We start from the raw sequence: 57,032 nt of genomic DNA, 5'->3' as shown, positions 1-57,032 counted from the left end.
AATGAACAAAATGAAGCTACACCATCAACAGATGGGCAATTTATATTAGCTGATTTACTTGTTAACGAATTAAAAGAAATCGGCATGGAAGATGTCTCTGTCGATGAGCATGCTTATGTCATGGCAACATTGCCAGCCAATACAGATAAGGATATCCCCACCATCGGATTTCTTGCCCACATGGACACAGCCACTGACTTTACTGGCAGAAATGTAAATCCTCAACTTATTGAGAATTATAATGGTAAAGATATTACTCTTAATGAAGAATTAAACATTACTTTATCAACGGAGAAATTCCCTGAACTATCTGCATACAAGGGACACACATTAATTACCACAGACGGCACTACATTGCTTGGAGCAGACAATAAAGCAGGGATTACGGAAATTATGACAGCGATGGCTTATTTAATTAATCATCCGGAAATTCAGCATGGGGAAATTCGGATTGCTTTTACACCGGATGAGGAAATAGGCCGTGGACCACATAAATTTGATGTCGACCGTTTTAATGCTGAATATGCTTATACGGTGGATGGGGGACCACTAGGTGAATTGCAATATGAAAGCTTTAATGCCGCGGACGCACGCATTACTTTTACCGGGAACAGCGTTCATCCTGGCACGGCGAAAAATAAGCTGGTAAACGCTGCAAGAATAGCTGCAGCATTTATTAATAAATTCCCCGAACAAGAAACGCCAGAGCATACGGAACAACTGGAAGGATTCTACCATCTGATTTCTATGGAAGGTGATGTTGAAAGAGCAGAAGTAAATTACATTATAAGAGATTTTGATAGAGATAAATTTGCTGAAAGAAAGTCTATGGTTGAAAAGTTAGTAGATCAGATTAGAAAAGAGTATAAAGCTGTGCAAGTTGAATTAAAAATAACAGATGAATATTATAATATGCGCGAGAAGATTGAACCGGTGAAAGAAGTCGTGGACATCGCCTATCAGGCTATGGAGAATCTTAATATTAAACCTATCGTACAGCCTATCCGCGGAGGAACGGATGGATCACAGTTATCTTACATGGGATTACCTACGCCAAATATCTTTACCGGAGGAGAAAACTTCCATGGCAAATATGAGTACGTCTCCGTTGATAATATGGAAAAAGCAACTCAGGTCATCGTTGAAATCTGTGAACTCTTTGCAAAGCAAAGCGACCAATAACACAGTGGAAAAAATCACGCATTTCGCCTGAATGACAGGTTCTGTATTTTATAAAAGCGTCTCTTCGTAAGGTGTTTTTGTCCATTAGAGCGGCTCTATTAGACAGTTTCCTCACTTCTTAGGCTGCTTTTGTCCATTAGAGCGGTTCTATTAGACAGTTCCCTCGCTTCTTGAGGTGCCTTTGTCCATTAGAGCGGCTCTATTAGACAGTTTCCACGCTTCTTGGGCTGCTTTTGTCCATTAGAGCGGCTCTATTAGACAGTCTCTTACTTCTTGAGGGGATTTTGTCCATTAGAGCGGTTCTATTAGACAGTTTCCTCGCTTCTTGGGGGGCTTTTGTCCATTAGAGCGGCTCTATTAGACAGTTTCCTCACTTCTTAGGCTGCTTTTGTCCATTAGAGCGGTTCTATTAGACAGTTCCCTCGCTTCTTGAGGTGCCTTTGTCCATTAGAGCGGCTCTATTAGACAGTTTCCACGCTTCTTGGGCTGCTTTTGTCCATTAGAGCGGCTCTATTAGACAGTCTCTTACTTCTTGAGGGGATTTTGTCCATTAGAGCGGTTCTATTAGACAGTTTCCTCGCTTCTTGGGGGGCTTTTGTCCATTAGAGCGGCTCTATTAGACAGTTTCCACGCTTCTTGGGCGGCTTTTGTCCATTAGAGCCTCTCTATTAGACAGTTTCCTCGCTTCTTGGGCGGCTTTTGTCCATTAGAGTGATCCTATTAGACAGTTTCTTCGCTTCTTGTGCGACTTTTGTCCATTAGAACCTCTCTGTAAGAAATACAAGTCCATCTTTCAGCAAATATGTTTATTTTATTTATAATAAACCCAACGCTTCACTCCTACTTTCACGAAATGCTTATCCAGTATCCTACTGATTCTTTTTTTAGATTCTATTACACCACACCACTCGTGAATAAGACGTGTTGTTATTTTGCATTCTGGAAACAGAAGACGAAACTCTTCAACACTACGCAGAACAGATGTAATAATTGCTTCACGCTGTTGGCAGGTGATACAGACGACCTCTTTACCTTCTACATGTAGTGTAAATGAACTACACTTACAGCAGATCATTCCTTTTCTCAACGTTTCATAAGTGTAGGATGGCAACTGTGAAAAAGGAGATTCTTCTAAGTGAAGGGAAACTAACTTATTAGCAAGGTTCTTATGCTGCTTGGTTAGTTTGGAGGAGGATGCATTTAATTGTTTAATGAGACGGTTAAGTTGAGTGGGAAGAATAATTCTGTTATCTTGAGGTACTTGATACAAGGTGAACTCGGGGTTAATAAAAACAACGAAGGCTTTAATTTGAAGGCTGATTCCATGTTTGAAGAGTAGCTGTCGGAGTAATGATTCACTCCTCCCTATCTGGTGAAGTGGGTTACTAATTTCATACTGAGGCTTCTTAAAGAATTTCTCATGTTCATAATAATAGTCATCTTCATAATTCTTTACTTCAAAGATATATAGTTGATTACCCGTTATGAGTAAAGAATCTATTTGAAAAGTGGTATTATTAGTTTGAAGTAAGAGGTCTTGAAGTAAATAACAATCACAATTCAATTTTTCAGTTAAGGCATCAAATTGCACTTCCCCCTCATACCCTCTTGTTAAATTTGAATAATATTGTTTATCATTCGGATGGAGCTTCATTCTTTTAAGCAAGGAGTTCCATATACATAACTCAGCAGGCACAGACCTGATCTTATATACCATTTTCCACATCCTTTCTTTATTTCCATCTATTATAATGGAACAAGAAGGAAACTGCCAACTTACCAGACTATCAACTATTTCACTCTCCACCGTGGCGGTTTACTTTTCCGCCTTTCCGGCTCCTTTTCTAATGTAGAAGAGCAATTTGGGCAAATAGAAGCCTTTATAGGGATTGGCATACAACAGTACGGACATTCTTTCTTCATCATAGAGTCTATCGGATGCTGATGTGGTTTTTTCCAACGATTAATTTGTCTGATGACAACAAACACAGCAAATAAAATAATAATAAATCGCACAACAGCTGTAATAAATAATCCATAGTTAATCGTAACAGCACCAGCTTCCTTTGCTGCTAACAAGGATGGATAGCTGCTTCCATCCAGACTGACATACAAATTCTCAAAGTTCATCTTTGAATATAGCAATCCAATAGGTGGTAGCAGAATATCAGTAACAAGCGAATCGATAAACCCACTAAACGCTGCTCCCAACACCATCCCGACTCCCATATCTATGGCACTGCCCCTCATTGTAAATTGTCGAAACTCTTTAAATAATCCCATGCCTGTCCCTCCTATACTATTCTATGAATGGACATTGAAATTATGTGTAATACCTTTCTATTTTCTCAGATAAATATCTACCACCTTTAAATGGGAACTTGATCAAAAAACAACGGAAACTTGAAAACCATAAACTCGGCTCATGCAACAAAAAAAATCACCTCTTTCTTTTTTTGAAAGAGGTGATCCCATCGTACTATTCTTCAATATCCATCCATTTATAATTATCAGCACTGACTTGATAAGTAATAAAATCCTTCACTTTATCGTTTTGCAAATATGCAGTGCCATTTTGATATAGCGGAATTAGTACGGCACTTTCTTCAATTAATAATTGTTCTGCCTTCAAAAGCGCATCCCAGCGTTCCTTTGGCTTTGTTGCTAATTCTGATTTAGAGCCTAGCACCAATTTATCATATGTTTCATCAGAATAACCTGTATGGTTTCCAGGGCTATTTGTAATAAATAAATTTAAATACGTAAGCGGATCCTGATAGTCTCCACCCCAACCTGTAATAATCATTTCATAATCCTGACCCACGTTCGCAGCAATGCTTGCCTTAGGAGTTAGTGGGCGCAGATTGACTGTTAATCCTGACAATGTATTCTCCAACTGATATTTCAAGTTTTCCGATAGACTTTTCGCAAAGTCGGAATCAGAGCTCGTTAATGTAAATTCTAATTTCTCTTTCCCCAGCTCTTCTAATCCCTTTTTCCAATGTTCCTTTGCCTTCTCTACATTGTATTCTACAAGATCGCCATTTTGCTCTCTAAAGTCTTCACCTGTTACTGGGTCTTCAGCCAAGCCCTTCGGGACATTCCCATGTGCTACCACAGAGCCATTACCTAAAAGTTCTTCAACAATAACCTCTTTATTAATTGCCATGTTCATTGCCTTACGAATATGAAGGTTAGCTAAATCAGTTGTTTCGCCATCCTTACCCTGATTCATTTTAATATAGCTGGTAGATCCAGTTAAAAACGTATGGAATTCATCTTCTCCCTGAAAATGCTCCACATTATCGCTTGTTAAGTTAACACGATCCAGCTGTTCATTTTGATAAAGATTGACAGCCGTTTCTGCATCCTTAACAACATTTACTTCAATACGGTCAACATTAACAGCTTCTTTATCCCAGTACTTTTCATTCTTTTTATACACCCAAGACATTCCAGTGCCTGTCCAATCATCTAACACAAAAGGTCCGTTGTAGAGGGCATGGTCACTGTCTGTTGCATACTTCTCTCCCTGCTCCTCAATATATTCTTGAGGCTGAGGGAAAAAGGTTGCCGTCGTGAGTAGTTCTTTAAAAAACGGTACACCATTTTCCAAAGTTACTTTCAGTGTATGATCATCCAAAGCTTCAATACCAAGATCATCGACGGGTTTATCGCCTTTTAATATCTCTGTTGCATTTAACACGATCTCTTCCAACTGTGGGCCATATGCTGCTCCGGTTTTTGGATCCACTACCTTCTTCCAGGCGTATTCAAAGTCATGGGCGGTTACCGGCGACCCATCTGACCATAGCGCATCCTCACGTAATTTAAATGTATAAACTTTTTTATCTTCACTTACTTCCGGCTCCTTTGCAGCGATAGCCAACTGTGGTTTCCCTTCCTTGTCTAATCGGTACAAGCCTTCATTTATCTGATTAATAACATTAAAACTGAAATCATTATCGGCCATTACCGGATCAATTCCTGGTATTTCACCTGGAGCACTTATTTTAACAACTTTCTCATCCTTGTTAGAGGAACTGCTTTCTTTTTCTTGTTTATCCTCTGTATCACCACACGCTGTCATGAATAAAATGAGACCAAGGACAAATAGTAAAAACCCCTTATTCCACTGCATTTCTCTACCCCCTATGTTTTAATCAACAAGTCCTATTATAAGACTATTCTACAATAAAAGACAACTAGGAATAGGAGGCATTTTCATATTTAATAAAAAACGAAGCGGGTATGCCAATAGCCAGAAGAAAAGAAAGCACAGTAAAAGTAATCATATAATTACCTAGGCTCATTAGAATAACAGCAATAAGTGGACCGGCAGTCGCTCCGATGAATAGGATAAAAGCATATAAAGAGGAAGCCAACGCCCTTTGCTCTCCTCCAAACTCTCCTATTAGAAGCATAATGACCGGAAAGAGTAAAGAGATACCACCAACAAACAATATGCTTGTTATAATAATAAGAAGAAGGCTGGAAGATAGCCCCATTAATACTAAACAGATTGATGATAATGATAAACCAAACTTTAACATAGCTATTAGTCCGAATGTATTTACAAGCCGCCCTGCTAATGGAGAAAGCAACATTCCAATGAAACCAAATGCTCTGATATATAAGATTTCTGTTTCTGTTAACTGGAATGGCTCGTTTCCTAAATAATTCCCCAAAACTGTATACATTCCTACAAATGTAAGCAGCAATGTGATTGTAATAAGGTAGCAGAGCACAAGATTTCTATATTTAAAAAGTGTAGTAATTTGATATAGATATCTTTTTAAACCACTGTATTTGAATCGCTTATAATCACGGGGTAAAAATAGTAGTACCACAGCAAATGTAATGAGATAAAATAACCCAAAAACCACAAATACAGATTGCCAACCCAAGTAGTTACTTATCCCGCCGGCAAGCACCTGACCAAAGATTCCAGCTGTTACATAACCAAAACTCAAAAAGCCAATAACCGTCACTAATTTTTGTTTTGGAAACATTTCAAAAGCATATGCTAAAGCGGTTGGTGCAAAGGTTGCGGCAAAGAATCCCTGTATTCCTCGAAGTGCAACAACCCATTCCAATTGATCTGTCATTCCAATCAGAGGTGTAAGGATCCCAAGCGCAAGTAACCCGGTTAGTATAATATTTTTCCGGCCAAATCTGTCAGATAAGGGCCCAAAGAATAAAAATCCAATGGCATAAAACAATGAAAATGAACTGCTGGTCCAGGCTGCATGTGTGCGGGTTGTTGAAAAGTAATCTGAAAATACATCAATTAATGGAGTGGTTGTATATACACTGGACACGACAATTAGCGCACACCAAAAGAGTATTGAAGTAACCAATTTATCCTTCTTTTTTATAGAAGCGACTTCTCCAGCCATTATACTTCCCCCACCCTTCTTATTATAGATATGAAGAGCAGTTGCCTATTGTGCAGCTGTTAGTTTGCCATTTCCACTCATTTATTTGTTGCCGTTCTACCCCGACATATGAGAAAATAAATGATGTCAATCAGAAGAAAAAATTTAACATTATCCAAGGAGAGTAAACATCATGCTTAAAAGAAAAGGCAGGGTTATTACCATTTTGATGGTATTGCTACTATTATTTACAGGTTGTAGCATGCAAACATCAAAAGAAGCCCAGCAAGAAAATACATCAGAAGAATCTTCTCCTGCAAATACAGATATCAACACAGATTCGGAGAAAAACGAAAAGGAAGTAAAAGCCCCTTCTGAAGAACTACAGAAGAAGGATAAAGGAGAACCAGTACGCCGTTTGCAACTTGCCCTTCAATCAATTGGTTATGATGTAAAGGAAGATGGTATCTATAACACGGACACTACATTAGCCGTGACGGACCTTCAATTGCAATTTAAAGAGTTAAAAGCCACAGGTTTATATGATAAAGAAACAAGCAAGACGCTTCAAAAGCTACTTACAACAGATAAAGGTGATTTCAAAGCTTATAAAATTCTTGCAAAAAATAAGGATGTACAAAAAGCTAATGGCGGGGCAACCGTTTTGCAGAACCCTTACGATCAATTAGCACTGGTAAATAAGCAACATGCATTACCAGCTGATTACATTCCTAAGGATCTAGTAACACCTAAGGTTCGCTTTCCATTTACTGAAGATTTACCTAAAAAACAAATGAGGCAGGTTGCTGCTACTGCCCTCGAAAAAATGTTTGCTGCAGCAGATAAGGCAGGATTAGATTTATTTGCACAATCAGGTTATCGTTCCTATGAGCGGCAGGACTCTATTTTTGCCTCAAACGTCAATGAACACGGAGAAGAAGCTGCCAATAAATTCAGTGCTCGTCCAGGCGAAAGTGAGCATCAAACCGGCTTAACTATGGATGTAACAAGCCCTGATATAAATTACGGTCTAACAATAGAATTTGGTAAAACAGATGAAGGAAAATGGATTAAAAAACATGCAGCTGAATACGGTTTTATCATTCGTTATCCGAAAGGGAAGGAAAATATTACAAAATACCAGTATGAGCCTTGGCATTTGCGTTTTGTAGGTAAAGAAGCTGCAAAAGAGATCATGACAAAAGGGATTACTTTAGAAGAATACGTAAAGGGAAAATAGGAGAAATCTGCTCATCTAAGAGCAGGTTTTTTCATTTAGAAAGTTAGCCAATGTGTGCTGATGTATGAGATTTTTCTTCTTTTTCTACTAATTGATCAAGCGCACGAATCCGTTCCAGAGCTCTATGGTCTTCAATTTCTTTGTAGTGGTGCTTTCCTCCCGCCTCTTCATCTGCTTCATCTGCCATATGCACGACTTTTTGCAAAGGGTTCAATTTGAGTTCTCCTCCCGGCAAATAAGAATCCGTATGCAATAAAATAGCTACTGCAATCTCTTTAGCGGCATGACGTTCCTCCCCAACGCGGATAAGCAATTTATGTGCACGGCTAGCTCCCTTAATTGCATGTATGTCATTTTCTTTATACAGGTCATAATCCCATTCCCCGTTGCGGTACCACGTATAGTGACCGACATCATGAAGTAGTGCCGCTTTCGTTGCAAGGTCAGGGTCGACGCCAAGTTTTTCTGCATAGACAAATGCATATTCAGCCACGGCAATTGCATGAGCAATACCTGATCTTTTTAAATACTTTTGTGTAATGGGATGGGTGAAAATTTGTTCCAATGATACATTTCTCATTGTAGCACTCCTTTCTTTAAATAAATTTTATAGACTATAACATGAATAAAGGATTCTTGCAATCTGTTATAGCCTTTTCTTTGGAAAAATAAACATTTACATCAATAATAGTCTACAGTGCCACCCAGTTACTTCAGAGTATATCTAAAAACACCACCATACATTGCAAAATCTTGGATTAGATAAAAAAACAGTATATGAATTTCTTCATATACTGTAGCTCAAAATGGCTTTAAAATCATGAGGACGATAATGATTAAAAAGATTGTATTTTCCATACGTTCATAGAAAAACAACTTCTTCGAAAGCGTGAAGTAACTATCGGGAATTTCTTCTCCTTCTGTTTCTTTTAACAAAGCTTTAATCGGCTTGGATCTCGGCGAGAGCACCCCGGGGCCAAATCCTAAAGCGATAATAAATAAGATCAGACTGACTACATACCATCCTTGAGAAAATAAATAAGGATGTAGTAACCCCATCCAAATCCCGGTAACTAATAGAAGTGTCCCTCCGACCATAACAAAAATATGTAGTCTATTTCGGATAAAGTAGGCATGTCTTAATTCCGTCATTGTTGATGATTTTGTAACCACATAAATCATTATAAACCCAGGCCCCATACCTAAAATCGCCGATATAATATGAATAAAAACAAGGATTTCGTAGAATGTCATGCTACAGCCCCTCACTATCTCTTCATTTTTCCCTTATATCATACATCATTTCAATAGAGTGAGGGCTGTGACATATCACACTATCCAGCAATTATTTTCAACAATTTCGTGGCATTTAATCTATTAGCTTTTCTCTTTATATAACTCCATAGGGTTTATTTGTTTTTCCTGTAATGGAATTTGTATCATTTGTAGCGTTCGTTCTTCTTTTGGTTTTTGAAGATCTTCATAGATCTCTTTTGATTTAGATAAACCTGCACCTTCCGCATCCTTTACCGATTGACAATAATACACATCTTTAATACCAGCAAACTGCATTGCCGTTAAACACATGGGGCAAGGCTCTCCACTAGCATACATTGTGAACTCGGAAAGGTCATTCGTTTCAAAATCCTCTTGTGCTCTTCTTATTGCTATCAATTCAGCATGACCACTGACATCATATTTCATGTGCAATTCATTTACGCCTTCCGCTACCGGTATATCATTCTTAACCAAAACGGCACCAAATGGCTGACCTCCGTCTTTTACATTTTGTGCAGCTAAATCAACAGCTCGTCTCATAAATTTATTCATTATTTAACCTCCCACAGTATCTTAATACTATTTTAGGAAAAGTACTTGAGGAACTCAACCTATCGGCTTACTGTTATTCGTACGTAATCTTCATGTCTCCAGGCTTAATCCAACCCTTTTTACGTAGAAGTTCAGCAAAAAGAAAAGCAATAATAGCTGGTGCTACTATATGAAGAATTACTACGCTCCATACCACATTCATAGAAAACCCCATGGACTCAAATGTCATGATCTGACCTACAAAGCCACTTGTTCCCATGCCAGCGCCAGACGCATTATTTGTTAACTTTAACCAGACGGTTGCAAACGGAGCTAATATGGCCCCTGCAATAGTTGGCGGAAGAAGAATGATTGGTTTCCTTAAAATATTAGCTACCTGCAGCATCGATGTTCCGATACCCAAAGCTAAAAACCCTCCAAAGCCATTATCACGATAGCTTGCAACAGCAAACCCTATCATTTGTGCTGAACAACCTACCGCCGCTGCACCGGCTGCTAGACCATCTAAGGAGAGCATAATAGCAATAGCTGCAGAGGAAATGGGTGCCGTAAGAGCCAGGCCCATTAAAATCGCTACCAAAACACCCATAATAAATGGCTGCTGTTCTGTTGACCAATTAACAATTTCACCAAAGCCCAGCATAAATGAATTGATTGGAGGACCAATAAATGTCCCTACCATAAAGCCAATAACAATAGTCACTAGAGGAGTAATAATAATATCTACTTTAGTTTCCTTATAAACGAGTTTACCAAATTCAGTTGCAAATAAGGCTGACACATAGCTGCCGGCAGGACCACCAAGTTCAGCTCCAAATGCTCCTGCAAATAAAGCAGAAAGTAAAACCAATGGAGGTGCCTTCAATCCATAAGCAATCGCTACCCCTATTGCTCCTCCCATTATCTTTGTGTCCATAGCAAAACTTCCCATTTCAATTAAAACAGATGCTAATTCAGGAGAAAAATTCACCACAATTTGTTCTCCGGCTGTTTTAATGATAAGACCAATAATTAGGGAGGAAAAAAGCCCAAGTGCCATGAAACTCAAGGCAGTAATGATATATTCATTCGCTGATAAAGAAATACCTTTCCTATTTAAAAACGCTTTCAATTATTTACCTCCATCCTGTGAACTTATTCACATAAAAGTAAGAAATATTCCATGTTTTCTATTATACGGTATCGTTTTAACAAGGCAAGGCTTTTCTACTTATTCCTCGACCAGAGTTGTTGTTGCTTTTCATGTAGTTATTCGCTACAATTTAAATGATAATCATTATCAATTTTGTGATTGCATATAATGAGCGGAGATATAGAGGGAGGAAGGGACAATGGAACATACTGATAATAAGACAGACTTGGCAAAGATTATTCGCGAAAGACGTGCAGTAAAAAAAGGCTATAATAACAAGGAAGTAAAAGAAGAAACCATTCGCGAATTGTTGGAGGATGCTGTGTACGCACCTACCCACGGCATGCGCCAACCTTGGCGATTTATTTTCGTAGGGGCTGATAAGAAGAACGATTTTGCGAAAAAGGTGGCTGCAACGTATCCAGAGGAAAGACAGCAAAATCGGGAAGATTACCTAAATGAACCGAATGCGCATCTTATCGTAATAATGGAAGAACCGGAAATTCAAAAACAGTGGGAAGAAAATTACGGCGCTGTAGCTTCTATGGTTCAAAACTTTTGGTTATTGGCTTGGGAAAAAAATCTTGGGGTTGTATGGAAAACAAACCCTCATATTTACGACCCACAAGTAAAAGAGCTATTAAATGTAAAAGAAAATGAAAAAATAGTAGGATTTATTCATCTTGGCTATTTTGATGAGAAACCAATGCCAAAAGATAGAATATCTGTAGAAGAAAAGTTTAGTAGATATAAATAAGAAGACACCCTATCTCCTATTAAATTGAGATAGGGTATTTTCTTTTGCTCAATTTATTTGCTGAGCTTTCTAAATCGAGAAAAATAATCGTTTGTCTCACCGATGATTACCTTATACAGAAAGAGAAGTCCAATTAAGTTGGGAATCATCATAAGCGCATTAGCCATATCAGCAAATGCCCAAACAGTTGTTAGACTTGCAACTGTACCAATAAATGTAGCACCAACATAGATAAACCGGTAGATCCCTAAATATTTTAGACCAAATAGATACTCAAAACATTTTGTACCATAGACATACCAGCCAAGAATTGTTGAGAATCCAAAGAAAACAACAGAAATCGATACAATATATTCTCCAATATTTCCAAGAGAAGAACCGAATGCTGCACTTGTTAACGCACCTGCATCAAGGGTTGGATCATGGGATACGCCTGAAAGAAGACCTCCTGTAGTGTCCCAGAAGCCTGTTACCAGTAAAACAAGTCCAGTCATTGTACAAACAATTATTGTGACAATAAATGTTCCAGTCATTGCAACTAATGCTTGTTTCACAGGATGAGAGGTTTTTGCATTACCTGCGATTAAAGCAACCGTACCAAGACCGGCTTCATTTGAGAAGATCCCTTTAGAGACACCATTCCGAACTGCCTCCATTACCACAATACCTGAAAATCCACCTACTGCTGATACCGGATTAAAAGCATATGTAAAAATCATAGAAAAAGCAGGTCCAATTTGATCATAGTTAAGACCTAAAATAAGTAAAGAGGCACCGATATAAAACACAGCCATTACAGGAACAAATACACCCGCAACAGAACTTATTCGCTTTAAACCACCAAAGATAATAAGCGATGTTAAAACAACAAGAATAACTCCTGTTATTACACCTTTTACATTAAAACTATTTTGCATAACGTCAGCAATTGTATTTGATTGGACGCTGTTCCCAATACCAAGTGCTGCAAACGCTCCAAAAAAGGCAAACGCTACTGCTAATGGCTTCCACTTTTTACCTAACCCTCGTTCAATATAATACATAGGCCCACTTGAATATTCTCCGCTTTCATTCTTCACACGATACTTCATTGCAAGTAGTGCTTCTGCATATTTTGTTGCCATTCCCAGTAAACCAACAACCCACATCCAGAAAATAGCTCCTGGCCCTCCAAGAGTTACAGCTGTAGCTACACCTGCAATATTTCCATTTCCAATCATTCCTGCCAGTGATGTCATTAATGCTTTAAAATTACTGACATCCCCTTCTGTCTCGCTGTCTTCCTTGTCTTTAGAGAATGCTAATTTAAGTGCATAGAAAAGTTTTGAGAATTGTAAGCCCTTTAAGATAAAGGTTAAGAATAAACCAGTTCCAACTAATAGTATAAGACTGGGAGCTCCCCATAAAATATCGTTGATTTGTTTCAATCCTGTTAGCATAATAGTCCTCCTGTTAATACTCTTGTTGTCAGCTGTTTCTTGTCATTAAAATGGTGTTGTCTATGCCTCCTTTGTTGGTAAACGATTTCATTTATTTCGTTTAAGACCACTAAATAATCGTAATATATTTTTTAAATCTTGTATAGGAAAAATAGATTTCAGTCTTTTAGCTGGGTGTAATTTACGAGGTGGAGGGTGTATCAAATTAATATCTATCTACCTTTGAAAATATCAGTTTGTGCATAGTTGGAGGGGAATGCGAAGTAGATCGGGGACTATCAGCAGCAGAGCGGAACTATTCGCCGGAGAATAGATTAATCGGCAGCAGAGCAGAACTATCCGCCGGAGAATAGATTAATCGGCAGCAGAGCGGAACTATCCGCCGGAGAATAGATTATTCAGCAGCAGAGCGGAACTATCCGCCGGAAAATAGATTATTCAGCAGCAGAGCGGAACTATCCGCCGGAGAATAGATTAATCGGCAGCAGAGCGAAGCAATCCGCCGAAGAGCAAATTAATCAGCAGCAGACTGAAATAATCCGCCGGAGAGCAAACTAATCAGCAGCAGACTGAAATAATCCGCCGGAGAGCAAATTAATCGGCAGCAGAGCGAAGCAATCCGCCGAAGAGCAAATTAATCAGCAGCAGAGCAGAACTATCCGCCGAAGACATTCGCAAACTACCTATATTTTGTTCACTATACGTTATTTTCCGAAACGGCCGTTTAAACTACTACCAAGTTACTTCGCATTTTATCTATTTTATGAACTATTTTAAAATCCCGGTTAAAGCAAAAAATGGCCTCCATTTTTTAATGGAGACCATTCTTATTCGCTTACTCCCAAAAGGAACTTTTTAAAGAAGCTTCGTCCTCATGACGTTTTATGGCAAGTTCAATTAACTCATTAATTAAGTCAGGATAGGATACCCCGCTAATTTCCCAAAGCTTTGGATACATACTAATCTTTGTAAAACCTGGTAATGTGTTTATTTCATTCACATAAATCTCGTTATCTTCTGTCAGAAAGAAGTCCACACGGGCCATGCCTTCACATTGTAGTGCTTGGAAAGCTTTTATTGCTACTTTCTGAATTTCCTTAGCGACTTCTTCTGGTAAATTGGCAGGGATGGATAACTCAGCGCCCTTCTCGTCAATATACTTAGATTCATAGGAATAAAATTCAGTATGTGGAAGGATTTCACCAATTTTAGAAGCTTTTGGTTCTTCATTTCCTAAGACTGCACATTCAACCTCTCGTCCTTTTAGTGTCTCTTCAATAATAATTTTTTTATCAAAATGAAAGGCTTCAGCTACGCCTTTATTAAATTCTTCCTCGTTCGTTACTTTACTGACACCTACTGAGGAGCCTTGATTTGCTGGTTTGATAAACAACGGTGTACCAAGTGAAGCAGCTATTTCCTGATAATTAATTTGATCTTTTTTATTTTTGGTAAACGAAACACCTTTTGCTACCTTTACTCCGGCATCTTTCAAAAGTCGCTTCGCAATGTCTTTATCCATGCATAAAGCCGAACTTAACACATTCGGTCCTACAAACGGGAGGTTTGCTATACGAAGCATTCCTTGTAGACTACCATCTTCACCAAGTGTGCCATGGACAATAGGAAACACAGCATCCAGCTGGTCCAGCTTCACTTTATTGTCTGCATGAATGATTTGGCTCTTCTCCTCCCCTGGCACAATGGCAACATGTTCATTTGACTGATTTAGTTGAATCAGTTTCGGATTTTCTTCATTCAATAGATAAGAGGACTGATCATTTAAATGCCACTTTCCTTGTTTATCAATTCCAATTAAAACAACTTCATATTTATCTTTATTAATCGCATCAACTATATTTTTTGCTGACTGAAGAGAAACTTCATGCTCAGCTGACTTTCCACCAAAAATGACGCCAACTTTTTTCTTCGCCATCCCAAACATCCTTTCATGTTTATGAATATAATAAACATAGCATAAATAAGGTTGACTCTAACAGTGTAAAGTCAAAAAATAATTGCTTTTTTATACCAACTATTGCCGTTGCTCCATTCCGTGAAGATAATATTCTTTTTATAGCATACGAACAAGGTAATTATATAAATTGAATTGCTCATGTATTATCTTTTTTCAAAAAAATCCTTGACATTCGATTGCTTATCTTATAGTATTATTTTCAATAACTTAATGATTAAAGCAATGACGAAGAAGAGTAATCTATTTAAACACTTTAGAGAGCTGATGGTTGGTGGGAATCAGTGTGATTTGGTAGATGAATGGGCTTCTGAGCTTCCAAACCGAAAATATAAAACAGTAGGCTTTGGCGACTATGTTCCTCCGTTACCAGGAACAGATAGGAAACAATGTTGTTTTCTATTGCTAAAGTGAACTGTATTTGCAGTTAATAAAGGTGGTACCACGGTCCCTCGTCCTTTTTCGGATGAGGGGCCTTTTTGTTTTTTAATGAAGTAATATTTTTAATAAACATATGAATAGCTATAAATAAATAATTAAAATCGTCGAGTAAGAGGAGTAAGTATATAAAAAGCGTTTGTAGAGAGCTGGTGATGGTGGGATTCCAGCACGTGGTTATATGCTGAATGGACTTACGAGAGGTTTCCGGAAAGAGAAAAAGTGAAGTGCCTTAGAGTAATACTGGCAAAAGCTTTTTAGACAAAAGTATGGAAACCCGGAGTTCCGCCGTTATACGGATAGAATATCGAGTTAGTCTCTTCACATGGAGATTTCTTCCGTATTCGAACAAGATGAGAAGATTAAATTCTTCTCAAATGAGGTGGCACCGCGGTCACAATCGTCCTCTATAGACACATATTTCGATATGCGTCTATAGAGGTTTTTTTATGCATTAACATATAAGGAGATGAACAAATGAAGAAAATTGTAACTCATAAACTAGTAAAGCTAAATGCAGATACATTGACACCTATTCGTATTTTCCATCAGTTATCCGGCCAAAAGAAATTTTTATTAGAAAGCTCAGTTAAACATGAACAGAAAGGAAATTATTCATTTATCGGAGCAGATCCATACGAGGAACTGATTGGGATGGGAAACACGTCCATGATTATCAACCATGAGTCTGGCAAAAAAAGCACAGTTGAACAGCATGTACTAGATTATCTTAAGGAAAGCTTCCATCACATTGAGTTAGACATCCCCCTTCCCTTTTATGGCGGGGCCGTTGGCTATATAGGATATGAGACCATTCGAACGTTTGAGGACATTGGTGAAGAAAAAACAGATGATCTATCTATGCCTGACATTCACTTGATGATTTATAGAAACATTTTCGTATTTGACCACAAGGAAGAAGTGATTTACCTGATTGCAATAAATCAGGATGAACAATCGGAAGAGGTGCTACTTAAACGATTAAACAGCATGCAGGAAACACTGCAGCGAAATGTGCCATATCAAGAAGAAAAAGAAACAACTTTTTCTTTTCAGCCAGAGGTAAGTGAAGAAAGCTTTAAGGAAAAAGTTCGAACTGCTAAACATCATATTTTAAGAGGGGATATTTATCAGGTAGTGCTATCTCAAAGGATGAAGGCAGATATGAAGGGGTCGCCCTTCCAGTTTTATCGGCAGTTACGGAAGGCCAATCCCTCTCCCTATATGTTCTATATTGATTTCGATGAATATCTCGTATTGGGAGCATCACCTGAAAGTCTGATTCAAACGAGTGGAAAAACAATACTAACAAACCCAATTGCAGGCACACGCCCTAGAGGTGAAACAAAAGAGGAGGATGAACAACTTATCCAAGACTTGCTCTCGGATGAAAAGGAGATTGCGGAGCATCGAATGCTTGTAGATTTAAGCAGGAATGATCTTGGAAGTGTGTGTGAGATTGGATCAATTACTATCCCGACTTACATGCAAATTGAAAAGTACCAGCATGTAATGCATATTGTTTCGGAAGTCAAAGGGAGACTGAAAGTAAATTGCTCCAGTATAGATGCACTTATCTCTTGTTTACCAGCAGGTACTGTTTCTGGAGCACCCAAAATCCGGGCTATGCAAATTATAAACGATCTGGAAGAGAAGAAGCGTGGTGTCTATGCTGGGGGAATAGGTTATATCAATTTCAACAATGATTTAAACATAGCACTCGCCATCCGTTCACTTGTAGTGAAAGACAATCAAGCATATCTGCAGGCTGGTGCCGGAATTGTACATGATTCAGATCCTGGAAAGGAATTTCAAGAGACGTTGCATAAAGCAAAATCCCTAATGGAGGTTAGCCAATATGATGCTGTTAATCGATAACTTTGATTCATTTACCTATAACATATATCAATATTTCTCAGAGGAAAAAAAAGAGATAAACGTAGTTCGTAATAACAAAATAACGCTTGCTGAAATAGAGAGGTTGCAGCCAGAGGCGATTATTATCTCACCAGGGCCTGGTCTTCCCGGAGAAGCAGGAATTTGTATGGAGGTTGTGCAGCACTTTTATAAGAAAACACCTATTATCGGTATATGTTTGGGCCACCAAATCATAGCTGAAGCGCTGGGTGCGGAATTAAAACCTGCAAAAACAATTAAACATGGGAAAACCTCCCTCGTTACTCATAATGGGTTAGGTCTCTTTAGCTATATGTCTCAGCCTTTGGAAGTAATGCGATACCACTCCTTTGTAGTTGATAAAGCAACCGTCCCTCCTCATTTAGAGGTGGTTGCGACATCCCTTGAAGACAATGAAATTATGGCAATTAAACATCGGTCATTTCCGGTGTTCGGTGTTCAGTTTCACCCCGAATCCATCGGAACTGCTACCGGAAAAAAGATGATAAGCAATGTATTGAATGAAATTGGAAAGGAGCTTAAGCATGAAACATTATCTTGAAAAATTGATTAATCTGGAAAGCTTATCTGTAGAAGAAATGAAAGAAGCCACCACCGCCTGCTTTTCAAATGAAATTAGTCGTTCAGAAATTGCTTCTTTTTTAACAGCCTTACGAATGAAGGGGGAAACAGCTGACGAAATTACTGGCATGGTCGACGTTATCCGTTCCCAATCCGCTTATCAAACAGGCATTCTTCCCCATGTCATGGATAATTGCGGTACAGGTGGCGACAGATCCTACAGCTTCAATATAAGTACAACATCTGCATTCGTTATTGCAGGTGCTGGTGTAACGATTGCGAAACATGGCAACAGAAGTATTTCAAGCAAAACGGGCAGCGCCGACGTATTAGAGTATTTAGGTATATCCCTATCCTTCTCTAAAGAACATACGGAAGAAATCCTTAAAGAAAATAAAATCGCATTTTTATTTGCGCCACATGTTCATCAAGCTCTAAAACCGTTTAGTCATGTTCGAAAAGAACTGGGAATGCCAACCATTTTTAATGCTATTGGTCCTTTAACCAATCCGATAAATCTTGACTCTCAATTTATTGGTGTCTACAGACGTAACATGCTGGAAACAATGGCGGAGTCCCTACAAAAGCTGGGTAGACGGAGGGCAATTGTAGTTAACGGTGCTGGATTTATGGATGAAGCTTCGTTATCAGGCACAAATCACCTTGTCATCCTAGACGAGGGAAAAATATCCCCTTTCACCCTTCACCCGGAGGAAGTGGGATTGCCTGTATATACGAACGATTTGATCCGCGGTGGAGATGCAAAGGAAAATGCAGCTATTACCAAACAAGTATTATGTGGAAAGCCAGGCCCTTATCTTGATACAGTCGTTCTAAATGCTGGACTTGGCCTATTTGCGAATGGAAAAGCCACTTCCGTCAAGTCAGGAATCGAATTGGCAAAAGAGAGTATCCACTCCGGTGCAGCACTCGAAAGGCTAGAGAGGTTAATTGAATTCAGTAAGAAAACTAAGAGTGAGGTGGTCTAAATGACAATATTAGAAAAAATCCTGAAACAGAAGGAAAAAGAAGTCGCTCAACTAGTAAAACAAACGTTTGAACAACCAGCAGCGAAGAAAGTTCCACTGCTTAAGGACACAATACGAAAGGCGAGCAATTTAAAAGTAATTGCCGAAATCAAACGCTCTTCCCCTTCCAAGGGAGCTATCCATATGGAGGTAGACCCAATAGAACAAGCAATCCAATATGAAAAGCAAGGTGCAGCTGCTATATCCGTTCTAACAGACACTACATTTTTTAATGGGTCAATCAAGGATCTCCAAGCAATACGTAAAGCAGTCAATCTGCCCATTTTATGTAAGGATTTTATTATTGATCGTATTCAAATTGATCAAGCTAGAGCAGCTGGTGCAAATATTATCCTATTGATTGCAGCTGCTTTATCGGATAAAGAGCTTCATTCCTTATATCAATATGCCAGAAAGCAGGACTTGGAGGTTTTATGTGAAGTTCACAATGAAATGGAAATGGAGAGGGTCCTTAAGCTTAAACCAGAAATAATAGGCATTAACAATCGAAACCTTAAAACATTTGAAGTGGATCTTCAAACTACTGCCAGGCTTGCATCCATGGTAACAGATGAGAATACGGTTTTAATTAGTGAAAGTGGAATGCAAACAAAACAGGATGCCCTCTTTGTAAGTGAAGCCGGAGCAGAGGCTATCCTGGTTGGTGAAACACTCATGCGTTCGAAGCATTTACCGGATACCTTTAACCAATTACAGGTACCAAAACAAACAGGGGCAGAAGAAAATGCTCGTTAAAATATGTGGGATTACTACGGTAGAAGCGGCACAAGCTGCCGTAAATGCGGGCGCTGATTTCATCGGATTTGTTTTCGCTCCAAGCAGCAGGGAAGTCACTGTCGAAAAAGCTAAAAGGATTTCAGCTTTCATACCGCAAACTGTTCATAAAGTTGGCGTATTTGTAAACGAAGCGCCAGAAGATATAACTTCTATTGCTGAGGCTGTAAACCTGGACTATATCCAGCTTCATGGAGATGAGTCTCCAAGTATCGCTGAGCAACTCCCTTATAAAATTATTAAAGCTTTTTCAGCAAAAGACAGTAGGAGAACGCACATAACGAATTATCCATGTGATTATTATTTAGTTGATAGTCCCAAAGCTGGCAGTGGAGAAACCTTTGATTGGAAGCTTCTCCACAGTCTTTCCTTGGATCACAGGAAGCTGATTCTAGCTGGAGGCCTTTCTTCCAAGAATATAAATCATGCCGTAAAACAGGTTAATCCTGCCGGGGCAGACGTATCAAGTGGTGTTGAAACAAATGGGAAAAAGGACAATAAGAAGATAAAAGAGTTTATCCATCTATGCAAAAATAAACAAGGAAAGGATGATATCGATGGCAATATATACGATGCCTGATGCTACTGGGAAATATGGAGAATTTGGGGGCAAGTTTGTTCCCGAATTATTAATGCCTGCTTTAATCGAACTGGAGAAATTATATGAGGAAGCAATTCAGGATCCTGAGTTTATAGAGGAGTTAAATAAGTATTTGGCAGAATACGTTGGAAGAGAAACTCCTCTATACCTTGCAGAAAATCTCACGAAAAAATTAAAAGGTGCCCAAATTTACCTTAAGCGGGAGGATTTGAACCATACAGGAGCACATAAAATCAACAATACAGTCGGCCAAGCACTTTTAACAAAACGCATGGGAAAGAAAAAAGTAGTAGCGGAAACCGGTGCTGGACAGCACGGTGTCGCAACAGCTACCGTATGCGCCCTCCTTGACTTAGAATGTGTAGTATTTATGGGCGAAGAAGATATTAGAAGACAACGATTAAATGTGTTCCGCATGGAATTATTAGGTGCTGAAGTGCGAAGTGTTTCCCACGGTAGCGGCACATTGAAAGATGCAGTAAATGAGGCTCTTCGCTATTGGGTCAGCAATGTAGATGACACACATTATATTTTAGGCTCCGTCGTAGGGCCACACCCTTTCCCAAAAATTGTTCGGGACTTTCAATCCGTTATTGGAAACGAAACAAAAGAGCAATTCAAGCAAAAAACAGGAAAACTTCCGAATGCAGTAATCGCTTGTGTTGGTGGCGGCAGTAATGCGATGGGTATGTTTTATCCTTTTATCCAAGAAGAGTCAGTAACTATGTATGGTGTAGAAGCCGGTGGTCAAGGATTAGAAACATCCAAACATGCCGCTACGTTGACGAGTGGATCAGTAGGAATTCTCCACGGAACAATGACTCATTTACTTCAAGATGCACACGGACAAATCGAAGAGGCTTTTTCTATATCTGCTGGTTTAGACTACCCTGGCGTTGGGCCTGAGCATAGTCATTTGCATGAAACAAAAAGGGTCATCTATGATTCTATAACAGATAAAGAAGCATTAGATGCCTTTCAATTTTTATCAAAGACAGAGGGAATAATCCCTGCATTGGAGAGCGCGCATGCGATAGCATATGCGATGAAAATTGCTCCAAAAATGAGCGCAGATGAGAGTATTGTCGTTTGCCTATCAGGGCGTGGGGATAAAGACGTGGAACAAGTAAAATCGGCATTGGAGGGTAAATAATATGGGAAAAGATTTAATTCAGCAATCATTTTTGAAAAAACAAGAAGCAGGAGAAAAGCTATTTATCCCCTATATTATGGCGGGAGATGGCGGGTTAGACATTTTAGAAGAACGTATCGATTATTTACATCAATGTGGAGCTGCTGCAATTGAACTTGGCATTCCATTTTCTGATCCTGTTGCTGATGGCCCTACTATTCAGGATGCTGGCTTGCGAGCATTAAATAACGGTACTTCCCTAGGCTCTGTGTTGAATGTATTGAAAGAAAGCAGTGAAAGGCGGTCTGTTCCAATTATATTAATGACCTATTTAAACCCTATTTTTGTTTATGGGATAGAAAAATTTGCTTCCGATTGCAAACAAGCAGGAGTGGATGGCGTGATCATACCTGATTTACCATTAGAAGAGGAAGCAATAATAGATAAACTACTATACAAAAACTCCATAGCATTTATTCGTCTTGCAGCAATGACCAGTACGAAAGAACGTGTATTAGAATTAGCAAAACGGTCAGAAGGTTTCCTTTATGCAGTATCTGTAACCGGAACTACTGGGGCCCGAGCTACACATGAACAGGAAGTAAAAGATTATTTACGTATGCTGAAGCAAAAAAGTGCTGTACCCGTACTGGCTGGATTCGGAGTATCTAATGAGGTGCAAGCAAGGGAATTAAGCTCTTACTGTGACGGAGTAATTGTTGGTAGTAAGATTGTTGATCTGTTTCATAAAGGGCAACTAGAGGAGATAAAAGGTTTAATTCAAAACAGTGTGAAATATGAAGTAAACAGTTAACCCCTCCCCTTTTGTATAAAAAATAGTGACGTTGTATAAAAACGGTGGTATACTTAATCTGCGATGAGCTGATTTGCATAAGACGAGGAACAAAGAAATACATGTGAATGTGAACACATGGTTCTCTCGCCGCAAATTTCGAAAAGGCACCTGTGCATTCTATGCATAGGTGCCTTATTATTTACCTCGACGTTTACGCGCTTCCTCATACTCCTCCTGCGTTATTTCGCCCTTAGCTAACTTTTCCTTTATTATTTCTAATGAATCAGGTCTTCTTTGTTTATCACCTTTAAATCTCTTTACAATATAAAGGATAATTAGAAGAAGTAAAATTCCCAGTATGAGCCGGATGTATGGCTCTGTAAAAAGGCTCCCTAACATCATAATCACCTCTTTTGATATATTTCCCCCTCCCCCCGTTTTTAAGCTTATAGAAGTGTGTAGGAAATAATTACTATTTTAAATTAAACTAACCAAAAACCTTTACTTTAAAGTTAAGAATGTTAAGATATATCTAGAAAAACTACATAGATAAAACACAACTACTACATGGCGTAAGACACTAGGGGTGCTGCATAAGCGGCTGAGAGAAACAGATTTGTTTTAACCCTTTGAACTCGAACTAGATAATCCTAGCGTGGGGAATGAGGTCACCTTTGTAAATTGGATGGAACGCTAATTTATAACCGACTGCATTTTCTCTTAAATGCAGTCTTTTTATTTTGAAAAATTACCACACAAGCAGGATTAATACCAGAAATTATTTAGAACTCAAAATTCCCTTTTAAAAGGAGGTACCAGAATGAGCGAAGAATGGAACCTGTTAGATTCAGGTTGTAATGATGCTGCTATTAATATGGCCTTGGATGAAGCCCTTCTAAACTGGCATAGTAAAGGTGAAATCCCCCCCACCATACGCTTTTATGGCTGGTCAACACCAAGTCTTTCATTAGGTCATTTCCAAAAAGTAGAGAGATCCATTCATTTACAAGCTATAAAAAAGCACCAATGTCAATTAGTGCGGAGATTAACTGGTGGAAGCGCAGTCTTGCATGATAATGAGCTAACCTACAGTGTAGTAGTTACGGAAAACCATCCTGCCATACCCAAATCAGTTCGTGACGCTTACTATGTATTATCAAAAGGTGTTCTTGCAGGTTATCAAGAATTGGGAATACAAGCGGATTATGCCGTACCGGACAAAACGGCCACTAAGGATAGAACAGCTGTCTGCTTTGAAAAAACGGCGTACTATGAACTAGTCGTGAATGGAAAGAAAATATCCGGCAATGCTCAAACAAGAAAACAAGGTGTCCTCTTACAGCATGGCTCCATTCCTTTGGAAATCAACGACCATATGCTTTTTGACTTGTTTGTATTTCCAAATGAGGAGATACGTGAACGTAAAAGAAAGCAATTTTCTAAAAAGGCGAGCACGATAAATGAATTAACGAAGAAGCAATATACATATAATGAAGTAAAAACAGCGTTTATTGCTGGTTTTAAAAAAGGATTGAATATTAATTTAAACCCTGTTGTCCTTTCCTCCCAGGAATGGGATGAAGTCTACGAATTGGCAGAAAGGAAATATCAAGACATAAATAAAAAAGTGGTTAGGAGCTGAAGAAATGGCAAAACAACAGGAATACATACGCAAACCCGAATGGTTAAAAACGAAAATTAATACAAATAAAAGCTACACTGGGCTAAAAAAGCTCATGAGGGACAAAAAATTAAATACTGTCTGTGAAGAAGCCAGATGCCCAAATATTCACGAATGCTGGAGTGAAAGAAAAACTGCAACATTTATGATCCTGGGTGATACTTGTACACGTGGTTGCCGATTCTGTGCAGTTAAAACGGGTCTTCCTAATGAATTAGACTGGGGAGAGCCTGAAAGAGTGGCAGAATCTGTTGAAATTATGGGGTTAAAACACGTGGTAGTAACAGCAGTTGCCCGAGATGATTTAAACGACGGTGGGGCTGCTGTTTTTGCTGAAACAGTACGAGCCATTCGTAAATTGAACCCTGGATGTACGGTGGAAATCTTACCATCTGATATGAAAGGTGACTATGAAAGCTTATCAACATTAATGAACAGCAAACCAGATATCTTCAATCATAATATTGAAACAGTACGCAGATTAACAAAACGTGTTCGTGCAAGAGCCATGTACGATCGTTCTCTACAGCTCCTCCAGAGAGTAAAGTTAATTGCCCCTACAACACCTACAAAGTCCAGCATTATGGTAGGGCTTGGTGAAACAAAGGAAGAAATTATACAAGCAATGGATGATTTACTGGCACATGGCGTTGATATTATGACAATTGGGCAATACCTGCAACCAACGAAGAAGCATTTACTTGTGGAAAGATATTATCATCCAGATGAATTTCAGGAATTAAAGGAAATTGCTCTTGAGAAAGGATTCAGACATTGTGAATCAGGGCCTATGGTCCGCTCATCCTATCATGCTGATGAACAAGTAAGCCAAGCCTCTGCACAACGGAGAATTAACTATATGCAAGGATATGAAAAGCAAGAAGATAAAGAAGTGGATTTTAAGTTATAATAGGTTAAACCTTTAAAAAATAGTTACAAAAAATAAACTGGGAGGTTTCATTGCCTCCCAGTTAAACATTTATGAGTTGTGGATCTTACTTTAATTCTATAATCTTTATTAATCTGTGTTAAGACCTATGCCGCTGTTGTATCCCTACCAGCGAACAGTAGAGCAACCGCTACCGCCACAGCTACTGCAGTAACATCATTTTTAATATACACTTTTGGTTTATATTTATTGTTACCTATATTATTATTATCAAATGACGTATGGTCTGAGTCTATTTGATTTTGATCATTATCCTGAGCTTGTGCTTGATTTTGGTTTTGGCGCTGTCTTTGTAGTTGCTTTTCAAGCTGCACCATAATATCTTCTAACTTCACTTCTAAATCTCTGAAGTCATTTTTACTCATGTTTCTCCCTCCTATTAACTTTATTTTCACAAGAAAGTTCTATTCTTCCATTACGGTTGGAGTTTCTTCTTTAAACATAGTAACCAGTTCACGAATAGTATCCATGTCTAAAGCTCCTCCAGTGCCACTGTGCCCGCCACCAACAAGTACTGCTACTGCTACCGCTACTGCTACCACATTGATGTCATTTTTAATATAAATTTTTGGTTCGAATTTATTGTTACCAATGTTGTTATCATCAAAACTATTTCTATCAAAATCCAACTGACTTTGATCGTTATCCTGTGCTTGAGCTTGTGCCTGATCCTGACGTTGTCTTTGAAGCTGCTTCTGTAGCTGAACTAAAATTTCCTCCAAACTTACTTCAGTATCTCTTTTACTACGAGAAGACCCACAACCATGATGCTTACTTCCATGTCCGCCGCACGTATCATAAAAACTTTTTCTCATTATATTTCCTCCTTCTTATTTTTGTAATGAAAGCTTCTACAATTTGCCTATTAGACAATCTGTAGTAAACTTCCTTACGCTACTATATATATGTAAAGGTTCTTAAAGTGAATAGATAGATGACAGCGGACAAGCGCATATTTTCTATCATTACTAGGTTAGTAGACTAGAAATGTAAAATAAAATTCATAAAAAAAAAAGAAAGCCTATCAACGGCTTTCTCTAGTAGTAATTATGGGGGGTGCGGCTTACATTATATATATGCAAAGGTTGCTCTTCAGACCCGTCACATCCCCTGTACAGATAGCACATTTATGTTTCCAAAGATTTTTTTTGCGACTTGAAAGAGATCTAATACTTCTTTTCACTCTCAGATGAATTTTTGCTTTTATGCTTTTTCTTTTCATCCTTCATATCTTTATCTAATTCCTCCATAGGAATGTCGTCTACTAATTTTTGTTCGTCATGTTTATCAATTTCGTATTGCTTATCTTCTTTCTTATGCTGATTGGCTTTTTCGTTCTTGTTCATATAATCACCTCTTCTCCGCTTTTCTACTGTTTTCCTTTTCATTAATAGGTATAAACATAAGTTGTGTTAAAAGTATCAAAAGTTGGTATGATAATAGCGAGGAGGCAAGCACATGCGAGAATTCGATCATATAAAAAGTTTAGAAGAAACCGAGCAATTCATTACTCAGCATCCCTTTACTTTTATTTATATCTCAAGTCCCAATTGTAGCGTCTGTCATGGTTTGAAACCACAAGTACAGGAGCTAATGAACAAGTATCCCGAGATAAAAATAGCACATATAGATACACAAGAAGTCCCAGAAATAGCGGGGAGATTTTCCATATTTACTGTTCCAGTCCTTTTACTATTAATAGAAGGAAAAGAATATTTACGGGAAGCAAGAATAGTTCACATGGATTTATTGGAAGAAAAATTGGATAAGATATATAAAAACATGGTTGACCCTCAATAAGGGCCAACCATGTTTTTCATTCATTTACATAGAAATCGTTAATATAAAGTTCATAGTTCCCAGCATCATTGGTTACCTTTTCAGAAACCAATTTCCCTTCAACTATCGTTTGTTGTTTTTTTAAATCAATGACATAAACATCTGCTGGTGCTTTTTGGCTTTGTACCTGTATAACGATATATAATTTGTTATTTTCTGCTTTAACTTGTCTACGCATAACAGGTGCACTATCCGATTCAGGCAGCTGTGTAATTGGTTTTTTGGTTAAAGCAGCTTTCTCTAAGTCATATTCCAGTACTTCATAACCTTTACCATCCGCTTGAAGAAAATAAAGCTTTGACCCGGAAACTGCAAATGTTGAACCATCTCGCATAAGATCAAGTTCCGGTGGCGGAGTAAATGTGGTTACCTTCCCAGTTTGCATATTTACAGCTATAAGCTCACTTTTACCTATTTCTTCATAATAATTACCATACTCATCTTTCATTTCTTTAAAAGTATCCTTCATAAACACAGTGTAATCATTAAAAGAAGTCGTATTGCCACTCTCTACTCTATAAAGGCTACTATTTTGTTGTTTTTGTACTGTATTCGAATAAATAACTTTGTCTTCAATCACCTTCTGTTTTTTCAAGTCGATCTGATATAGGTAGATCTCATCCTGCGTTTGATCTTGATTACTTAAATAATTTAACGTAACCAATTTTACCTTCCCATCTATCAGGTTTACGTTTTCTACATTCACATAGTTATATTTCTCATGATGTGGTATGTCCACTGTAAATGTCGTTTTGTTGTTTGTTTTCTTATTCAGCAATTCAATTTCAAATTCCTTCGCTTTATTGGTAAAATCATTTCCTTTTACATTTGCATAAACAACCTGCTCTTCATCTTGGCTAATAGTAGCTGTGTGCCATGTTTTGCCGCGCATAAAACCGCGGTAATCCTTTTGGAGTTGCTGAATAGCTGGTTCAGTATAAAAGGAGTTATTCAGCTGGCTAAAATATGATAATTCACTTGAATATACCGTATCATCCGAAGTGATCGCTACCCCTTCCCCATTCATCCCATGTAAATAATCACCTACTAATTTCAAGTTTTGTATATCCTTTATATCTCCCTTTTCCAATTTAAATTTAAAATCCGGAGAGGAGTTCCCAGCAATAGCGGTTGTTATATAAAATGTACCAACACTGAGCACAATTACAACCAAAATTGTTAATAGTTTCCAATATTTTCCCATGGTGATCCCTCCTATACTGTTATCTTTCGTTTAATTAGAAAATGACTGACATAAATGGAAGCCGCAACAATAATTAGACCTAAAGCCAATTCAATCAAAAATAACTCATTGGGATAAAAATAATTAGCACCTACACCTATTAACTCCGTAATTAGTATTGGAGATAGGAATAATAACGTGCAACTAACTCCATAAACGATTCCAAGAAACATGCCTTTGAATCGGAAACTGCGTTCAAATAAGATAGCTGTAAACAAGACAACGACAACCATAAAACCAATTCCATAATTAATAAAGAAATCCATTATTTGTGTTGGTATAAATACACCCATATAGCCTGATTGATCAATTATTTGAATGATTGATAAATCCATGCGGAAATCCTTTGAGACGATCATTCTTAGAAATAGATTTTCTAATGGTAAAAGAAGAAGCTGTACTGCGACCAATCCCAAAACCATTAAAAATATTGTAGTGATTTTTGACCAAAACAGGTTCAATCTGGCTGTCGGGAGCATAAGGAGACGATAGATAAATGTATTCTTCCCAAACCAATCCCTGTACCAAATAAGAAATAGGTAAAATAAAAGAGCTGCAATACATAGTGCAATTGGGCCGGTGAACCACATACTTCTGGTTAACATCCCCATACTAATCTGCCCATACATCTCTAAAAACTCTGCTTTTGGTGTAAGTTCTTCATAAATAGCCTGGTTTACATCACCTACATATTGGTTAGCTTTTACAATAACACCAGCAATCTGAGAAACCATTGTTATACCAAGTAAGACAATATATATTTTAATAAAACGATTCACTTCAAAATTAACAAGCTTCAGATAGTTCATTGTCTATACACCTCTCTCATTACATCAACAACAGATTTTCCTTCCTGTGCCCGCAATTCTTCTGTATGGAAATCTTTAATTACTATACCATCATCTAAGAGAACTACTTTATCAATCAAATGCTCTATATCATTTATCTCATGTGTAGTAATTATGACACCACGGCCTTCAATTAAATGGCTTGTAAACACCTCGGCAATCTGTTCTCTGCTGAAAATATCAATTCCTGAGAAAGGTTCATCCATGAGAAGAAATTCCACATCCAAAGCTAATCCAAGCAATAAATTCATCTTGGCTGTATTTCCTTTGGATAAACTCGAGATTCTTTCCTCCGGTTTCAACCGAAAGAACGAAAGCAGTTCATCTGCACGTTTTTGGTTCCATTTTTTATAAAAATCCTTCATGAATTCCATTGCCTCAGCAATGGTCATCTGTGGCAGCATTGTAATAGCATCAGGAATAAATGCTACTCTTTCATATGTCTCTTTTTGAAGCTTTTCTCCGTTGATCAATATTTCCCCACCCGAAATAGGTGTCAGTGCCATAATCGCATTTAATATTGTCGTTTTACCAGCTCCGTTTATGCCAATAAGACAGGTGATTTCTCCTTTATTAGCCGTAAATGATACTCCATTTAGTACCTTCTTACGTCCGAATTTCTTTTTAATGTCTCTTACTTCTATCATAGCTATCCCTCCCCACTAAACTTCTTCTTTGTATTTTTTTTCAATCATTCCAATCACTTCATTAAGTGGTACATTAATCGGGCGAACCGCTGTTACAAAGGAATTTACTGCTTCAGCAATTAACTCTTCACGAACATCTCTTAACACAGCTTCATCCTTGGTAATTCGGCTTGGGTTATTTCTTTCCGTAAAAATCAATTTCTGTTCCTCCATCTCCTTATATGCTCGTTGAGCCGTATTTGGATTAATCTTTAATTGGTTGGCCAATTCTCTTCTTGAAGGGATTTCTTGACCTGGCTCCAACATTCCAGCAGCTATTTTTTCCTTGAACTGACGAATAACTTGAATATAAACAGGGTCTCGATTATTAAAATTAGCCCTCATAGCAACAGCTCCCATATTCTGATTCTTAGATGTCTTTTATTATGTGTATTAATACCTTAGTACACTAATTCTGAAAAAGTGTATTAACCACGTAATACATTCTCTTTCTGTATTATATGGTTAATACACTGAAATAGTCAATACATTTTTAATTTATTTGAAAAACCAAATAAGACACCCCTTATTTATTCTGTGTTAAACTGTACTAGATAAAGGGAAAAGGGGGTTAATTTTAAATCAATGAAAATTGTATCTTGGAATGTAAACGGAATTCGAGCATGTGTACGAAAGGGTTTTATAGAATACTTTCATGAAATAGATGCAGACATTTTTTGTCTTCAGGAAACCAAATTACAAGAAGGACAAATTAAATTAGATTTGCCTGGATATTATCAATACTGGAACTATGCTGAGAGAAAAGGATACTCCGGAACAGCCGTTTTCACTAAAGAGAAGCCCCAACAGGTCACCTATGGTTTGAGTGATGAAGAAAACGAAATTGAAGGTCGTATTATTACGTTAGAGTATGCCAATTTTTATTTGGTAAATGTATACACTCCAAACTCTAAGCGTGATTTAACAAGGTTGGAAGAAAGGTTGGAGTGGGAGGATAAGCTGTATGAATACCTAAAACAGATTGATGCCAATAAACCTGTGATCTACTGTGGAGACTTAAATGTCGCTCATCAGGAAATTGATTTAAGGAATTATAAAACGAATCACGGAAACTCAGGTTTCACTTTAGAAGAAAGAGGTAAGATGACCCGTTTATTAGATGAAGGTGGCTTCATTGATACATTGCGTTACTTTTATAAGGATACCGAAGGACTCTATACATGGTGGTCTTATATGAAAACAATCCGCGAGAGAAATATTGGCTGGCGCATTGATTATCTGATTGTTTCCGAAAGATTAGCAGGGCTACTAATCGATTCCCAAATACATGCCGAAGTAATGGGCAGTGACCATTGCCCGATTATGCTAAAAATAAAACAACCAACCTGATTACGGAAAATGAGAGTAAAATCAGGGATGTAATCATAAGTTCATCTTCTGTTCATATAACTAGTATATCCTGTAATTATTGATTAATTATACGAAGGAGCGATTCTTTTCATGAATAAATACAGTAAAACATTACTTCGTTTCTCGGCTATTTTTGCTATGATTGGAGCATTTTTAGGCTCCCATATGGCCGGAGCTGGAGGTTATGAATTTAAAACAGTGCACGCCCATATCCTTGTAGTAGGTTGGCTTACCTTGTTTGCTTGGGCAGTGTATTATAAGATCTTCACTCCTGCCAGCACTAAGGTAGCCACAGCTCATGTTTGGACAGCTATTATTGGTGCTATCGGTCTAACTGCGGGCATGTGGTTGTATTATTTAAGACCATTTAACTTACCTGATGGATTAGTTACCGTATTGTTTATTGTTGGTGGCTCAATCTTACTACTCAGTTTTTTACTATTTTTAATTTTAACGTTTATGAAGACAGAAGAAGAAGTAAAATAATCTAACATAGATGTAAAAAGCCGAACAATCCTTCGAAGATACTTAAGTAAATTCGAATATGTTCGGCTTATTTATATGTTGTCTTACGCATTTTTATATTTTGCTCAATTAACTATATTTTTTACTATTGTTTTAATTTCTTAAAGTAATCAATGATACCCAATGCACTGACCTGCATGTCTAAATTAATGAGTATATAAACCTCATGATTGTCATCTACGCCTTCTCTACGCAGATGGTCCCTTACCCTTGCAAGCATTCGTCGCGATAGCTCATCATATCCTTTTTCTTCATCAACTACTTGCTCTGCCTCTTCCATAAAAATTTCAAGCCATTCAGATACCTGCCGCAATGCTTTATCAGGGCTTTCAGTCATACCAAAATGCCCGAAGTAAATGCGGCTGAGATTTCTTTCCTGCATTCGTTCTATAGAACTTTTCATATCAAGCGGGCTGAATTGGTTTGGTGAAGTAGAAGGAAGGAAAAGTCCGACTCCCTCATTAATTAACTGTTGATAACGTATTCCAACCGTATCACCTGTAAACATCCCATTACTTATTGGATCATAAATACTAAAATGATGTTTTGCATGCCCGGGTGTATCAAGAAATTCCAAGTTACAGTTGGGACCTATTTGTAATGTATCTCCATCCTCTTTTACGAGTAATTTTTCCTCAGCAATGGGAACAATAGGGTCAAATAACTCTGAAAAGCTTTCTCCATATATTGCTCTTGCTCCTGCGGCCAGTTTTTTCGGATTTATCAGATGCTTTTTTCCTTTTAGATGAACAACCACCTTTGCATGAGGGCATTCCTTTACTAACAAACCTGCTCCTCCTGCATGATCAAGGTGTATATGTGTCACAATAATATATTTCACTTGAGCTAAAGAAAACCCAAGTTGTTCCAAGCCTTTTTTCACATATTTAACAGATGGGCTTGGCCCTGTCTCAATCAATGTTAATTCTTCCTCATCAATTACATATGTGCCTGTTCGGTCTGGTACATCAAGGTCAAAACCATCTATGAGATGTATCCGTTGACCAAGTCTTATCGGATTTTTCTTATGCATGATAATTCCCCACCCTTTATGGAAAATTTATTACTTTCATAGTAGCATATTTCAACATAGTACGTAGATAATTTATGGCCATCAACGAACAAACGAATAATTTCAATACAACAGCTAAAAATAAACCTGTTCCCATTACAGTTTTATTATAAAAGGAGGAAACAATATGCAACATCAGCAAAACACTCAAAATTTTAAAGAATCAACACAAATGCCTACACAGCAAAGCCATGGTGGCCATGAAATGTTTGACGCCCACGAGGCCATTTCCGGCCTAATTGGAGGAATGGAGCAAAGCTTATTTTATGAACAGCATATCCAGGACCCAGAGTTAAAGACAATGATGCAAAAGCACAAAACTTTCTTAACTCAACTGTACAATACCATTGTGGAAACATTAAAAACTGGACAAGAGCCTTCAGTAAAAACACAAACATATGAAATGGCTCTAAGTAATAATGTAGTTTATGGCATGCAGCCTTCCCAGCCGAAAACACCCGCACAGTCAGTAAGTGAAATAAATGACCAATGTATTTCCGGCTTTATGATGGGAGCCTTGAAACAAAATGCATCTACTTTTACAATGACGGCATTGGAAATGACAAATCCAGTTTTAAGAAGAGTGTTTGCAGATAGTGTACCAAACATGATTGAAATGGCTTACGAGGTATTTTTATACCAAAATAAAAATCAGTATTATCAAACACCACAATTACAACCACAGGATATGCAAAACTATAGAAACAGTTTCGCTCCTGTACAAGGAACTATGCCACATTAATACAAATAGAATTTTAGATAATAAGGTGACTTGCATTATAATTGCAAGTCACCTTATTCGGGAGCTTCTATTTAGACCCTTACGTCAGCAATTTTGCATTGTATAACTATAGAATAAAATAGTACGGATGTAATTATTTTTGAAACTTTCAGAAATACCCAGCGTATTATCTATTATACGAATAGATAAGGGGCTGGAAAGATGAATAATCACGAAATTGATTACCAATTACATGGAGATGATATGCAGTTTGTAGAAGTGGAACTTGATCCAGAGGAAACAGTTATTGCGGAAGCAGGTAGTTTAATGATGATGGATGATCAGATCCGAATGGAAACCATTTTTGGTGATGGTTCTTCTTCTAATCAAGGTGGACTTATGGGAAAACTGATTGGTGCAGGAAAACGCGTACTTACAGGCGAAAGTTTGTTTATGACTGCATTCACAAACGAAGGAGTCGGAAAAAAGCATGTATCCTTTGCTTCCCCATACCCTGGAAAAATTATTCCAATGGACTTAAGTGAAATAAGTGGAAAGTTAATTTGCCAAAAGGATGCTTTTTTAGCAGCAGCCAAAGGAGTTGCTGTTGGGATCGAATTTCAACGAAAACTTGGCACCGGTTTTTTTGGTGGTGAAGGATTTATTATGCAGAAGCTGGAAGGAGACGGTATGGCTTTTGTACATGCTGGTGGAACGATATATAAAAAAGAACTTGGGGTTGGCGAATCCATTCGAGTAGATACAGGGTGCCTTGTGGCTATGACAGGTGATATTGACTACAACATCGAATATGTTGGTGGGATAAAAACAGCTTTGTTTGGTGGCGAAGGTTTATTCTTTGCTACTCTAAGAGGGCCGGGAACAGTATGGGTTCAATCCTTACCATTCAGCAGACTTGCAAGCAGAATTTTTGCTGCCGCACCAGAACGTAGAGGCTCAAAAGGAGAAGGTAGTATAGCCGGAGGATTATTTGATATTCTTGGGGGCGACCGTAAGTAATTTTAAAAATTACCATGTAGATTTCTTAACCTTTCACACATACTAAAGAGGAACCATTAATAACTGAAAGGGTGGTCTTTATGGGAAGAGATGAGCACAGAAAGTCCAAAAACAGTTTTCTTGCACAAACACCCAAAAATCAATTATCTGATGGAATTGATGTAGAGTTTTCTGAAGAATTTGCAGACCAAAATGATAAAGAGGCACAAGCAAGAAGCAGAGCTGCAAACAAACGCGCTAAAAGGAAATAAATCGTTTAAAGCAATTCACTAAAAAGTGAATTGCTTTTTTGCCTTCAAGCTAGACTATTTGTATACTTAGCATAGAAGATCATTTTACTTAGTGGAAGTGAGGTTTTATTATGGCCCCAAAAGATGTGGATGATTATTTAACAGAAGGTATATATGGTGCCCGCAGACCAAAAGAAGCAGAAAGAAAGCAATACCTTGGCACTCTAAGAGAAAGAATTGTACTCGCTCTTACAAAAGGACAGGTGATGTCTGACAAGGGACTTAAAAAACTGGAAGAAGCAATGAAAGAGAATAAAGATGCACAACTCTTAATAAACGGGCATGTATCCCATCGCTTTTTAAAGGAAGAAAAAGCCTTGGCAGAAAAATACAACATTTCCTATACTACCGTGACGAACGAGGAAGAAGATACAAATATTGGCGCTGTACTTGCCTATGATTATGCAGTAGAAAAGGAAAACATTTTTATTGAAGAAGAAGAAAGTGTTAAAGAAAAAAAAGAGAACGAAACCGCTAAGCCTTCTTTCATCAAAAAAATAAGCCGTCTATTTAAGACAGATTAACGATTTTACTTGTCTTGTTAAAAGCTAATATAACTAAAAAAGGCAGGGAGCTTGTTCGCAATAATACGTAGCAGCTCCCTGCCCTTTTAAACGTTTTCTGTACAGTTCGTTAAAAATTTATTTCCTGTGAGGGCCGGCTTCCTCTCTAACTGCCTTAAAGAAGGAAGCCCCCATGAGCAACATAACAATGGAGAAAGGCAATGCTGCAATAATGAGCATGTTTTGCAGTCCCTGTGTTCCACCAAAATAAACAATAATAGCTGCTACAGCAGACTGGGCAAGTCCCCACATAATTTTAACTGAGTTTGCCGGGTTAAGCAGACCATCCGTACTCAGCATACCTAGTACGAATGTCGCTGAATCAGCTGAAGTTACAAAGAAAATAGCAACGACAACGATGGTAATTAAGGACATAATAAAACCTAACGGATATTCAGCCAGAACACCAAACGTAGATGTTTCCAATGTTAGTTCGGAAATTTTTGCTATTCCATTTTGTTCAAGATTCAACGCAGACACGCCGAATACAGAGAAGAAGATAAAGCAAATGATACTTGGAACTAGCAGTACCCCAATTAAAAATTCCTTTACTGTTCTTCCCCTCGATATTCTTGCAATAAATACCCCCACAAATGGAGCCCAAGATATCCACCATGCCCAATAAAATATCGTCCAGCTATTAATCCAGCCTCTATTTTCATTATTCAGTGGAGCCAAACGTAAGCTCATGTCAAAAAAGTCTGATACATAGCTTCCAAGCGTTGTTGTAAACATATTTAAGATATAAAGCGTTGGGCCAGCGATAAATAGCATAATCAATAAAATAATCGCAATTACCATATTAGTATTACTTAAATATCTGATTCCTCTTCCGATACCAGACCATGCAGAAATAATAAACAAAATAGTAGCAATTACAATAATTAACAATTGTACGGAGAAAGTTTCAGGCGTACCAAACAAGAAAGCAAAACCACCAGATATTTGGGCAGAACCAAACCCAAGTGTAGCTGCTACCCCAATTACAGTTGCCACTACAGCAAGTGTATCAATGATCTTTCCTGCAGCTCCCCGCATGCTCTTTTCACCAAATAAGGGAACTAGCGTGGCACTAATTAATCCAGGAGAGTCACGATGGAACTTAAAATAAGCAAGGACTAATGCCACAAGTCCATATACCGCCCATGCATGCAAACCCCAATGAAAAAAGGAATACTTTAATCCTTCTTTTATTGCGGCATCCGAACCCGCCTCTGCCCCCGGTGTGCTCGTAAATGCATGGGAAATCGGCTCTGCTGTTGTCCAAAAAACCAATCCAATACCCATTCCTGCACTAAATAACATAGCAAACCAAGATGGCAAACTGAATTCAGGCTTCTCCCCTTCTTTTCCTAATCGAATATTTCCATATCGAGAAAAAACTAAGTAAATACAAAAAATTAGCATGAGCATTACAATAAGTAAATAATACCATCCAAAATTAACAGAAATACTCGTAGTAACTTCACTCGTAAAGGCTTCCAATTGCTTCGGTGCTATTGAACCATATACGACAATGGCAGCACAGATCAAAATGGAATACCAAAATACCCTGCTTACATTCTTCATCCCTTCACCTCTATAATTTTTTATGTACAAATACCTACACTAGCAATTTATATACCCAAAATACAAGTAGTTAAAACCAAAATTTACTTCTGTATACATCTTTTTTCTGTTTCTTCACAAAATAAGTATTATCTATGGAGGTGTTTTTTATGAATGAACCGTATCGTTGTCCTAATTGCAAAACAAACAGTTCAAGATTTAACATTATTGAACAAACCGCAAAGCCTGTTAAGTTGGATCCGCAAACTGGTGAAGTGCTAAAAGAGTATACAAATGAAAATGTGGAGGTTTTTCATATGAGCTATAATGGTCCCTCCTATCGAGTTCAATGTGGATCCTGTGGGCTTATTGAAGACGAAAATACATTTTTAAAGTTCGCACAATATCAAAAGCGATCGAACGGATAATTCTTTTTTAGAACTCTTCTATTTTGAAGAGTTCTACTTTTCTTCCCTTGTCACCCCACTTTCTTTTCTTTACACGCAGAAAACGGTTTCATATAATAGTGTTAATACATTCGGGAGGGATATGATGAAACACGTAGAGGAAGGAACATTGCTATGGGAGCCAACAGAGGGCCGAATAAAAAATTCCAATATATACGCCTATATGGATTGGTTAAAACAAAACAATGAAAAGCAATTTAACGATTATTCCTCTCTTTGGCAATGGTCTGTTGCAGAAGTAGAAGAATTTTGGAAATCACAGTGGGAATATTTCCAAATACAATCACAGACTCCCTATCAAAAAATACTATCAACACATCAAATGCCAGGGGCAAAGTGGTTCCCTGAAGCCAATATAAATTATACAGAGCATATTTTTAGAAATAGAAAAAACAATAAAGCTGCTATTATACACCGTTCGGAGATTAGAGAGACAGCAGAAATTACGTGGCAGCAGCTCTATCAGCAAACCGCTTCCATACAAAAAAAGCTAATGGAACTAGGGGTGAAAAAGGGTGACCGAGTGGTTGCCTATGTATCAAATATCTATGAAACTGTTATTGCTTTTCTTGCTACAGCGAGTCTTGGAGCAATCTGGTCCAGTGCCTCTCCTGACTTTGGCACACAGAGTGTTATTGACCGGTTTAAACAAATCGAACCTAAAGTAATGTTCACTGTAGATGGATATAGTTATGGTGGAAAGCGATTTGACCGAAGTAAGGTAGTAGAACAAATTCAAGCAGAACTACCTACTTTAGAAGCAACCATTGGGATTCCATACCTAAACGCAAATGCGGATTTTTCAAAACTAAAAAATGTTACGTTATGGGAGACGGCTCTCCAAGACCAAGAAAATCAAAAATTAGACTATGTGCATGTGCCCTTCAATGATCCTTTATGGATTTTATTTTCTTCCGGCACAACCGGCAAGCCAAAACCAATTGTTCAGAGTCAAGGCGGGATTTTGCTTGAACATTTAAAAGCATTGACTTTCCATGCCGATCTTGGAGAAAACGATCGTTTCTTTTGGTTTACTACCACAGGATGGATGATGTGGAATTTTCTAGTTGGAGGTTTGTTAACCGGAAGTACTATCTTATTATATGATGGGAATCCAGCTTTCCCCGACAAGAACATGCTTTGGGAATTTGCCGAAGAAACAAAAATGACAGTCTTCGGTACAAGCGCCAGCTACATTACCGCCTGCATGAAGGACGAAATACACCCTGGTGCTGATTATGATTTAAGTAATTTGAAGTGTATTAGTTCCACTGGATCACCGCTTCCACCTGAAGGCTTCCAATGGTGCTATGAAAATATTAAAAGTGATATATGGATCGCCTCGGCAAGTGGCGGGACGGACGTGTGCACTGCTTTCATTCTTGGTGCACCTATATTGCCTGTCTATGCTGGCGAGCTACAGTGTCGGGGACTTGGTGCAAAAATTGAAAGCTATGATGACAAAGGAGAACCACTAATTAACGAAGTCGGAGAGCTAGTCTTAACCGAACCCTTCCCTTCTATGCCAATATATTTTTGGGGAGACAAAAATGGCGAACGTCTAAAAGATAGTTATTTTGATATGTATTCCGGTATCTGGTGTCATGGAGATTATTTAAAAATTACTGATCGGGAAACCTGTGTTATTTATGGTCGTTCAGATGCTACCATTAACCGAGGCGGAATCCGCATCGGTACAAGTGAAATCTATCGTGCTGTAGATCAGGTTGAAGAAGTTGCCGATAGTTTAATTGTAGATATTCCTAACGAAAATGGTGATTCATTTACACCTTTATTCGTTGTTATGAAAAAAGGATATACACTTACGGAGGAAACGATTAAGAAATTAAAGAATCACATTCGTACACAATGCTCCCCACGTCATGTTCCCACCGATTTTTTTGAAGTGTATGATTTACCTAAAACTCTAAATGGGAAAAAATTAGAAGTTCCTGTTAAAAAAATACTAATGGGAAAAAGAGTTGATGAAGTAGTAAATAAAGGCGCACTTAGTAATGAAGCCTCCTTAAACTATTTTATCGAATTTGCGGAAGACAAATTAGCAATGGATAAAGATTCATAGATTTTTGCAGAGCCCTTAGTAGCTGCCTTTATATATAATTCACAAATAATAAGACACGAACCCTTCTATAGGCTCGTGTCTTATTTATATTTCATAAATGTACACATCTCCTGATCTTGCTTTCATTTGGTACACGGTTCGTGCTTGTCCTATTTTTCCTTCTAAACAATTGCTTTCTTGTTTCTCTATATCCATCACTAAATTAGTTTTGATTTCTCCGCTACCTGTTTCAACTCTAATCTTCCCGTCCAAAATAGAACTGAGAAAACCAATGCTTATATCCCCACTGCTTGTCCCAATTTCTAACGGTGCCTGTTCTACAATTGTTACTTTAACATCACCGGAACTAGTCGATCCTTGCAGTTGTCCAGAAACCTCTTTGATCAAAAAGTTCCCGGAGGATGAAGTGAAAAGCAACTTTTCCAAACAAATATCTTCCCCGGTCATATCTCCGGAGGAACTGTGTAAGGTAGCCTCATGCATTAAGAGATTATGGAGGTGAATATCTCCAGATGATGTTTTAATTCTTAACTTTCTTCCTTTAATCTTTTCTATCTTAACGTCTCCTGAACTAGTAGATAAATACGTATCACCAGAAGGAGCACCAGAATTCTCTACATTGTTCTGATCTTCCAATACGGAGAAAGTGATATCTCCGGAAGAAGTTTTTAGATGTGTTTCTTTTGTTGTTAATTGCTGACATAGGATCTCCCCTGAGCTAGTCCTACATTTCAGTATATTTGTTACAAGTTGAGTAAGATGCACATCACCTGAGCTTGTAAGAAGCTCCCAATTGTCTGCAATAGAGGATGAGACGAAAAGTATAAGCCGGCAATTATGTTTTTTGCGCAAAAAAGTTTGCTTAGTAGAAAGTGCTTTTATTTCGAGTTCATCCTTCGTCAGGTTAGTAGATAACTCAGGCCCACCCTCGTATGTTTCTAAGACAACTTCTATTCCAGGGGTGTCTTGAATTATAACTGCTATCTTCGCCTCCTCTGTTTCTACTCTTATTTTACTTAGTTTATCTATATTAATCGTCCACTGTTCTGTAGTACTACCATATTCCACATGATTTTTTACCGTTTTTATAAAATTAGCCACTCTTACCCCTCCATCTCGATTTATCGTTAGTCCTACCTTACACTAGTTACATTCAAGCAATAAAGTAGCTACCGACGTATTCTATCTCCGACCAAAGACTGATTTTATTCTCTATAAGTTAGCAGATAATCTTCGGTCTGTCATTATACTTACCACTACATAAAATACAAACGAGATGAATACAGGTAATACGACGGAGTGCATTCCAAATGGCTGAGGGAAAAACTGATCTGACAATATGTATAATGCTACACCAGAAACCATCGATGCTAAAGCACCATATTTATTCCCCTTCTTCCAGTATAAGCCCATTACAATTGGCCAGATAAATGCAGCCTCCAAGCCACCAAACGCAAACAGGTTTAACCAAATAATTAAATTTGGAGGATCTAAAGCCATAATGAAGACGAAGATTCCTAAAAGAGCAGTAATTCCAAAGCTTAATCGCTTTACTCGTTCATTTGATGCATTTGGTTGAACATAATTGAGATAAATATCCTTCACTAAGGTAGAACTCACCAGTAATAAGAGTGAATCTACAGTGGACATAATAGCAGCCATCGGAGCCGCTAAAACGATACCTGCAAGCCAAGCGGGCATTACCTCTAATGCAATTAAAGGCATTACTTTATCCCCTACCTCTATTCCTGGCAAAATCGGTCTGGCAAAAACACCAATTAAATGCATATTCAGCATAATCACACCAACCACTACTGTGCCTATTATAATGGCACGATGCATGGAACGGGAATTTTTGTATGACATTGCCCGCACAGCTATTTGAGGCAATGCGACCACCCCCACTCCTACCAATAGCCAAAAGGAAGAAACATATGCAGGGGTTAGTGTACCCTCAGCGCCAAAAGGAGTAATCAGATTTGGATTTTCTACCCTTAAATCTGTAATGATGGAGGTAATCCCTCCGCCTGCTATAATGACGGCTATAAGTAAGATTAAGGTTCCAACAAACATAATACTCCCTTGAATTGCATCCGTTAAAGCGACAGCACGAAACCCTCCTACGGTTACATAGATCAACACAGATAAAGCAAAAATAAACAGTGCACTTGTATAACTAATTCCAGTCAGTGATTCAATTAACCTTGCTCCACCAATCCATTGGGCTGCCATCGCAGAAAATAAAAAGATAATAATGCTAATAGCAGAAAGTAAAACTACCCACTTGGACTGATACCTTTCTTTTAAAAAGTCAACCAATGTTAAAGCATTATATTGCCGGGTGACAATAGCAAACTTCTTACCAAGAATCATAAGTACAAAATATCCTGTTGCCACTTGAGTCATTGCTAATAAAACCCAACCTAAACCTTGGGTATAGGCAGTTCCAGGCCCACCGATAAAGCTGCTGGCACTTCCATAAGTAGCAGTCATCGTCATAGCAAGTAGAAAGCCGCCCATACTTCTGCCTCCAAGAAAGTAATCCTGCAGAAAGGAAGTCGAGGAACGGAGGGATTTACCAGCCCAAACCCCAACAGCAAAAATAATTAATAGAATTCCGATTAACGGTACGAGTGCTTGCCAATTCATTTCTCCGGCTCCTCTTCAAATGGGATCTCTACAAAGAACTTCTTCACAACTACCGTGACTAATATAGCCATGACAATAAACCCAAGGACACAGCTGTAAAAAAACCAGGCAGGTAACCCAAATACATAGGTATATTCTTCTGGCTTCTTACTTCCCATTCCATAGGCAAAACCATACCACCAAATAAAGTTAAAAATAACCAAGCCAACGCCAATTAATGCTTCTCTATGCGCAACCTTAAATTGCTCTTCTTTTTCCCGCATGGCTAACTCTCCTTATATAATAAATAAATTAATATAAATATAACGTAAATAAGGCAAAGAAAAAAGAGAACCAGCATGGCTCTCCTTCTATTTTATAAAATGAATGGTCAGTGGAAACCTATACTTTTCTCCCTGGTAGGCTTTTACAGCTGCAACGATAGTTAGGATAAACACAATTATCCCAAGTATAATTAACATTAGGATACCAATTAGAATCAAAACTAATATTCCACTTATAATGCCATAAATAGTAAAAGAGACTAGGAAGTTAAAATATTCCTTCCCATGATAATCCACAAATTCTGATTCTTCTCTCTTGAACAACCAAATAAGCAAAGGGCCCAACACGGGGAATGGAAAGCTTAAAACATAAATAAGCATGGAAAATAAGCGGTCATCTTCTGTAGGCATATTGTCTTACCTCCTTTCTTGCAATTATAATACATAACTATAGAATATTAGAAGAAGTTAAAATTGTTATTTATACTTGAAAACTAATTCAAATACGTATATAATCTTTTATGTACTCGGGGCATTAGCTCAGCTGGGAGAGCGCTTGTCTGGCAGACAAGAGGTCAGCGGTTCGAGCCCGCTATGCTCCATCTTATAAAAAGAAGCCATATATGGCTTCTTTTTTTGTCGTTTTAATGTCTCTAATATATATGTTGCGGTTATTCAAACAAAGTAACTTTTGATGTGATTATAATCGGCCAATTTGGACAAATATATACTCAAGCAAACTAGTTCCTAAATATCTCCGTGGATTCTCCTGCTCTGCTGGCGATTTATTTCTTCTACGGAGAATTCCCCTGCTCTGCTGCTGATTAATTCCTGCCCCGGCAGATTCCCCTGCTTTCCTGCTGATTAATGCCTTTTCCCTTCAGGGGTCTTACGTACTTTCCCTATAGCATGGTGTTTTAGTTTTCAAAAATGCGGTTATAGTCTGTATATAATTATAAAAGGATGTGACAGCATGAAGGCAGTTACTTTTCAAGGTAAAAAATCCATGATAGCAAAGGATGTGAAAGCTCCAGACGTTCAAGAACCAACGGATATGATTGTACGAATTACTGCAAGTGGTATTTGTGGTTCAGATCTTCACCTATATCATGGTGGAATTGTCCCGGAAAATGATTATGTAGTTGGACATGAGCCAATGGGTATTGTAGAGGAAGTAGGCTCCCAAGTTAGTAACCTCAAAAAAGGAGACCGAGTAGTCATCCCTTTTAATATAGGTTGCGGCGAATGCTTTTTCTGTAAAAACCAAATGGAAAGCCAATGTGATAACTCTAACCCTCATGGTGAAGTTGGCGGCCTTTTCGGTTTTGCCGAACCAAATGGGAATTTCCCAGGAGGACAAGCAGAATATCTAAGAGTACCCTATGCTGATTTCACCTCATTTAAGGTACCTGATTCCAGTGAGCTAGACGATGAGCAGGTAATGTTTTTATCTGACGTCCTACCAACCGCTTATTGGAGTGTAGAGCATAGTGGCTTGAAAAAAGGAGATACAGCAGTTATCCTCGGCGCAGGACCAATTGGTTTAATGGCGCAGAAATTTGCTTGGCTAAAAGGGGCAAAAAGAGTAATTGCTGTCGATCAAGTAGATTACCGACTTAAGCATGCAGAAAAAACAAATAGTGTCGAAACATACAATTTTAAAAATCATAAAGAAATCGGCAAGCTCCTCCATGAAGAAACGAAAGGTGGAGCTGAAGTCGTTATCGATTGTGTTGGCATGGATGGTACAGTCCCACCAGAAACGGAATTTGGATCGGAAATGGACAATCAGTTTGGTACCATCAGTCCAATTATCACTGCTTCCCAGGCTGTACGTAAGTTTGGTACAGTTCAATTGACTGGTGTATATGCTACGGACGGAAATAATTTTCCATTGGGTGACTTCTTCACACGCAATGTCTCCTTGAAAATGGGACAAGCACCTGTCATTCATCTTATGCCAAAACTATATGAAATGATTGAAAATAACAAGTTCGATCCAACAGACATCATCACACACAAAATGAAACTGGATGATGCTGAAAAAGCATATGATATTTTTGATAGAAAAGAAGATAATAGTATTAAAGTTATTTTCAAACCATAGAATATCACGGATGGAATGACAAAATATAAATATCCTGTTATACTATGAATTGTCAAACAATTTAATAAAACTTGTACTACTAGGGGTGCCCGACTGGGCTGAGAGGAAAGTTCCGACCCTTATGGACCTGATCTGGTTAATACCAGCGGAGGGAAGTAGTGGATAATTTATCTATAGTCCAATCTTCCGAAGCCAGGTCCATCTTATGGGTCTGGCTTTTTTATATCCTTTTTACCATTAAAGAAGGGAGGTTGTATAAATGAATAAAACTCGTACATTAACTACCATGGCCGTATTTGTAGCCATTGGTACAATAGGTTCTCAACTACTCTGGTTTCCTGCCGGTGTGGCAAAGGCCTATCCTGTACAGCACGCGGTTAATGTGATGGCAGCCGTATTACTTGGCCCCGGTCCAGCTGTTGGTATTGCATTTATGATTGGGCTTCTACGAAATATGCTTGGACTTGGTACATTGCTCGCTTTTCCTGGGGGAATGATCGGCGCCTTTTTAGCCGGATATCTTTATCGTAAATTTGGAAAAAAAGCATGGGCCGCAGTGGGAGAAGCAATTGGTACTGGGATTATCGGCTCTTTATTTGCCGTTCCTTTCTCAAAAGTATTGCTAGGAACTTCGGTCGGAGCATTCTTTTTTATGCCACCATTTCTTGTAAGTAGTGTCACGGGTGCCCTTATAGGATGGTTTATCGTCATCCGTGTGAAGCAAAGACATGTGCTTCAGGTATAAGCATACATATTTTGCTGCGATCTAACTCTTATTAAATTTTCCTTTTAAAAATGTATGGGGCCAACTTGAAGACTATCATTTTTAATAATTACAGTTACACGTACAGAATGCCCTTTATTAAATCATCTGTGCTTCCATTATGCGTAATTATTTACAAAACGATTATAAGAACCAGTCCTTAAAAATTTAGAAAAGATGGTGATATTTTATGAGTAAAGTAGCATGTGCACTTACAATCGCAGGCACAGATCCTTCAGGTGGAGCTGGCATCCAAGCTGATCTGAAAACATTTCAGGAACTGCAAATATATGGCATGTCAGTACTTACTTCAATCGTAGCCCAGAATACGACAGGCGTACAGGACATTCATCATTTACCTCTCAGCATGATTGAACAGCAATTGGATTCTGTGTTATCGGATATGCCCGTTCATGCTTTTAAAACGGGAATGATTGCAAATATAGACATGATGCAAGTCATAGAAAAGAAGGTCTCACACTTGAACGTACCCTATGTAATGGACCCGGTGATGGTAGCAACTAGTGGAGATGCACTTATAAATCAAGAAGCACGTATATTTCTTAAAGAACATTTATTACCACTAACTGCAGTCGTTACACCTAACATACCAGAGACTGAGTTTATTACCGGAAAAAAAATAACCTCTACTGAGGACATGAAACAAGCTGGGGAATATATTGTGAAGGAGCTTGGTGCTGGCGCAGCCTTGATAAAAGGTGGCCACATGAAAGGGGAAGCAATTGATTTTCTCTATGACGGCAACAAATTCCACACGTTTACGGCAGAACGTATTAATACAAAAAATACACATGGTACCGGTTGTACGTATTCTGCGGCGATTACGGCATATTTAAGCGAAGGAGATTCTTTAATAGAAGCAGTAAGAAAATCAAAAGAGTTTGTTACTGCAGCAATTAAACACTCTTTATCCCTAGGTTCTGGTAGTGGACCTACAAAGCATTGGGCTATACGAGAAGAAGCCCACATAAAGCATAGTTAGCAGACTTAGCGCTAAAGTGAGGGCATAATTTATAACTTTAGGAAGCTTTTATATCCAACTTTTTATAATTACTTTAAACATGAGAAAGGAAGATAGAATGAAACTCTCTATTATTAATGAGGTTCGGGAAAAGAAACCACTAATTCATCATTTAACAAATAACGTGGTTATTAACTTTACAGCAAATGGTTTGCTCTCATTTGGTGGTTCACCAATTATGGCTAAGGCACCAGAAGATGCTGGTACAATTGCTTCAGTTGCAGATGGAGTGCTTCTCAATATAGGCACAATAAAACAAGAAGAGGTCACTGCAATGATCGAAGCAGGAAGAGCTGCAAACAAAAAAGGATCACCTGTGGTTCTTGACCCAGTAGGTGTTGGAGCGAGTTCTTTTAGATCTTCCATTGTAAAACAAATACTAAAAGTAGTTCATGTAACAGCAATTAAGGGAAATGCCGGAGAGCTTGCCTATCTCGTAAATATCCCTTGGGATAGAAAGGGAGTGGAATCTATAGGTAGTGGTAACGCTGAAGAGGTTGCATTAAAGGTTGCGAACACCTTCAATACGACTGCTATCATCACAGGTGAAACAGATATCGTCTGTAATGGTGAGGAGTTACTATATAACAAAACAGGACATTCTATTCTAACAAAAGTCACCGGGGCTGGATGCCTTCTCGGTTCTATAGTAACAACTTGTCTTACTACAGAAGAGCGACCAGAAGTACAAGCTTTAACTGCCGTATCATTCTATGGTCTTGCTGCTGAATATGCTTACTCAAAAAAAGAAGTAAAGGGCCCGGGCACTTTTTTACCACATTTCATTGATGCGCTCGGCTATGATATAGAAGAATTAAGGAGGGAAAGGTAATGACTTCTATCCATAAAATTCTGCGTAAATACTTTATAATGGGAAGTCAAAATTGCTCCATGCCTCCTGGTGAAATTTTGAAAGAAGCTATTGCTGGAGGAATCACGGCATTTCAATTTCGAGAAAAAGGTCTCGGTTCCTTATCTGGTGAAGCTAAGCTTGAACTTGGAAAAGAACTTAGAAATATATGTAAAGAAAATCAAATTCCTTTTTTCGTTAATGATGATATAGAGTTGGCAGAATCGCTTCAAGCAGACGGCATTCATGTTGGGCAGGATGATTTAGATGTCGAGGAAATTCGTTTGCGTTATCCTGATTTCATTCTTGGTTTATCTGTATCTAATTCTGCAGAGGTAAACGCAAGCCCGCTTCATCTTGTAGACTATATTGGAGCTGGACCCATTTTTGCTACTACAACAAAAGATGATGCAAAAAAAGCGGTTGGAACCGATTGGATAGCATCATTAAGACAAGACTTCCCTGAACTCCCTATCGTTGGTATTGGGGGAATAAATACAGAAAACGCTAATAAAGTTATAAAAGCTGGCGCAGACGGTGTGGCTGTTATTTCTGTCATTACATCTGCAAAGGATATTAAAAAAACCGTAAAAAGTTTATAAGTGACAAGACATTTGCTCACTGACTATTAATCTATAGAAATATGGGATGAAAGAGATTTACCCCCCTTCATCCCATACGTTCATTTATTTCGATCAGCAAACACTTCCATGGCAGCACACATGAATTCTGCCAACCCCTCGCCAAATTGGTCAATATTCTTAGTGAACCTTTCATCCTCAACATACATTTGGCCTAGACCCTTAAAAACAGTTGGTGGGTAATTCCCTATTTTATTCAAATAATCATACCACTTTTTTATTTCTTTTTGAGCCATTTCAGATGCGGGATCTATATGGCGGATCTCAGCTAATTCTCTGTATATATCGTTAAATTGGTCTTGAAATGCTTTTTTATCCTGTGCATTCATACGCTCTAATTTCTCATTTGTTTGATCTACGGTACTATCGCCCCAACGTTTACGTGCCTCTGCCTCGTAAGGATTTTTACTGAAATCAAACCCTGCAAATTTTTCCTTCTTACTCATAGTAACCTCCCCCTTCCTATATCTGATTGATTTGTTAATTGTTTTAATAACTTGATCCAATCTATTTCGTTTTTCTAAAAGTAAATTCCGCTGCATTTCTAATGCCTCGTTTTGGTCATAATCAGGATCATTCATTATTTCTTTTATTTTCTTTAGCGGAAAATCAAGCTGTTTGAAAAACAATATTTGCTGTAGCTTCTCCAGATCCTGATCCGAGTAAACACGATATCCAGTTAAGTCTGTGTACGCTGGGGTTAAGAGACCAATCTGATCATAATAGTGTAACGTCCGCACGCTGATCCCTACTAAATCAGCTACTTCACTTACTTTCACTCTAACTTTCCTCCCTTCTTAACAAAAAATATAAGCTATAACGCAACGTTAGAGTCAAGATGTTTTTACGATTTTTTTATAAAGTCATTAGCAATTTATTTTTACGCAAAATAGACAAAAACACCTCGAGTGCCTTTGTTTGAAATCGCGAATTAGTTACGATGGAAAATTTCCGTTGTAATGGCAAACCGGCAACATCCAAAATTTTTAAATCGTCATTTTTCAGCTCCTTTTGGATGGTCCATTGGGAAAGCAAACTAATACCTAATCCAACCTCTACTGATTCTTTTATAAGTTGTGTACTGCTAAAATTCATAAGCTTTTCCGGTGACAAATGAAATTGCCTAAATACTTTCTCCGTTGCTTCTCTTGTTCCAGAACCCTCTTCCCTGACCACCCATGTCTCCCTCTGCAGATCTGCTCTTACAATTTCCCCTTTTTTCTTCGCTAATGGATGGTTAACCGAAGCAACGACAACCATTGCATCTTCTGCCAATTCTTCAGCAATTAATTTTTTATCAATAAATTGGCCTTCTACAATCCCCACATCTAATTGATTCGTAGCTACCAAATCTGAAATTTTCGTAGTATTTCCAATCGTAATCTCAGGATGAATATCTGGATAGATGTCCTGAAGATTGGAGATAATACGCGGAAGTACATATTCACCAAAAGTATAACTGGCACCAATATATAATCGACCACTTGCTTTATTTGTAAGATCATCAACTAAATTTTGCATTTTTGTATATAAACCCAGTATCTCTTTTCCATGATGATATACAATTTCACCTGCTTTATTTAAGCGTACGTATTTATTATTTCGTTCTAGCAATCTTGTGCCGATCATTTCTTCAAATGTACGAATATATTGGCTAACTGCTGGCTGTGTCATATGATGCTCTTCAGCCGCCCGGGAGAAATTCTGCATTTCCGCTACGGTTAAAAAGATTTTTAAGTGTTGATCCATATAGCTTCTCCTTTCGTATAAACGAATTATAGTTTTAATTATAACATTTTACTTATCGTATTTATTATTATAATTTATTTTACTTATAGTTGTGGGAGTTATATTCTAATAACAGGAGGTGTTGTTATGGCAACGGAAGCACAACAGATTAATACAAAAAAAGATCCCAATTCACTTCCTATGTGGATTGCTGGGGTAGCATTTACTTTTTTTATTGCATTTTTAGGATTTTTATTAGCAAAAGTGCCAGGTTTTAATCAGGTAGGACAACTGGCATCTGCCATTATTATCGCGGTGGCTTATCGGCAGATATTCGGCTACCCGGAAATGATTCGTCCTGGAATTACATTTTCAACTAAGAAGTTGCTCAGACTGGCAATAATCTTATATGGTCTTAAATTAAATATTGATACTGTATTTCAAGATGGTCTAGGTCTGCTTGCACGAGATGCTTTAATTATCGCATTCGCAATTGGAGTTACAGTTTGGTTGGCTCGTGTATTCAAAGCAGATAAAAATATTTCCTTACTATTAGGTGTTGGCACAGGCGTGTGTGGAGCAGCTGCAATTGCTGCAGTAGCACCAATTGTAAAAGCGAAGGATGAAGATACCGCCATTGGTGTGGGTATTATTGCTTTAATGGGTACAGTTTTCGCCATTCTTTATACGGTTTTAAGACCAATTCTGCCATTAGATGCAATTGACTATGGAATCTGGTCAGGAACCAGTCTACATGAACTTGCCCATGTGGCTATCGCTGCAGAACCAGCAGGTGACAGTGCGCTAGCCATTGCATTATTAGCAAAGCTTGGTCGTGTATTTTTACTCGTACCACTTTGTTTCATCTTCATTTATTTCATGAAGAGAAAAAGTAAAGGAAATGGAGAAGAACAGAATAAAGTTGCTTTTCCTTATTTTTTAATTGGATTTATTGTAATGAGTATTTTAGGAAGCTATGTTTTTGGCGAGGGGCAAGCTTTACCAGTATCTGAAGGGGTTATGGAAGGTGTCTATACATTAACTGCTTGGTTACTAACAGCCGCTATGGTCGGGCTCGGGCTTAATGTTAGTCTGCAGGATCTACGTACAAGGGCTTTGAAGCCACTTATAGCAATGACAATTACATCCATTTTCGTTTCTCTTTTAGCCTTTTTCATTATTTAAATTAAAGAGGAGGAAGTAAGATGAACAGAATTCTCTTGGCTACAGATGGCTCAACATATTCGGAACATGCAACTGAAATGGCGAAAACCTACTTGAAGGCTTGGCCAGAAGCAAGACTAGTTGTTTTATATGTGACAGCAAAAGATCATTATGCTTATGACTTCATCCCTGATGTGGTCGATGAAGCTGAAAAGGAAATTACTGAACGTATTAAAACTACTACAGAGGAGCAATTCGCTGGTTTCCAAAATAATGTTCACTTCCTTCATAAAAGCGGGCATCCAAGCAAGACTATCTGCGATGTCGCGAAGGATCAGGATGTGGATCTTATTATTTTAGGAAGCCACGGGAGAGGTATTATTGACCGGGCATTACTTGGAAGTGTTGCACATGGTGTGCTTCAGCGTGCAGAGCGACCTGTGCTCGTTGTTAAAAAGTAGCATATTTATATCTTATTAAAGCCATACCCGAACACTAATTTTATTCGGATATGGCTTTTTAGGTGCAAAAATATATGTTGGTGGTTATTCAGTGATTCGTAAAATAGATAAACTACGAAATAACTTGGTTGTTTGAAAGGCCGTTTCGGAAAATAACGTATAGTGAACAAAATATAGCTAGTTTACGAATGTACCCGGCGGATTATTTTTCTCTGCTGCCGATTACTTTGTTCTTCGGAAGATTATCTTGCTCTATTGCCGATTAGTTCGCTCTCCGGAGGATTATTCTGCTCTGCTGCCGATTAGTTCGCTCTCCGGAGGATTATCTTGCTCTACTGCTGATTAATTTGTTCTCCGGAGGATTATCTTGCTCTGCTGCCGATTAGTTCGCTCTCAGGAAGATTATCTTGCTCTATTGCCGATTAGTTCGCTCTCCGGAGGATTATTCTGCTCTGCTGCCGATTAGTTCGCTCTCCGGAGGATTATCTCCGCTCCGCCGCTGATTGTCCCCTCCTACTATGAATGTAAATAAACAACCCAGCAAAGTTTCGGCGCTCCCCCATTTAAAATTTTCAACAATAGCAGTAACAGGGCATTTTTCAAATTGCACATTATTTAGGATAATCGCCCATACATATATAGACTTCTATCCATACAGTAAAGAGAAGGGTTTATTGAAGGAGGATATATGAATGAATTATCAATATGAACCGGAAAATAACTATTATGAGGATGATAGACAATTTAATCTTCCTGGGTATATGCTTAATCAAATTTTCGGAGGAGGTCAACAACAATACCCAGGTCAGCCTGGAGGATTTCCAGGAAACCCACCACCTGGTTTCCCAGGGCAACCCGGTGGATCATTCCCCGGCTATCCTGGTGGCGGTTTCCCAGGACAGCCCGGAGGATCATTTCCTGGCTACCCTGGCGGCGGTTTCCCTGGGCAGCCTGGAGGATTCCCAGGAGGAGGATCTCCAGGACAGCAGCCTTCAGAAGGGCCGCCTAGTTCGCCACCTCCATCCTTCCAGCCTACCCAGCCACAAGTACAGTTGTATGCTGTAGATCCGGGAGGAATTCGGGGATGTTTTTATCGCTACACGTATATTTGGTTACGTAGAGATTCTTTCTGGTTCTACCCAACCTATGTAGGAAGAAGGTCAATCGCTGGATACAGATGGCAAGGATACAGATGGGTTTATTATGGAATAGATCTTGATAAAATTGAATCATATCAATGTTACTAACTCATAAATTTTAAAATTATTTGTTATATGACCACACAGTCACCTTTTCTTACTTTTTCATAAGGTAGTAAGGAAAGGAGGTTACTATTTATGTATCAATTAGCCGTTTTATTTTTAACAGCTGTTTTGGCAGGGTTTGCTTTAATCCTCGTAACTGAAGTCGCTGCAGCGTTTCTTACCTCTGCAACGATTGTTAATATACTTGTAGCTATTGGGGCTATCGCTGTCATTGTGTTTGCATTTGCCATTCTGGTTATTGCTACAAAAACTTTATTAAATAAATGGGTGAGGTAACTCAATAAAGGGTGAAGTCATAAAAAGTGACTTCACCCTTTTCTCATTGGTTTCTAATCTATTTATCATTCATTTCTCATTCTGCTAATCTATCATACGGGTTAAGGAGGTAGAAAAAAATGGCAATTGAAATATTTAGAAGAAAGGAACAAAAGTATCTTATATCTATAGACCAGTATAATGAATTAGTGCACCAAATATCGCCTTATATGCGAGCTGACAAGTTCGGTTCAGATGGGAGATATACGGTTAGCAGCTTGTATTTTGAAAGTAATGACAACAAAATTTACTTTGAAACAAAAAATAAATTACGTTACCGGCAAAAACTACGCCTCCGTGTTTATAATGACACAGATATAAATGGTACTGCCTTTTTTGAAGTAAAGCAAAAGCATAAAAAGGTTGTTAATAAGCGACGCATGGTTCTACCCTTATTCGAAGCATACCGTTATCTGGAGAATGTACAGGGAGAGTCGTTGGAATTAATTCATACTTCTAATGTACAAGTTTTAAGAGAAATTGATTATTTCCGTCATCTTTACCAACTGGAACCGGGAATGATTGTTAGCTATGACCGACATGCATTGCATGGCATATATGATGAAAATCTACGAATTACCTTTGACATAAATTTACGCTGTAGGGACACTGATTTATATCTGGAGCATGGTTCGTACGGGGAATACTTTATTAATGAGGATAGTGTTGTGCTAGAAGTTAAAGTAGATGATAGTGTTCCTTTATGGCTTACTAGAATATTACAGCAACTGAATTGTGAGCAGAGAAGTGCTTCAAAGTACTGCACCAGCATGGAGCTATTAAAAAGAGACTCCTTGCCTAACGGAGTTTCAAAAGAATTAATAGAAATTGGAGGAAAGTAAAATGGAGATTTTTGATCAGTTAGCTAACGGATTTAACGGCACAAATTCATCTATCTTAATGAGTTTAGTTGCAATGGCTGTTTCTGCAGTACTAAGTTTAGTCATCACAAAAATTTATCAAATAACGTTTACAGGAGAAAGATATTCCCAAGCATTTGTCCATACAATTATTATAATGAGTGTAGTTGTTTCAGTTGTCATGAATGTAGTAAGTGGTAATGCGGGAGTTGCGTTCGGACTGTTTGCTGTATTCTCTCTCATCCGTTTTAGAAGTGCTGTAACGGACGCCAAGGATATTGCTTATATCTTCTTTGGCCTATGTGTTGGTATGACAAGTGGTTTATTTCAATTTGATTTAGCAGTTATTTTGACTATTTTTGCAAGCTTATTATTTTATCTACTCTATAAATTCGAATATGGAAAGGGCAAGGATACACAAATCTTAAAAGTTACTGTACCTGAGAATCTCAACCATGAAAACCTGCTTGATGATATATTTACTGAATATACAATCAGTCATGATCTACGACAAGTAGAAACAACGAACTTAGGTACCATGATATTATACACATACTCTATTAGAAGTAAAAACGCTACTAAAGATAAAGAATTGCTTGATAGAATTCGTGAAAAAAACGCGAATTTAAAAGTTTCACTAACTTATCTCTGAACTCTATGTGTTTTTTACTTTGAAGTACTTATTCAAATAACAATGTTACCCTCTGCAAGAGATAACTCCAGAAAAAACCCTAATGCCATGGCATTAGGGTTTAAAATTATTTCTCTACTTTATCTACTTTTTTTCTCATTTCGCGTTCCCAGATTAACCCTTGATCCAATGCCATTTTTCTGGCAATCTTAGGTGCACTCCACAGTGGAGACAGCAGGAGCAAGGATACAGGTACTGCTGTAATTACAATTGAATTTTGGATAGATGCTATACTATCTTCTCCGATAGATAAGATCATTACTGTTGTAGCACCGAATATTAATGCCCAAAAAACACGCAACCAACGTTTCGGACTATCATTTCCTGTTAACGTCGCAGCAACTGTGTATGACATGGTATCGACGGTAGTCGCTACAAAAATAACAGAAACTAATAAGAATCCAAGACCTATCCACATTCCTAAAGGTAATTGATCTGTAATTGCCAACACGGCTGCAGGCATGCCGCCCTCATTGAGCGCAGTTGAAATTGAACCAGGATGTTCTTTTTCAAAAAATACTCCGGTTCCACCAACAACAGAAAACCAAAAGTTATTGACAATTGGTGCGACAATGGAAACAGCAATAATCAAATCTCTAATTGTTCTGCCTCTTGAAATTCGAGTAATGAATACAATTAGCATTGGAGCATATCCGATAAACCATCCCCAGAAGAATATAGTCCAAGATCCAAGCCATGCATGATCTCCACGATATAGACTCATTGTTAAGAAGTTCTGTAGTTGGAACCCTGTTCCTCCAATAAACGAGTCAATTATAAACATGGTTGGCCCAATGATAAGGACAAGGACCGCAAGTACGATGGTTAGCCCAACATTATATCTGCTTAATGTAAGAATCCCGCGATCTACTCCAGTAGCTGCTGATATTGCAGCAATTCCCGCTAAACTCAAAACAATTATTATACTTACTGTTAACGTATTCGGAACATTAAAAAGGCTGTTTAGGCCATAAGAAATTTGCAAACCAAGAAATCCTAATGGTCCTAATGTACCAGCAACTGTAGAAATTACTGAAAAGACATCTGCTGTAGTTCCTAAAGCACTATTTTTATATATTTTTTCACCAAATATAGGGTATAATAATCCTCTTGGACGCAGTGGAAGTCCCTTGTTATAATGAACATACATCATTACAATAGTAGCAAGTGTACCGAGAATGGCCCAAGCAAGGAAACCCCAATGCAAAAAGGACTGCCCAAATGCTGCTGCTATATTGTTAAACTCCCCACCGCCAAATAACGGTGGTGTGCTCATATAGTGATACATAGGCTCCGAAGCTGCCCAAAAGACACCTCCGCTTGCCAGTAGGGTAACCAGAATCATGGCTATCCAACGAAAATAACTGTACTTAGGCTTACTTTGTTTTCCTAAACGCACCTTTCCATACTTGGAAAATGCCAAATATAATCCAATAAGAAAATTACCAAGTAATAATAACTGCCAATAACCTCCAAAAATCTCTGCTGCATATCCAAATAATGTTCCAATTGCACTATCCACCATCTCACTATTTAATAAAGACAGTAGGATAAATAAAATTAGAAAACCTCCGCTAAATATAAAAACGGGCCAATCTAATTTGTTCCTCTTAAAAAAATCCACGATTTTCCTCCTAATTAATTTAGGAGCAAGTGCCAAAATACGACCATTGGATGGAACGAAATATGAATTCTCTCTCTATTACCATAAATGCTCAGCCATCAGCTTGCTCTTTTTTTAAAATACAATGTTTAATTATAGGTAAATCTATTACTGCCGTCAAATTTTCTAATTTCTTCTTTCATTTTACGTTTATTCTGTGTAATATAACCGAATTCTAAACTTAAAAATCTTCTTCAGCACTTCATCTGCAAATATGAGAGATATTTACTACCGTTTTTCTAAATTCTTTGTCCATCATACCCTCAATGGCATACTTCATTATTTCTTGTAAACAAAATAGACCGCCTCCTTATAAGACGGTCTTTCCATATCATTTCTTGTTAATTATATCCTCTACGGTATCTTCCACTTCATTACGGGACATTTTTTCCTTCCCATTTTCCATTGCCTTTAATGTTTTCTTCGCCAACGCGAGAGGAATTCGGCAAAATAGAAGGATATTACGTGTTTTAATTACTTTGATATATTCATCCGCTTGCTTTAAGTTGCGTTTCGCATATGTAAACATGTCTTCTCTTGTCCATCCGTCTGGGATAAATTGGACACCACGTTCAGCATCTTCCTTTTGGTTTCTGATCATATTCACTGCCTGCAATCCTCTGCCATAGCCAATTGCAAGTTCACGATCTGTTTTCGTGCCGTCATACCACTCCCAAATATCAGACAACATAACTCCAACAAGACCAGCCACATAATACGTATAGTCATCCAGATCTTCCTCTGTATGGATGATCCAGTTTTTCTCCGTCCATTTTGCCATACCCTCCGCCATAATGGCAGTAGATTCCGTTACTTTATCGGTTATTCCTTGTGGACACACTTCAATCCAATCACCGAGTCTGAGAGTAACTTCAGGCAAAACAGTTTCATAGGGCTTCACAAGTTTTAAATAAGCCTCTTGATCAAAATCGGTCTTCAATAGTTTAGCCGTCTCTCTGAGTAACTGTTGTTTCGTATCCGAAGAAAGCTGCTCATGGTCCTCTATTTCATCAATTGCTCGCATGCAAAGGTACGCTGAAGCAACCGTTTTCTTTAAAGTAGGCTTTAGTAAGTTAATTGGAATATTAAATGTTCTGCTTGTCTGTTTTAAAACACGCATGGCATCTTTTTGTACATCTTGGTTATTCAAACCTGTTTCCTCCCTCAACCGATTAATACCTTAATTTCATTAAAACATTCCGTATCTCCGTATCTTTTACCACAATATCTTTATATTTTCTGGTTATTTCCGTCAAAGCAACATCATGATAAAAGAATTCTGTAAAAAACTTAACAAGTGGACGCGATTGCGTTCGAATTGCTTGCCATTCTCTATCTTCTATTCCGGCAAAAAGCATTTCTCGCTCGTCAATAATTATGGTCCGACTCTGTTCTAAACTATCATGGTAATCATCAGGAATAAGGACGGAAACATCAGGAATCTTTGTTTCTAACTGACCAAT

At 38.1% G+C, this 57,032-nt stretch carries 61 protein-coding genes, 1 tRNA gene, 2 riboswitches and 2 other annotated features (2 of these 66 only partly in view); of the genes, 33 read left to right on the top strand and 29 right to left on the bottom strand.

Annotation, left to right across the window (positions count from 1 at the left end; translation table 11 throughout):
- Positions 1–1,182, top strand: the 3' portion of a protein-coding gene (gene pepT / locus BME96_RS01850) for a peptidase T (protein ID WP_040954198.1). The gene continues 57 nt to the left of window position 1, outside the view; only the last 1,182 of its 1,239 coding nucleotides appear in the window; the start codon falls outside the window, past its left edge; it ends in the stop codon at positions 1,180–1,182.
- Between the two features lie 811 nt (positions 1,183–1,993).
- Here the strand turns inward: pepT and BME96_RS01845 are convergent.
- From BME96_RS01845 to BME96_RS01830, 4 genes are all read right to left on the bottom strand, one after another.
- Complete coding sequence (locus tag BME96_RS01845; protein WP_071649932.1) at positions 1,994–2,899, bottom strand: nuclease-related domain-containing protein; 906 nt, start codon at positions 2,897–2,899, stop codon at positions 1,994–1,996.
- A 74-nt stretch (positions 2,900–2,973) separates the two neighbouring features.
- Complete coding sequence (gene mscL / locus BME96_RS01840) at positions 2,974–3,465, bottom strand: large conductance mechanosensitive channel protein MscL (RefSeq protein WP_019379117.1); 492 nt, start codon at positions 3,463–3,465, stop codon at positions 2,974–2,976.
- A 196-nt stretch (positions 3,466–3,661) separates the two neighbouring features.
- Positions 3,662–5,323 carry a peptide ABC transporter substrate-binding protein gene (locus tag BME96_RS01835; protein WP_071648130.1) on the bottom strand — a complete coding sequence of 554 codons (1,662 nt, stop codon included), beginning with the start codon at positions 5,321–5,323 and terminating at the stop codon, positions 3,662–3,664.
- Between the two features lie 64 nt (positions 5,324–5,387).
- Positions 5,388–6,581 carry an MFS transporter gene (locus tag BME96_RS01830; RefSeq protein ID WP_071648129.1) on the bottom strand — a complete coding sequence of 398 codons (1,194 nt, stop codon included), beginning with the start codon at positions 6,579–6,581 and terminating at the stop codon, positions 5,388–5,390.
- A gap of 172 nt (positions 6,582–6,753) precedes the next feature.
- Between BME96_RS01830 and BME96_RS01825 the strand changes: the two genes are divergently transcribed.
- Complete coding sequence (locus BME96_RS01825) at positions 6,754–7,800, top strand: D-alanyl-D-alanine carboxypeptidase family protein (protein ID WP_019379114.1); 1,047 nt, start codon at positions 6,754–6,756, stop codon at positions 7,798–7,800.
- 43 nt (positions 7,801–7,843) lie between these two features.
- On the opposite strand, the gene BME96_RS01820 is transcribed toward BME96_RS01825, so the two are convergent.
- The 4 genes from BME96_RS01820 to BME96_RS01805 all read right to left on the bottom strand — a co-directional run bounded on the left by BME96_RS01820 (position 7,844) and on the right by BME96_RS01805 (position 10,741).
- Complete coding sequence (locus BME96_RS01820) at positions 7,844–8,380, bottom strand: HD domain-containing protein (protein ID WP_019379113.1); 537 nt, start codon at positions 8,378–8,380, stop codon at positions 7,844–7,846.
- A 221-nt stretch (positions 8,381–8,601) separates the two neighbouring features.
- Positions 8,602–9,054 carry a DUF2269 domain-containing protein gene (locus tag BME96_RS01815; protein ID WP_019379112.1) on the bottom strand — a complete coding sequence of 151 codons (453 nt, stop codon included), beginning with the start codon at positions 9,052–9,054 and terminating at the stop codon, positions 8,602–8,604.
- Positions 9,055–9,177: 123 nt separating this feature from the next.
- On the bottom strand, positions 9,178–9,630 hold the full coding sequence (locus BME96_RS01810) for a nucleoside deaminase (protein WP_019379111.1): 453 nt from the start codon (positions 9,628–9,630) through the stop codon (positions 9,178–9,180).
- A 73-nt stretch (positions 9,631–9,703) separates the two neighbouring features.
- Positions 9,704–10,741, bottom strand: a complete 1,038-nt coding sequence (locus tag BME96_RS01805) for a PTS sugar transporter subunit IIC (RefSeq protein WP_019379110.1) — start codon at positions 10,739–10,741, stop codon at positions 9,704–9,706.
- Between the two features lie 220 nt (positions 10,742–10,961).
- Here BME96_RS01805 and BME96_RS01800 point away from each other — a divergent pair, with 220 nt between their 5' ends.
- On the top strand, positions 10,962–11,519 hold the full coding sequence (locus BME96_RS01800) for a nitroreductase family protein (protein WP_019379109.1): 558 nt from the start codon (positions 10,962–10,964) through the stop codon (positions 11,517–11,519).
- Between the two features lie 53 nt (positions 11,520–11,572).
- Here BME96_RS01800 and BME96_RS01795 read toward each other — a convergent pair whose 3' ends face one another.
- Together BME96_RS01795 and ddlA are read right to left on the bottom strand one after the other, a co-directional pair.
- On the bottom strand, positions 11,573–12,958 hold the full coding sequence (locus BME96_RS01795; RefSeq protein ID WP_019379108.1) for an alanine/glycine:cation symporter family protein: 1,386 nt from the start codon (positions 12,956–12,958) through the stop codon (positions 11,573–11,575).
- Between the two features lie 835 nt (positions 12,959–13,793).
- The gene (gene ddlA / locus BME96_RS01790; protein WP_060681585.1) at positions 13,794–14,894 is read right to left on the bottom strand and encodes a D-alanine--D-alanine ligase; all 1,101 of its coding nucleotides are present in this window, start codon (positions 14,892–14,894) and stop codon (positions 13,794–13,796) included.
- Between the two features lie 255 nt (positions 14,895–15,149).
- Positions 15,150–15,396: a binding site (T-box leader), on the top strand.
- A 73-nt stretch (positions 15,397–15,469) separates the two neighbouring features.
- Positions 15,470–15,782 (top strand) — a binding site (T-box leader).
- Positions 15,783–15,848: 66 nt separating this feature from the next.
- Here ddlA and trpE point away from each other — a divergent pair.
- Genes trpE through trpA form a run of 7 tightly spaced genes read left to right on the top strand, consistent with a single transcriptional unit; the run spans position 15,849 to position 22,219 of the window.
- Positions 15,849–17,249: an anthranilate synthase component I gene (gene trpE / locus BME96_RS01785; protein WP_071648128.1), complete on the top strand. Its 1,401-nt coding sequence runs from the start codon at positions 15,849–15,851 to the stop codon at positions 17,247–17,249.
- Positions 17,230–17,829: an anthranilate synthase component II gene (locus BME96_RS01780; protein WP_071648127.1), complete on the top strand. Its 600-nt coding sequence runs from the start codon at positions 17,230–17,232 to the stop codon at positions 17,827–17,829. Before trpE ends, BME96_RS01780 begins: the two co-directional genes overlap by 20 nt.
- Positions 17,813–18,838, top strand: coding sequence for an anthranilate phosphoribosyltransferase (trpD, locus tag BME96_RS01775; protein ID WP_071648126.1), 1,026 nt, complete (start codon positions 17,813–17,815; stop codon positions 18,836–18,838). The genes BME96_RS01780 and trpD overlap by 17 nt, the downstream gene beginning before the upstream one ends.
- Positions 18,839–19,633 (top strand): indole-3-glycerol phosphate synthase TrpC, encoded by a 795-nt coding sequence (trpC, locus tag BME96_RS01770; protein WP_071648125.1) that lies wholly within the window; start codon positions 18,839–18,841, stop codon positions 19,631–19,633.
- A complete protein-coding gene (locus BME96_RS01765; RefSeq protein ID WP_071648124.1) occupies positions 19,623–20,252 on the top strand; it encodes a phosphoribosylanthranilate isomerase in 630 nt (209 codons plus the stop codon). Before trpC ends, BME96_RS01765 begins: the two co-directional genes overlap by 11 nt.
- Positions 20,230–21,426: a tryptophan synthase subunit beta gene (gene trpB, locus BME96_RS01760; RefSeq protein ID WP_019379100.1), complete on the top strand. Its 1,197-nt coding sequence runs from the start codon at positions 20,230–20,232 to the stop codon at positions 21,424–21,426. Before BME96_RS01765 ends, trpB begins: the two co-directional genes overlap by 23 nt.
- Position 21,427: 1 nt before the next feature.
- A complete protein-coding gene (gene trpA, locus BME96_RS01755; RefSeq protein WP_071648123.1) occupies positions 21,428–22,219 on the top strand; it encodes a tryptophan synthase subunit alpha in 792 nt (263 codons plus the stop codon).
- 177 nt (positions 22,220–22,396) lie between these two features.
- Here the strand turns inward: trpA and BME96_RS01750 are convergent, their stop codons facing one another.
- Positions 22,397–22,603, bottom strand: a complete 207-nt coding sequence (locus BME96_RS01750) for an SHOCT domain-containing protein (RefSeq protein ID WP_231478665.1) — start codon at positions 22,601–22,603, stop codon at positions 22,397–22,399.
- A 170-nt stretch (positions 22,604–22,773) separates the two neighbouring features.
- A riboswitch (TPP riboswitch) is annotated at positions 22,774–22,881 on the top strand.
- A 140-nt stretch (positions 22,882–23,021) separates the two neighbouring features.
- Between BME96_RS01750 and BME96_RS01745 the strand changes: the two genes are divergently transcribed.
- Both BME96_RS01745 and lipA read left to right on the top strand, forming a co-directional pair.
- On the top strand, positions 23,022–23,843 hold the full coding sequence (locus BME96_RS01745; RefSeq protein ID WP_071648122.1) for a lipoate--protein ligase family protein: 822 nt from the start codon (positions 23,022–23,024) through the stop codon (positions 23,841–23,843).
- Between the two features lie 4 nt (positions 23,844–23,847).
- Positions 23,848–24,792 carry a lipoyl synthase gene (gene lipA, locus BME96_RS01740; RefSeq protein ID WP_019379096.1) on the top strand — a complete coding sequence of 315 codons (945 nt, stop codon included), beginning with the start codon at positions 23,848–23,850 and terminating at the stop codon, positions 24,790–24,792.
- Between the two features lie 125 nt (positions 24,793–24,917).
- Here lipA and BME96_RS01735 read toward each other — a convergent pair whose 3' ends face one another.
- The 3 genes from BME96_RS01735 to BME96_RS01725 all read right to left on the bottom strand — a co-directional run bounded on the left by BME96_RS01735 (position 24,918) and on the right by BME96_RS01725 (position 26,177).
- On the bottom strand, positions 24,918–25,196 hold the full coding sequence (locus BME96_RS01735; protein WP_071648121.1) for a hypothetical protein: 279 nt from the start codon (positions 25,194–25,196) through the stop codon (positions 24,918–24,920).
- Between the two features lie 39 nt (positions 25,197–25,235).
- The gene (locus BME96_RS01730) at positions 25,236–25,646 is read right to left on the bottom strand and encodes a hypothetical protein (protein WP_071648120.1); all 411 of its coding nucleotides are present in this window, start codon (positions 25,644–25,646) and stop codon (positions 25,236–25,238) included.
- A gap of 351 nt (positions 25,647–25,997) precedes the next feature.
- Complete coding sequence (locus BME96_RS01725) at positions 25,998–26,177, bottom strand: hypothetical protein (RefSeq protein ID WP_019379093.1); 180 nt, start codon at positions 26,175–26,177, stop codon at positions 25,998–26,000.
- Positions 26,178–26,289: 112 nt separating this feature from the next.
- Between BME96_RS01725 and BME96_RS01720 the strand changes: the two genes are divergently transcribed.
- The gene (locus BME96_RS01720; protein ID WP_019379092.1) at positions 26,290–26,631 is read left to right on the top strand and encodes a thioredoxin family protein; all 342 of its coding nucleotides are present in this window, start codon (positions 26,290–26,292) and stop codon (positions 26,629–26,631) included.
- 16 nt (positions 26,632–26,647) lie between these two features.
- On the opposite strand, the gene BME96_RS01715 is transcribed toward BME96_RS01720, so the two are convergent.
- Genes BME96_RS01715 through BME96_RS01700 form a run of 4 tightly spaced genes read right to left on the bottom strand, consistent with a single transcriptional unit; the run spans position 26,648 to position 29,792 of the window.
- Entirely contained in the window at positions 26,648–27,874 is a 1,227-nt protein-coding gene (locus tag BME96_RS01715; protein ID WP_071648119.1) for a hypothetical protein, read from the bottom strand.
- An 11-nt stretch (positions 27,875–27,885) separates the two neighbouring features.
- Positions 27,886–28,722, bottom strand: a complete 837-nt coding sequence (locus BME96_RS01710; RefSeq protein WP_071648118.1) for a hypothetical protein — start codon at positions 28,720–28,722, stop codon at positions 27,886–27,888.
- Entirely contained in the window at positions 28,719–29,408 is a 690-nt protein-coding gene (locus BME96_RS01705) for an ABC transporter ATP-binding protein (protein ID WP_019379089.1), read from the bottom strand. The genes BME96_RS01710 and BME96_RS01705 overlap by 4 nt, the downstream gene beginning before the upstream one ends.
- Before the next feature lie 15 nt (positions 29,409–29,423).
- Entirely contained in the window at positions 29,424–29,792 is a 369-nt protein-coding gene (locus BME96_RS01700) for a GntR family transcriptional regulator (protein ID WP_019379088.1), read from the bottom strand.
- 240 nt (positions 29,793–30,032) lie between these two features.
- On the opposite strand from BME96_RS01700, the gene BME96_RS01695 reads away from it, so the two are divergent.
- Together BME96_RS01695 and BME96_RS01690 are read left to right on the top strand one after the other, a co-directional pair.
- Positions 30,033–30,797, top strand: coding sequence for an exodeoxyribonuclease III (locus BME96_RS01695; protein ID WP_071648117.1), 765 nt, complete (start codon positions 30,033–30,035; stop codon positions 30,795–30,797).
- Between the two features lie 111 nt (positions 30,798–30,908).
- Positions 30,909–31,304: a hypothetical protein gene (locus BME96_RS01690; RefSeq protein ID WP_071648116.1), complete on the top strand. Its 396-nt coding sequence runs from the start codon at positions 30,909–30,911 to the stop codon at positions 31,302–31,304.
- 124 nt (positions 31,305–31,428) lie between these two features.
- Here BME96_RS01690 and BME96_RS01685 read toward each other — a convergent pair whose 3' ends face one another.
- Positions 31,429–32,376: an MBL fold metallo-hydrolase gene (locus tag BME96_RS01685; RefSeq protein ID WP_071648115.1), complete on the bottom strand. Its 948-nt coding sequence runs from the start codon at positions 32,374–32,376 to the stop codon at positions 31,429–31,431.
- A 166-nt stretch (positions 32,377–32,542) separates the two neighbouring features.
- Between BME96_RS01685 and BME96_RS01680 the strand changes: the two genes are divergently transcribed.
- The 4 genes from BME96_RS01680 (at position 32,543) to BME96_RS01665 (ending at position 34,970) form a co-directional block, all read left to right on the top strand.
- Entirely contained in the window at positions 32,543–33,157 is a 615-nt protein-coding gene (locus tag BME96_RS01680; protein ID WP_060681830.1) for a spore coat protein, read from the top strand.
- Positions 33,158–33,358: 201 nt separating this feature from the next.
- Positions 33,359–34,156, top strand: a complete 798-nt coding sequence (locus BME96_RS01675) for a TIGR00266 family protein (protein ID WP_071648114.1) — start codon at positions 33,359–33,361, stop codon at positions 34,154–34,156.
- A gap of 80 nt (positions 34,157–34,236) precedes the next feature.
- Positions 34,237–34,407 carry a YfhD family protein gene (locus tag BME96_RS01670; RefSeq protein WP_071648113.1) on the top strand — a complete coding sequence of 57 codons (171 nt, stop codon included), beginning with the start codon at positions 34,237–34,239 and terminating at the stop codon, positions 34,405–34,407.
- A 110-nt stretch (positions 34,408–34,517) separates the two neighbouring features.
- The gene (locus BME96_RS01665; protein ID WP_071648112.1) at positions 34,518–34,970 is read left to right on the top strand and encodes a YueI family protein; all 453 of its coding nucleotides are present in this window, start codon (positions 34,518–34,520) and stop codon (positions 34,968–34,970) included.
- Between the two features lie 117 nt (positions 34,971–35,087).
- Here the strand turns inward: BME96_RS01665 and BME96_RS01660 are convergent, their stop codons facing one another.
- Positions 35,088–36,578, bottom strand: coding sequence for a BCCT family transporter (locus tag BME96_RS01660; RefSeq protein ID WP_071648111.1), 1,491 nt, complete (start codon positions 36,576–36,578; stop codon positions 35,088–35,090).
- Positions 36,579–36,727: 149 nt separating this feature from the next.
- Between BME96_RS01660 and BME96_RS01655 the strand changes: the two genes are divergently transcribed.
- Entirely contained in the window at positions 36,728–36,985 is a 258-nt protein-coding gene (locus BME96_RS01655) for a hypothetical protein (protein WP_019379079.1), read from the top strand.
- Positions 36,986–37,109: 124 nt separating this feature from the next.
- Complete coding sequence (locus tag BME96_RS01650; RefSeq protein WP_071648110.1) at positions 37,110–39,107, top strand: acetoacetate--CoA ligase; 1,998 nt, start codon at positions 37,110–37,112, stop codon at positions 39,105–39,107.
- Between the two features lie 84 nt (positions 39,108–39,191).
- Here the strand turns inward: BME96_RS01650 and BME96_RS01645 are convergent, their stop codons facing one another.
- From BME96_RS01645 to BME96_RS01630, 4 genes are all read right to left on the bottom strand, one after another.
- Complete coding sequence (locus tag BME96_RS01645; RefSeq protein WP_071648109.1) at positions 39,192–40,208, bottom strand: DUF4097 family beta strand repeat-containing protein; 1,017 nt, start codon at positions 40,206–40,208, stop codon at positions 39,192–39,194.
- 111 nt (positions 40,209–40,319) lie between these two features.
- Positions 40,320–41,756: a sodium/pantothenate symporter gene (panF, locus tag BME96_RS01640; RefSeq protein WP_071648108.1), complete on the bottom strand. Its 1,437-nt coding sequence runs from the start codon at positions 41,754–41,756 to the stop codon at positions 40,320–40,322.
- A complete protein-coding gene (locus BME96_RS01635; protein WP_019379075.1) occupies positions 41,753–42,019 on the bottom strand; it encodes a YhdT family protein in 267 nt (88 codons plus the stop codon). Before BME96_RS01635 ends, panF begins: the two co-directional genes overlap by 4 nt.
- Before the next feature lie 87 nt (positions 42,020–42,106).
- Positions 42,107–42,430: a DUF4870 domain-containing protein gene (locus BME96_RS01630; protein ID WP_019379074.1), complete on the bottom strand. Its 324-nt coding sequence runs from the start codon at positions 42,428–42,430 to the stop codon at positions 42,107–42,109.
- A 118-nt stretch (positions 42,431–42,548) separates the two neighbouring features.
- On the opposite strand from BME96_RS01630, the gene BME96_RS01625 reads away from it, so the two are divergent.
- The 6 genes from BME96_RS01625 (at position 42,549) to thiE (ending at position 47,383) form a co-directional block, all read left to right on the top strand.
- A tRNA-Ala gene (locus tag BME96_RS01625) sits at positions 42,549–42,621 on the top strand.
- Positions 42,622–42,992: 371 nt separating this feature from the next.
- Positions 42,993–44,126, top strand: coding sequence for a zinc-dependent alcohol dehydrogenase (locus BME96_RS01620; protein WP_071648107.1), 1,134 nt, complete (start codon positions 42,993–42,995; stop codon positions 44,124–44,126).
- Between the two features lie 71 nt (positions 44,127–44,197).
- Positions 44,198–44,297, top strand: a riboswitch (TPP riboswitch).
- Positions 44,298–44,385: 88 nt separating this feature from the next.
- Positions 44,386–44,871 (top strand): energy coupling factor transporter S component ThiW, encoded by a 486-nt coding sequence (thiW, locus tag BME96_RS01615; protein WP_071648106.1) that lies wholly within the window; start codon positions 44,386–44,388, stop codon positions 44,869–44,871.
- Positions 44,872–45,079: 208 nt separating this feature from the next.
- Positions 45,080–45,892, top strand: a complete 813-nt coding sequence (gene thiD, locus BME96_RS01610; protein ID WP_071648105.1) for a bifunctional hydroxymethylpyrimidine kinase/phosphomethylpyrimidine kinase — start codon at positions 45,080–45,082, stop codon at positions 45,890–45,892.
- Between the two features lie 97 nt (positions 45,893–45,989).
- On the top strand, positions 45,990–46,763 hold the full coding sequence (thiM, locus tag BME96_RS01605; protein ID WP_071648104.1) for a hydroxyethylthiazole kinase: 774 nt from the start codon (positions 45,990–45,992) through the stop codon (positions 46,761–46,763).
- Positions 46,763–47,383, top strand: coding sequence for a thiamine phosphate synthase (thiE, locus tag BME96_RS01600; RefSeq protein ID WP_071648103.1), 621 nt, complete (start codon positions 46,763–46,765; stop codon positions 47,381–47,383). The genes thiM and thiE overlap by 1 nt, the downstream gene beginning before the upstream one ends.
- An 80-nt stretch (positions 47,384–47,463) precedes the next feature.
- Here thiE and BME96_RS01595 read toward each other — a convergent pair whose 3' ends face one another.
- Together BME96_RS01595 and BME96_RS01590 are read right to left on the bottom strand one after the other, a co-directional pair.
- The gene (locus BME96_RS01595) at positions 47,464–48,201 is read right to left on the bottom strand and encodes a MerR family transcriptional regulator (protein ID WP_071648102.1); all 738 of its coding nucleotides are present in this window, start codon (positions 48,199–48,201) and stop codon (positions 47,464–47,466) included.
- Between the two features lie 76 nt (positions 48,202–48,277).
- A complete protein-coding gene (locus tag BME96_RS01590; RefSeq protein WP_060681756.1) occupies positions 48,278–49,171 on the bottom strand; it encodes a LysR family transcriptional regulator in 894 nt (297 codons plus the stop codon).
- Between the two features lie 126 nt (positions 49,172–49,297).
- Between BME96_RS01590 and BME96_RS01585 the strand changes: the two genes are divergently transcribed.
- The 6 genes from BME96_RS01585 to BME96_RS01560 all read left to right on the top strand — a co-directional run bounded on the left by BME96_RS01585 (position 49,298) and on the right by BME96_RS01560 (position 53,867).
- The gene (locus BME96_RS01585) at positions 49,298–50,335 is read left to right on the top strand and encodes a YeiH family protein (RefSeq protein WP_060681757.1); all 1,038 of its coding nucleotides are present in this window, start codon (positions 49,298–49,300) and stop codon (positions 50,333–50,335) included.
- A 20-nt stretch (positions 50,336–50,355) separates the two neighbouring features.
- Complete coding sequence (locus BME96_RS01580) at positions 50,356–50,775, top strand: universal stress protein (RefSeq protein WP_071648101.1); 420 nt, start codon at positions 50,356–50,358, stop codon at positions 50,773–50,775.
- Positions 50,776–51,467: 692 nt separating this feature from the next.
- On the top strand, positions 51,468–52,022 hold the full coding sequence (locus tag BME96_RS01575; RefSeq protein ID WP_156035928.1) for a hypothetical protein: 555 nt from the start codon (positions 51,468–51,470) through the stop codon (positions 52,020–52,022).
- Between the two features lie 90 nt (positions 52,023–52,112).
- On the top strand, positions 52,113–52,316 hold the full coding sequence (locus BME96_RS01570; RefSeq protein ID WP_019379062.1) for a hypothetical protein: 204 nt from the start codon (positions 52,113–52,115) through the stop codon (positions 52,314–52,316).
- Between the two features lie 119 nt (positions 52,317–52,435).
- Positions 52,436–53,197: a polyphosphate polymerase domain-containing protein gene (locus BME96_RS01565; protein ID WP_071648100.1), complete on the top strand. Its 762-nt coding sequence runs from the start codon at positions 52,436–52,438 to the stop codon at positions 53,195–53,197.
- A gap of 1 nt (position 53,198) precedes the next feature.
- The gene (locus BME96_RS01560; RefSeq protein WP_083547398.1) at positions 53,199–53,867 is read left to right on the top strand and encodes a DUF4956 domain-containing protein; all 669 of its coding nucleotides are present in this window, start codon (positions 53,199–53,201) and stop codon (positions 53,865–53,867) included.
- A 106-nt stretch (positions 53,868–53,973) separates the two neighbouring features.
- On the opposite strand, the gene BME96_RS01555 is transcribed toward BME96_RS01560, so the two are convergent.
- From BME96_RS01555 to BME96_RS01545, 3 genes are all read right to left on the bottom strand, one after another.
- Positions 53,974–55,530 (bottom strand): BCCT family transporter, encoded by a 1,557-nt coding sequence (locus BME96_RS01555; protein WP_019379059.1) that lies wholly within the window; start codon positions 55,528–55,530, stop codon positions 53,974–53,976.
- Between the two features lie 370 nt (positions 55,531–55,900).
- Entirely contained in the window at positions 55,901–56,689 is a 789-nt protein-coding gene (locus tag BME96_RS01550) for a squalene/phytoene synthase family protein (protein WP_060681769.1), read from the bottom strand.
- A 52-nt stretch (positions 56,690–56,741) separates the two neighbouring features.
- On the bottom strand, positions 56,742–57,032 hold the 3' portion of the coding sequence (locus tag BME96_RS01545; RefSeq protein ID WP_019379057.1) for a TrmB family transcriptional regulator. The gene runs 468 nt beyond the window's last position; only the last 291 of its 759 coding nucleotides appear in the window; the start codon falls outside the window, past its right edge — the gene reads right to left on this strand; its stop codon occupies positions 56,742–56,744.

Origin of the sequence: Virgibacillus halodenitrificans, assembly GCF_001878675.1 — a bacterium.
Taxonomy (GTDB): domain Bacteria; phylum Bacillota; class Bacilli; order Bacillales; family Amphibacillaceae; genus Virgibacillus_Q; species Virgibacillus_Q halodenitrificans.
The sequence above is the reverse complement of the archived record's forward strand: the minus strand, read 5'-3'. Positions and strand labels throughout refer to the sequence as shown.

Coding starts and splice junctions, on each gene's coding strand:
- BME96_RS01845 (WP_071649932.1), bottom strand. CDS start 2,899: ATGGTATATAAGATCAGGTCTGTGCCTGCTGAGTTATGTATATGGAAC.
- mscL (WP_019379117.1), bottom strand. CDS start 3,465: ATGGGATTATTTAAAGAGTTTCGACAATTTACAATGAGGGGCAGTGCC.
- BME96_RS01835 (WP_071648130.1), bottom strand. CDS start 5,323: ATGCAGTGGAATAAGGGGTTTTTACTATTTGTCCTTGGTCTCATTTTA.
- BME96_RS01830 (WP_071648129.1), bottom strand. CDS start 6,581: ATGGCTGGAGAAGTCGCTTCTATAAAAAAGAAGGATAAATTGGTTACT.
- BME96_RS01825 (WP_019379114.1), top strand. CDS start 6,754: ATGCTTAAAAGAAAAGGCAGGGTTATTACCATTTTGATGGTATTGCTA.
- BME96_RS01820 (WP_019379113.1), bottom strand. CDS start 8,380: ATGAGAAATGTATCATTGGAACAAATTTTCACCCATCCCATTACACAA.
- BME96_RS01815 (WP_019379112.1), bottom strand. CDS start 9,054: ATGACATTCTACGAAATCCTTGTTTTTATTCATATTATATCGGCGATT.
- BME96_RS01810 (WP_019379111.1), bottom strand. CDS start 9,630: ATGAATAAATTTATGAGACGAGCTGTTGATTTAGCTGCACAAAATGTA.
- BME96_RS01800 (WP_019379109.1), top strand. CDS start 10,962: ATGGAACATACTGATAATAAGACAGACTTGGCAAAGATTATTCGCGAA.
- BME96_RS01795 (WP_019379108.1), bottom strand. CDS start 12,958: ATGCTAACAGGATTGAAACAAATCAACGATATTTTATGGGGAGCTCCC.
- ddlA (WP_060681585.1), bottom strand. CDS start 14,894: ATGGCGAAGAAAAAAGTTGGCGTCATTTTTGGTGGAAAGTCAGCTGAG.
- trpE (WP_071648128.1), top strand. CDS start 15,849: ATGAAGAAAATTGTAACTCATAAACTAGTAAAGCTAAATGCAGATACA.
- BME96_RS01780 (WP_071648127.1), top strand. CDS start 17,230: ATGATGCTGTTAATCGATAACTTTGATTCATTTACCTATAACATATAT.
- trpD (WP_071648126.1), top strand. CDS start 17,813: ATGAAACATTATCTTGAAAAATTGATTAATCTGGAAAGCTTATCTGTA.
- trpC (WP_071648125.1), top strand. CDS start 18,839: ATGACAATATTAGAAAAAATCCTGAAACAGAAGGAAAAAGAAGTCGCT.
- BME96_RS01765 (WP_071648124.1), top strand. CDS start 19,623: ATGCTCGTTAAAATATGTGGGATTACTACGGTAGAAGCGGCACAAGCT.
- trpB (WP_019379100.1), top strand. CDS start 20,230: ATGGCAATATATACGATGCCTGATGCTACTGGGAAATATGGAGAATTT.
- trpA (WP_071648123.1), top strand. CDS start 21,428: ATGGGAAAAGATTTAATTCAGCAATCATTTTTGAAAAAACAAGAAGCA.
- BME96_RS01750 (WP_231478665.1), bottom strand. CDS start 22,603: ATGATGTTAGGGAGCCTTTTTACAGAGCCATACATCCGGCTCATACTG.
- BME96_RS01745 (WP_071648122.1), top strand. CDS start 23,022: ATGAGCGAAGAATGGAACCTGTTAGATTCAGGTTGTAATGATGCTGCT.
- lipA (WP_019379096.1), top strand. CDS start 23,848: ATGGCAAAACAACAGGAATACATACGCAAACCCGAATGGTTAAAAACG.
- BME96_RS01735 (WP_071648121.1), bottom strand. CDS start 25,196: ATGAGTAAAAATGACTTCAGAGATTTAGAAGTGAAGTTAGAAGATATT.
- BME96_RS01730 (WP_071648120.1), bottom strand. CDS start 25,646: ATGAGAAAAAGTTTTTATGATACGTGCGGCGGACATGGAAGTAAGCAT.
- BME96_RS01725 (WP_019379093.1), bottom strand. CDS start 26,177: ATGAACAAGAACGAAAAAGCCAATCAGCATAAGAAAGAAGATAAGCAA.
- BME96_RS01720 (WP_019379092.1), top strand. CDS start 26,290: ATGCGAGAATTCGATCATATAAAAAGTTTAGAAGAAACCGAGCAATTC.
- BME96_RS01715 (WP_071648119.1), bottom strand. CDS start 27,874: ATGGGAAAATATTGGAAACTATTAACAATTTTGGTTGTAATTGTGCTC.
- BME96_RS01710 (WP_071648118.1), bottom strand. CDS start 28,722: ATGAACTATCTGAAGCTTGTTAATTTTGAAGTGAATCGTTTTATTAAA.
- BME96_RS01705 (WP_019379089.1), bottom strand. CDS start 29,408: ATGATAGAAGTAAGAGACATTAAAAAGAAATTCGGACGTAAGAAGGTA.
- BME96_RS01700 (WP_019379088.1), bottom strand. CDS start 29,792: ATGAGGGCTAATTTTAATAATCGAGACCCTGTTTATATTCAAGTTATT.
- BME96_RS01695 (WP_071648117.1), top strand. CDS start 30,033: ATGAAAATTGTATCTTGGAATGTAAACGGAATTCGAGCATGTGTACGA.
- BME96_RS01690 (WP_071648116.1), top strand. CDS start 30,909: ATGAATAAATACAGTAAAACATTACTTCGTTTCTCGGCTATTTTTGCT.
- BME96_RS01685 (WP_071648115.1), bottom strand. CDS start 32,376: ATGCATAAGAAAAATCCGATAAGACTTGGTCAACGGATACATCTCATA.
- BME96_RS01680 (WP_060681830.1), top strand. CDS start 32,543: ATGCAACATCAGCAAAACACTCAAAATTTTAAAGAATCAACACAAATG.
- BME96_RS01675 (WP_071648114.1), top strand. CDS start 33,359: ATGAATAATCACGAAATTGATTACCAATTACATGGAGATGATATGCAG.
- BME96_RS01670 (WP_071648113.1), top strand. CDS start 34,237: ATGGGAAGAGATGAGCACAGAAAGTCCAAAAACAGTTTTCTTGCACAA.
- BME96_RS01665 (WP_071648112.1), top strand. CDS start 34,518: ATGGCCCCAAAAGATGTGGATGATTATTTAACAGAAGGTATATATGGT.
- BME96_RS01660 (WP_071648111.1), bottom strand. CDS start 36,578: ATGAAGAATGTAAGCAGGGTATTTTGGTATTCCATTTTGATCTGTGCT.
- BME96_RS01655 (WP_019379079.1), top strand. CDS start 36,728: ATGAATGAACCGTATCGTTGTCCTAATTGCAAAACAAACAGTTCAAGA.
- BME96_RS01650 (WP_071648110.1), top strand. CDS start 37,110: ATGAAACACGTAGAGGAAGGAACATTGCTATGGGAGCCAACAGAGGGC.
- panF (WP_071648108.1), bottom strand. CDS start 41,756: ATGAATTGGCAAGCACTCGTACCGTTAATCGGAATTCTATTAATTATT.
- BME96_RS01635 (WP_019379075.1), bottom strand. CDS start 42,019: ATGCGGGAAAAAGAAGAGCAATTTAAGGTTGCGCATAGAGAAGCATTA.
- BME96_RS01630 (WP_019379074.1), bottom strand. CDS start 42,430: ATGCCTACAGAAGATGACCGCTTATTTTCCATGCTTATTTATGTTTTA.
- BME96_RS01620 (WP_071648107.1), top strand. CDS start 42,993: ATGAAGGCAGTTACTTTTCAAGGTAAAAAATCCATGATAGCAAAGGAT.
- thiW (WP_071648106.1), top strand. CDS start 44,386: ATGAATAAAACTCGTACATTAACTACCATGGCCGTATTTGTAGCCATT.
- thiD (WP_071648105.1), top strand. CDS start 45,080: ATGAGTAAAGTAGCATGTGCACTTACAATCGCAGGCACAGATCCTTCA.
- thiM (WP_071648104.1), top strand. CDS start 45,990: ATGAAACTCTCTATTATTAATGAGGTTCGGGAAAAGAAACCACTAATT.
- thiE (WP_071648103.1), top strand. CDS start 46,763: ATGACTTCTATCCATAAAATTCTGCGTAAATACTTTATAATGGGAAGT.
- BME96_RS01590 (WP_060681756.1), bottom strand. CDS start 49,171: ATGGATCAACACTTAAAAATCTTTTTAACCGTAGCGGAAATGCAGAAT.
- BME96_RS01585 (WP_060681757.1), top strand. CDS start 49,298: ATGGCAACGGAAGCACAACAGATTAATACAAAAAAAGATCCCAATTCA.
- BME96_RS01580 (WP_071648101.1), top strand. CDS start 50,356: ATGAACAGAATTCTCTTGGCTACAGATGGCTCAACATATTCGGAACAT.
- BME96_RS01575 (WP_156035928.1), top strand. CDS start 51,468: ATGAATTATCAATATGAACCGGAAAATAACTATTATGAGGATGATAGA.
- BME96_RS01570 (WP_019379062.1), top strand. CDS start 52,113: ATGTATCAATTAGCCGTTTTATTTTTAACAGCTGTTTTGGCAGGGTTT.
- BME96_RS01565 (WP_071648100.1), top strand. CDS start 52,436: ATGGCAATTGAAATATTTAGAAGAAAGGAACAAAAGTATCTTATATCT.
- BME96_RS01560 (WP_083547398.1), top strand. CDS start 53,199: ATGGAGATTTTTGATCAGTTAGCTAACGGATTTAACGGCACAAATTCA.
- BME96_RS01550 (WP_060681769.1), bottom strand. CDS start 56,689: ATGCGTGTTTTAAAACAGACAAGCAGAACATTTAATATTCCAATTAAC.